Source organism: Alteromonas sp. ALT199 (assembly GCF_018619335.1).
GTDB lineage: Bacteria > Pseudomonadota > Gammaproteobacteria > Enterobacterales > Alteromonadaceae > Alteromonas.
Map to the genome: position 1 here is coordinate 1 of NZ_JAHHDX010000115.1, position 57,671 is coordinate 57,671.

36 protein-coding genes, 1 tRNA gene and 2 pseudogenes (1 of these 39 running past the window's edge) are annotated in these 57,671 nt (G+C 45.7%); 15 read left to right on the plus strand and 24 right to left on the minus strand.

What is annotated here, in order from left to right; translation table 11 throughout:
• Positions 1-508: 508 nt before the first annotated feature.
• The gene (locus tag KL866_RS12160) at positions 509-1,354 is read right to left on the minus strand and encodes a flagellin (RefSeq protein WP_025254338.1); all 846 of its coding nucleotides are present in this window, start codon (positions 1,352-1,354) and stop codon (positions 509-511) included.
• Positions 1,355-2,136: 782 nt separating this feature from the next.
• The gene (locus KL866_RS12165) at positions 2,137-2,988 is read right to left on the minus strand and encodes a flagellin (protein ID WP_025254337.1); all 852 of its coding nucleotides are present in this window, start codon (positions 2,986-2,988) and stop codon (positions 2,137-2,139) included.
• 239 nt (positions 2,989-3,227) lie between these two features.
• Here KL866_RS12165 and KL866_RS12170 point away from each other — a divergent pair, with 239 nt between their 5' ends.
• The gene (locus KL866_RS12170; RefSeq protein WP_214995244.1) at positions 3,228-4,205 is read left to right on the plus strand and encodes a hypothetical protein; all 978 of its coding nucleotides are present in this window, start codon (positions 3,228-3,230) and stop codon (positions 4,203-4,205) included.
• A gap of 5 nt (positions 4,206-4,210) precedes the next feature.
• On the opposite strand, the gene flgL is transcribed toward KL866_RS12170, so the two are convergent.
• The 13 genes from flgL to KL866_RS12235 all read right to left on the minus strand — a co-directional run bounded on the left by flgL (position 4,211) and on the right by KL866_RS12235 (position 17,106).
• Positions 4,211-5,434, minus strand: a complete 1,224-nt coding sequence (gene flgL, locus KL866_RS12175; RefSeq protein ID WP_214995246.1) for a flagellar hook-associated protein FlgL — start codon at positions 5,432-5,434, stop codon at positions 4,211-4,213.
• A gap of 7 nt (positions 5,435-5,441) precedes the next feature.
• Positions 5,442-7,484 carry a flagellar hook-associated protein FlgK gene (gene flgK / locus KL866_RS12180; protein WP_214995248.1) on the minus strand — a complete coding sequence of 681 codons (2,043 nt, stop codon included), beginning with the start codon at positions 7,482-7,484 and terminating at the stop codon, positions 5,442-5,444.
• A 28-nt stretch (positions 7,485-7,512) separates the two neighbouring features.
• A complete protein-coding gene (flgJ, locus tag KL866_RS12185) occupies positions 7,513-8,463 on the minus strand; it encodes a flagellar assembly peptidoglycan hydrolase FlgJ (protein WP_025254333.1) in 951 nt (316 codons plus the stop codon).
• A gap of 60 nt (positions 8,464-8,523) precedes the next feature.
• A complete protein-coding gene (locus KL866_RS12190; RefSeq protein WP_025254332.1) occupies positions 8,524-9,636 on the minus strand; it encodes a flagellar basal body P-ring protein FlgI in 1,113 nt (370 codons plus the stop codon).
• 21 nt (positions 9,637-9,657) lie between these two features.
• Positions 9,658-10,338: a flagellar basal body L-ring protein FlgH gene (flgH, locus tag KL866_RS12195; protein WP_025254331.1), complete on the minus strand. Its 681-nt coding sequence runs from the start codon at positions 10,336-10,338 to the stop codon at positions 9,658-9,660.
• 11 nt (positions 10,339-10,349) lie between these two features.
• Positions 10,350-11,138: a flagellar basal-body rod protein FlgG gene (gene flgG / locus KL866_RS12200; protein ID WP_014997599.1), complete on the minus strand. Its 789-nt coding sequence runs from the start codon at positions 11,136-11,138 to the stop codon at positions 10,350-10,352.
• 46 nt (positions 11,139-11,184) lie between these two features.
• Positions 11,185-11,928, minus strand: coding sequence for a flagellar basal body rod protein FlgF (locus tag KL866_RS12205; RefSeq protein WP_025254330.1), 744 nt, complete (start codon positions 11,926-11,928; stop codon positions 11,185-11,187).
• Positions 11,929-12,150: 222 nt separating this feature from the next.
• Positions 12,151-13,536, minus strand: coding sequence for a flagellar hook protein FlgE (gene flgE, locus KL866_RS12210; protein WP_025254329.1), 1,386 nt, complete (start codon positions 13,534-13,536; stop codon positions 12,151-12,153).
• Positions 13,537-13,550: 14 nt separating this feature from the next.
• On the minus strand, positions 13,551-14,237 hold the full coding sequence (gene flgD, locus KL866_RS12215) for a flagellar hook assembly protein FlgD (RefSeq protein WP_025254328.1): 687 nt from the start codon (positions 14,235-14,237) through the stop codon (positions 13,551-13,553).
• 31 nt (positions 14,238-14,268) lie between these two features.
• Positions 14,269-14,691 (minus strand): flagellar basal body rod protein FlgC, encoded by a 423-nt coding sequence (gene flgC / locus KL866_RS12220; protein WP_025254327.1) that lies wholly within the window; start codon positions 14,689-14,691, stop codon positions 14,269-14,271.
• A gap of 2 nt (positions 14,692-14,693) precedes the next feature.
• The gene (gene flgB / locus KL866_RS12225) at positions 14,694-15,128 is read right to left on the minus strand and encodes a flagellar basal body rod protein FlgB (protein WP_025254326.1); all 435 of its coding nucleotides are present in this window, start codon (positions 15,126-15,128) and stop codon (positions 14,694-14,696) included.
• 202 nt (positions 15,129-15,330) lie between these two features.
• Positions 15,331-16,161 (minus strand): protein-glutamate O-methyltransferase CheR, encoded by an 831-nt coding sequence (locus KL866_RS12230; protein ID WP_214995250.1) that lies wholly within the window; start codon positions 16,159-16,161, stop codon positions 15,331-15,333.
• A 15-nt stretch (positions 16,162-16,176) separates the two neighbouring features.
• On the minus strand, positions 16,177-17,106 hold the full coding sequence (locus KL866_RS12235) for a chemotaxis protein CheV (protein ID WP_025254324.1): 930 nt from the start codon (positions 17,104-17,106) through the stop codon (positions 16,177-16,179).
• A gap of 272 nt (positions 17,107-17,378) precedes the next feature.
• Here KL866_RS12235 and flgA point away from each other — a divergent pair, with 272 nt between their 5' ends.
• The 3 genes from flgA (at position 17,379) to flgN (ending at position 19,001) form a co-directional block, all read left to right on the plus strand.
• Positions 17,379-18,095 carry a flagellar basal body P-ring formation chaperone FlgA gene (flgA, locus tag KL866_RS12240; protein ID WP_025254323.1) on the plus strand — a complete coding sequence of 239 codons (717 nt, stop codon included), beginning with the start codon at positions 17,379-17,381 and terminating at the stop codon, positions 18,093-18,095.
• Between the two features lie 103 nt (positions 18,096-18,198).
• A complete protein-coding gene (gene flgM, locus KL866_RS12245) occupies positions 18,199-18,528 on the plus strand; it encodes a flagellar biosynthesis anti-sigma factor FlgM (protein WP_025254322.1) in 330 nt (109 codons plus the stop codon).
• Between the two features lie 41 nt (positions 18,529-18,569).
• Complete coding sequence (gene flgN / locus KL866_RS12250; protein ID WP_025254321.1) at positions 18,570-19,001, plus strand: flagellar protein FlgN; 432 nt, start codon at positions 18,570-18,572, stop codon at positions 18,999-19,001.
• 142 nt (positions 19,002-19,143) lie between these two features.
• Here flgN and KL866_RS12255 read toward each other — a convergent pair whose 3' ends face one another.
• Entirely contained in the window at positions 19,144-19,629 is a 486-nt protein-coding gene (locus KL866_RS12255; protein ID WP_025254320.1) for an LPP20 family lipoprotein, read from the minus strand.
• A gap of 311 nt (positions 19,630-19,940) precedes the next feature.
• Here KL866_RS12255 and KL866_RS12260 point away from each other — a divergent pair, with 311 nt between their 5' ends.
• From KL866_RS12260 to KL866_RS12270, 3 genes are all read left to right on the plus strand, one after another.
• Positions 19,941-21,095: a flagellar assembly protein T N-terminal domain-containing protein gene (locus tag KL866_RS12260; protein ID WP_251140007.1), complete on the plus strand. Its 1,155-nt coding sequence runs from the start codon at positions 19,941-19,943 to the stop codon at positions 21,093-21,095.
• A gap of 167 nt (positions 21,096-21,262) precedes the next feature.
• Positions 21,263-21,943, plus strand: coding sequence for a transglutaminase-like cysteine peptidase (locus KL866_RS12265; RefSeq protein WP_025254318.1), 681 nt, complete (start codon positions 21,263-21,265; stop codon positions 21,941-21,943).
• A gap of 6 nt (positions 21,944-21,949) precedes the next feature.
• The gene (locus KL866_RS12270; RefSeq protein WP_214995252.1) at positions 21,950-23,884 is read left to right on the plus strand and encodes a LapD/MoxY N-terminal periplasmic domain-containing protein; all 1,935 of its coding nucleotides are present in this window, start codon (positions 21,950-21,952) and stop codon (positions 23,882-23,884) included.
• Here the strand turns inward: KL866_RS12270 and KL866_RS12275 are convergent.
• From KL866_RS12275 to KL866_RS12290, 4 genes are all read right to left on the minus strand, one after another.
• Positions 23,859-24,455 carry a response regulator transcription factor gene (locus KL866_RS12275; RefSeq protein WP_025254316.1) on the minus strand — a complete coding sequence of 199 codons (597 nt, stop codon included), beginning with the start codon at positions 24,453-24,455 and terminating at the stop codon, positions 23,859-23,861. The genes KL866_RS12270 and KL866_RS12275 overlap by 26 nt on opposite strands.
• Positions 24,455-25,822 (minus strand): HlyD family type I secretion periplasmic adaptor subunit, encoded by a 1,368-nt coding sequence (locus tag KL866_RS12280; protein ID WP_214995254.1) that lies wholly within the window; start codon positions 25,820-25,822, stop codon positions 24,455-24,457. Before KL866_RS12280 ends, KL866_RS12275 begins: the two co-directional genes overlap by 1 nt.
• Positions 25,819-27,918 carry a type I secretion system permease/ATPase gene (locus KL866_RS12285; RefSeq protein WP_214995262.1) on the minus strand — a complete coding sequence of 700 codons (2,100 nt, stop codon included), beginning with the start codon at positions 27,916-27,918 and terminating at the stop codon, positions 25,819-25,821. The genes KL866_RS12280 and KL866_RS12285 overlap by 4 nt, the downstream gene beginning before the upstream one ends.
• 77 nt (positions 27,919-27,995) lie before the next feature.
• Complete coding sequence (locus KL866_RS12290; protein WP_214995256.1) at positions 27,996-29,942, minus strand: TolC family outer membrane protein; 1,947 nt, start codon at positions 29,940-29,942, stop codon at positions 27,996-27,998.
• Between the two features lie 247 nt (positions 29,943-30,189).
• Between KL866_RS12290 and KL866_RS20635 the strand changes: the two are divergent.
• From KL866_RS20635 to smrA, 5 genes and pseudogenes are all read left to right on the plus strand, one after another.
• Positions 30,190-30,678 (plus strand): annotated as a pseudogene (locus KL866_RS20635) (retention module-containing protein); the annotation flags it as partial.
• A gap of 102 nt (positions 30,679-30,780) precedes the next feature.
• Positions 30,781-47,441, plus strand: a pseudogene (locus KL866_RS12295) (beta strand repeat-containing protein); the annotation flags it as partial.
• A gap of 204 nt (positions 47,442-47,645) precedes the next feature.
• Positions 47,646-47,720: transfer RNA gene (locus KL866_RS12300), tRNA-Arg, on the plus strand.
• A 132-nt stretch (positions 47,721-47,852) separates the two neighbouring features.
• Positions 47,853-47,978 carry a hypothetical protein gene (locus KL866_RS20495; RefSeq protein WP_285801327.1) on the plus strand — a complete coding sequence of 42 codons (126 nt, stop codon included), beginning with the start codon at positions 47,853-47,855 and terminating at the stop codon, positions 47,976-47,978.
• A gap of 155 nt (positions 47,979-48,133) precedes the next feature.
• Positions 48,134-48,721, plus strand: coding sequence for a DNA endonuclease SmrA (gene smrA, locus KL866_RS12305; RefSeq protein ID WP_025254311.1), 588 nt, complete (start codon positions 48,134-48,136; stop codon positions 48,719-48,721).
• 157 nt (positions 48,722-48,878) lie between these two features.
• On the opposite strand, the gene KL866_RS12310 is transcribed toward smrA, so the two are convergent.
• Both KL866_RS12310 and purL read right to left on the minus strand, forming a co-directional pair.
• Positions 48,879-49,019 carry a hypothetical protein gene (locus tag KL866_RS12310; RefSeq protein ID WP_162889815.1) on the minus strand — a complete coding sequence of 47 codons (141 nt, stop codon included), beginning with the start codon at positions 49,017-49,019 and terminating at the stop codon, positions 48,879-48,881.
• A 257-nt stretch (positions 49,020-49,276) separates the two neighbouring features.
• Entirely contained in the window at positions 49,277-53,164 is a 3,888-nt protein-coding gene (gene purL / locus KL866_RS12315; protein WP_214995258.1) for a phosphoribosylformylglycinamidine synthase, read from the minus strand.
• A 176-nt stretch (positions 53,165-53,340) separates the two neighbouring features.
• Here purL and mltF point away from each other — a divergent pair, with 176 nt between their 5' ends.
• Together mltF and KL866_RS12325 are read left to right on the plus strand one after the other, a co-directional pair.
• Positions 53,341-54,744 carry a membrane-bound lytic murein transglycosylase MltF gene (mltF, locus tag KL866_RS12320; RefSeq protein ID WP_025254309.1) on the plus strand — a complete coding sequence of 468 codons (1,404 nt, stop codon included), beginning with the start codon at positions 53,341-53,343 and terminating at the stop codon, positions 54,742-54,744.
• Between the two features lie 248 nt (positions 54,745-54,992).
• Positions 54,993-55,148 carry a hypothetical protein gene (locus KL866_RS12325; protein WP_012517585.1) on the plus strand — a complete coding sequence of 52 codons (156 nt, stop codon included), beginning with the start codon at positions 54,993-54,995 and terminating at the stop codon, positions 55,146-55,148.
• Positions 55,149-55,279: 131 nt separating this feature from the next.
• Here the strand turns inward: KL866_RS12325 and tadA are convergent, their stop codons facing one another.
• Complete coding sequence (gene tadA, locus KL866_RS12330) at positions 55,280-55,978, minus strand: tRNA adenosine(34) deaminase TadA (protein WP_034325196.1); 699 nt, start codon at positions 55,976-55,978, stop codon at positions 55,280-55,282.
• A 346-nt stretch (positions 55,979-56,324) separates the two neighbouring features.
• Between tadA and KL866_RS12335 the strand changes: the two genes are divergently transcribed.
• Positions 56,325-56,552, plus strand: coding sequence for a hypothetical protein (locus tag KL866_RS12335; protein WP_029661342.1), 228 nt, complete (start codon positions 56,325-56,327; stop codon positions 56,550-56,552).
• A 67-nt stretch (positions 56,553-56,619) separates the two neighbouring features.
• Here KL866_RS12335 and KL866_RS12340 read toward each other — a convergent pair whose 3' ends face one another.
• On the minus strand, positions 56,620-57,671 hold the 3' portion of the coding sequence (locus KL866_RS12340) for a cation:proton antiporter (protein ID WP_025254306.1). 916 nt of this gene lie beyond the right edge of the window; 1,052 of the gene's 1,968 nt are visible here — the last part of the coding sequence; its start codon lies beyond the right edge, outside the window — the gene reads right to left on this strand; it ends in the stop codon at positions 56,620-56,622.

Consider the following 57,671-nt stretch of genomic DNA (forward strand, 5'->3'; position numbering starts at 1 on the left):
TGTTTCACAAAGATAAAATTATCTAGAGCGTTTTAGGAAATTAGTGATTTTTCTATTGAAGGCTTAAAAATATGGATGATTGATGCTGTAAATAATGACAACTAGCGTTATCTAAGATTTAAAATGTATATTTCGGGAAATGAGGAGAAAGCTATTAAATTAGAAAAGGTGAAAAAACTGGCACTGTAAATGCTTTAGTAAAATGGAACCAACGGCGTTGCTCTACCGTAGTTTGAAATTGGTGAGATGTTTCGGTAAAAATAAAAAAAGGCCGAGACAATAATATCTCGGCCAATTTGCTCATGTTAGGAGATTGAGCAAATTCAGTTTCTGTCGGCTGGCAGGGTTTAGTAGGATAAACTGGCCTCTCAACCAACACTTCTACACTCTCAGTTCTGTTAGTCGGCGCTTTCTCTAAGGGGCGGCCTAAATGGCCGCTTTCCTTGCTTTAGGGGATGGCCTCTCAACTCCTTCCCAAATTCACGCCTATAACAACTTGCTTAACGCGTTACCCAAGTAAAGACAATGCTGCCTGTGGACGCTGGTTCGCCTGGGCTAGAATTGTTGTACTTGCTTGTTGTAAAATTTGATTACGGCTTAACTCTGCCGTTTCTGTGGCAAAGTCAGCATCTCTTATGCGAGATCTTGCCGCTGAAACGTTCTCAGAAATGTTGCTTAAGTTTCTAATGGTAGATTGAAAACGATTCTGCAATGCACCTAAGTCTGCGCGTAAACCACCGACAGCAGATATTGCTGTATCGACTGCAGTTAGTAAACGAGAAGCGCCCTGCTCTGTAAGTACATTGTCGTCTAAAATTCCCATGCCAGTTGCGCTGAAACCATTGATTCCGGCGCGTGCTAGTGCTGAACTTGATAGGTTTACAGAAATTGTTTGTCCTGCGTTTGCACCTACTAAGAACTTCGCGGAAAAGTCGCCAGATAAGATATCAACGCCAGCAAACTGAGTTGTGGTAGAAATACGTGAAATTTCAGTGCGCAGTGCAGAAACTTCTTTTTGAAGTGCTAAACGATCTGCTGAGCTATTAATACCGTTTTGCGATTGAATCGCTAGCGTACGAATACGTTGGAGTGCTGTCGTCGTTTCCGCCATTGCACCTTCTGCAGTTTGGGCTAGTGAAATGCCGTCATTTGCATTTCGTACAGCTTGGTTTAGTCCCTGAACTTGTGAAGTCATGCGGTCAGTAATCTGAAGACCTGCAGCATCATCAGCAGCGCTGTTGATTCTGAAGCCAGACGATAAGCGCTCAAATGCAGTGCTTAAGTTGTTGCCAGTAGTGAATAATTGACGCTGTGCATTTAACGATGACACATTGGTATTTACAAATAGACTCATGGGTCTCTCCTAACAGTTTCGAGTGTTGCGCTATTGGTTTTATTATCTGTGCGGTAGTTTAAAATTTTGGCATAACCTGTGCTTTGTATAGGTGTCAGAGTAATCTGATGTTTTATCGGCACACTAACCGATGAAACTTGCTATATAGAGAAGTTACTTCTCTTTGCTGGCTGGTGGGTTTGATGTTCCAGACCTCAAACCTCTCACTACCTCCTGGCTTCATTCTCGCCTGTCAGCAGCTCCATCCTTAGCAAACCTTTCTATTTATCGCCACTCAAACCAATTTACTTTAGAACATTTTTAAATTAATTTTTATGACGATAACATACTAATTTTTATAATCTTAAATAAAAAAAGTATGCAATTATCTCAACATTTAACCCTTTGAAAACCTAAGTTAACCAAGACTTTCAAGGGTTGGGAGAAACCTAACTACTTTACCTCCCCTTTGTAATAGTTATCGTCACTTAGAGAAATTTCCTTTAGCTTTTTTTATAAAATTTTTGATACGCATCGGCTTCTAGATAAAAACAACCTTATTTCAATGAGATAGAATTAGCTTCATCGATTGTTGAATACATACTGCTAAAGGTTTTTTGAGCTATGAAGGGATTTGGATAATTTAGTAAGATTAAAGTTGGCGTTAAACAAATAGGCCACTAAACAGCAGTGGGACACGGTGTAAATAATAGGCAAAAAAAAGCCGACAATTGAAATGTCGGCTTTGAGTATATCGCGTTGGACTAGAGCACTACCTCCTGACTCCATTCTCGCTTTATTTATTAACCTAAAAGAGAAAGTGCTGCCTGAGGGCGTTGATTCGCCTGAGACAATACGGTAGTACTTGCCTGCTGGAGAATCTGATTACGCGTTAGGTTCGCAGTTTCTGTAGCGAAATCTGTATCTTTAATCTGTGAACGTGCGGCAGATACATTTTCTGAGATGTTACTTAGGTTACGAATGGTAGACTGGAAACGGTTTTGAAGCGCACCCAAATCAGCTCGAAGACCACCGATCGCTGAGATAGCGTTGTCGATAGACGCCATCATTGAAGAAGCATTCTCACTAGTTAATACGTCATTCCCTGTTCCAGTGATCCCTAAACCGGTTGCACTGAAGCCATCTACGTTGGCTCGTCCAAGAGCTTGACTTGAAAGGTTTACAGAAATCGTCTGCCCTGCGTTTGCACCTACAAGGAATTTCGCAGAGAAATCACCCGAAAGGATGTTTACGCCTGCAAACTGGGTAGTCGTAGAGATACGTGAGATTTCAGTACGTAATGCAGATACTTCTTTCTGCAAGGCAACACGGTCAGCAGAGCTGTTAATACCGTTTTGTGATTGTACCGCTAACGTACGAATACGCTGTAAGGCAGTCGTAGTTTCAGAAAGCGCACCTTCGGCAGTTTGCGACAGTGAAATCGCATCGTTTGCGTTACGTACAGCTTGGTTAAGTCCTTGGACTTGTGAAGTCATTCGGTCGGTAATCTGTAGACCTGCAGCATCATCAGCAGCGCTGTTGATACGGAAGCCTGAAGAAAGGCGCTCAAAAGACGTACTCAAAGAATTACTAACATCAAAAAGCTGACGCTGGGCATTCAATGAGGATACATTGGTATTAACGAACATAGACATAAAGTCTCTCCTACACTCTCAGTCCAGCGTGCGCTGGCTGTCGGCATTGCCGACGTTTTGTTTTAGTAGTCATCAAGACCTGAGGGGTAATTGATGAACTGGCTCTCTCAGAAACTGTATCGACAAGATGTAAATTCCCTTTAGAAAAAATTACGTTTTTTGCCGATAAGCGGTAAGATATTGCCGCTACACTAAACAAAATTCACTTATAACTAGCGGATTTTTAAGGGAGATTTAGAGTGCAAAAAAAAATGAAAATGTTCGATTTAAAACGAATTTCTAAGCCTGCCGCGCACAGTGCATTTACCGATCTTATAGAAAATCCCTTCGACGAAAGTAGAAAGACGTTACTGTGTTGTTATCGCCAAGCGACTAATCATATTAGCGCAGATGGTCTTGTGATGGTGTTAACTGTCGATAAGAAAACTTTCCGAGTTTTAGCAAGAATTCGTATACAAGAACACAATGCAGATCTAAGAGATCCAAAGTTTTCTTTTGATGGCAAACGGCTAATACTCAGCACTTACGCAAAAACCTATTTAGATAATGGAAAAATGGTGTCAAAAATGCGGACCTATTTTTCAACTACGGGCCTTTCTTGGTCTGGAAGTAATAATTACGGCAAAAGCGGTTGGTGGCTTTGGAATCATAATTGGTTGGGTAGTGAAGCTTATGGATTTGCTTATAATCGACCATCTAATAAGTTGTCGCTTTACAAAGGTGACCCCACACGCACAATGCAACTGCATAAAGATGACGTTTTCAACCTGAGCAAGCAAGGCAAAGGCTATCCCAACGAAAGCACCATTCTGTTTGATAGTGAAGGCAATGCCTCAGTGTTTTTAAGACGAGATGCCGATTCATTTAGCGCGCAGTTTGGAACGTCTAAAGCACCTTACACTAAATGGACATGGCATGATTTAGGGATATATATCGGTGGACCAGCGGCTGTTGCACTTAGCGCTAACATGTTTATTGTTGCTGGAAGACATGTCGACTGGGTAACTCGCAAATTTTCCACCAAGATATTGCTATTCAATAGCCAATCAAAAGAACTTAAAGAGCTATATACATTACCGAGTGGTGGGGATACGAGTTATCCAGGGCTAGTAGTAGAAAACAACGATCTGTATGTCTCCTACTACTCTTGCCATATCGACAACGAAGCGAGAGTGTACATGGCACATCTAACCGGCGTTGATGCATTAACTAATTAACGCCTCTAGATATAGTTAAATAGCGATAAGTTACTTACCTGAGGGAATGTCGCTAGAGCTGCACTCAGCGCAGTCTCTTGCTTTGCAAACTCAGTTGATGCTTCGGCGTAGTCAACATCCTGAATAGACGAACGTTGCGCCTTCGCTGCAATTTCCATATCTAAGTTACTTTCGTACGTGCTCTCAGCAATATTCAAACGGCTACCTATGGAAGCCCGCTCTAAGGAAAGTTTTTCAAGTCCGTTATCTAAGCCTACTAACGCGTCTGCAATCGACTCCTGAAGCGCTGAATTATCTATTGTGGAATCCATTAAAATAGTTTGGATTTCATGAATAGATTGCGCCATGCTTTTCTTTTCTGGCGCATCAAATGATAAGTCTATGCTATCACCAGGTGCTGCTGTAGCATCAAACTCCATCCCTTTAATAGTAAAAGGCTGCCCTGAACTATAGGCAACAGAATCAACAACCGCGCCTGTTCCTTGATTGACTAATTCAGCTTGACCTGTAGCTAGAAAATTGATGCGATAATCATTATTTGCGGCATTGACCGGGTCGTAATTCTTGTCAAAAAAGGTATCAAATGTTCCTTGTTGCTTCACCTCTGCTGTATTTACAGTAGCTCCCGTAGTGCCATCAACTGAAAACTTAAATCGCGACAGCACGTTTTCAAAAACTTCATATCCGTTACTGGTTGATTGAATCTTTGAACTATTAGATAGCTGAACAAAGCTCACACCCGGGTCACCTGCAAATGTTATGGCATTTCCCGTTGCAGCAGGGTTATATTCAAATGCTTGATTACCCGACTGGTAACCTGCATAAAGATAATTACCGTCTGCGTCTTGTGTGTTCATTAAATCAAACACCTCAAGCTTAATTTGTTCTAATTCAGCGCCAATTGCACGCTTATCTGGATCAGACAATATACCATTACCAGACTGGACAATAAGTGTTCGCGCACGATTGATAGAATCGGTAATGTTTGTCAGCACTGCCTCTTGCTGCTCAAGCGAACCCGTTACCAAATCATTATTGCGTTGAAACTGAGTAAGCTCATCAATTTCTTCCGTTAAGCGCAGTACTTTCGCGGCACCCACAGGGTCATCGCTGGGCGTGATAATGCGCTTGCCAGTTGATAGTTGCTCTTGAGTCTTTGCCAAATCGCCTTGATTTTGCATAATCGAGCGCATGTTTTGATCATAAATTTGATTCGTTGATATACGCATAAATCACCTACCTTGCTGACTGCAAAATGGTATTAAATAATTCTTGAGCCGTTGATAAGATACGCGCTGCCGCCGCATAGCTTTGCTGATACTTTATCAAGTTAGCAGCTTCTTCGTCTAAGCTTACGCCCGACACTGACTCAAACCAATTTTCAGACTGTACTTTCATCGCTTCGGCAGAAGCCAGCGATACACTAGCCATTGATGCATCTTCACCGATACGCCCGACCATAGACGCATAGGCATCTTGAAAAGTTCTTGGAGTATTAGTTGCCTCGCTACTGACTTGAACTTTATTTTCATTTTGAATAGCGGCTAAATTAAGCGCATTGCTGTTATCGTTAAAGCCATCTGTATTATAACTAATCGAAAAACTATCACCTGCTTTGGGTACACCGTCTAAGCTGAGATCAAATCCTGGATCAGGGCTTATTCCTGCCTGACTAATAAGGTTCGTTAAATCTGTTGTACCAGTCACAGTAGCTAAAACTGTCCCGCTTGAGTCTAACACTTCATAAGTATCTTCAGCCGTAAAGCTGATTTGCGCTGGTGCTGCATTTAAAAGGCCTCCCGCCCCGTCAAAAGCAGACGTTCCTATTTCTGTGTTTGATACGGTAACATCAATAACATTCGCACTGCCCAAGTTAGCGCTATCGGCCCCCGCTCTAACAGGGTTAGCAAAAGCTAAATCTTCAGGACGATTAGTGGCTAGGCTTATATTTGAAGCCACATCTTTAGTTGGCTGAATCAGAAACTCGTTACCTACGGTATAGGGGTCGCTTCCTGAAAAATCTATTTCAATTCCGCCTGGAAGTTCGTTGAAACCAGACGTTACGGCAAAGTTTGAAAAAATAATATCATTGCCAGACCCGTCTTTCTTGGGCGTGCCGTCTGGGTTCAAAAATGTAATTTCTATTTCGCTGGGTAGCCCTGCGGCAACGGCCGTCACTTCAATCTTATAATCGGCGTCAGTTAGTTCAGCGCCCTTGCCTTCAGTTATCTGTGCTGTAACTACATAATCGCCATTGGTGTCTTCATAGGCTAGCCCTCTAAAAGAAGGACTGTCGAAAATGTTACCGCCTATTTGCCCGTCTAAGTCCATACCCAGTTTATTTTGTGTGTTCATGGCATCAGCAAAAGCGACAGATAACTGACCCACATCACGCATCGTTGGGCCTAAAACTTCATTTCGATACTTGAACAAGCCACCTAAAGACCCGCCTAAGTCATCTTCTATAACGCGTATCGAAGTATCGTTTTTAGTTTGTGATCCAAAATTTGTTTCTAGCTTGATTTCTTTAGTTGTTAGGTCTGCATTAGAACTTAACTCAAAAAGATTAAATGCACCGTTTTCAAGAACGAGGGACTCACCTGAGGTCAAGTTAATAGTAACGGCACCATTTTGTGTAGTGCTCTCTTTAACCGTGATCCCCATTATTGAGGCAAGTTCGTCTATGGCCTGATCTCGCTCGTTAAGTAAAGCAGTTGGCTGATCGCTTGTATTATTGCCATTTGCAATAACGATATTGCGATTCAAATCGCCAATACTTCCAATTAGCGTATTAGCTCTATTTACCATTGAAGTGACCTCTAAATTGAGCTCTTCTTCTTTTTCCAGCATATAATCAGACAAGGTTCTCATGCGGTTATAAAGCGATTCAGATTTGCTAAGTACCTGTTCACGAGATGCAAGATTTGTTGGGTCATCGGCGGCGGTCTGTAGGGCAGAAAAGTATTCACTCAGGCCTTGAGAAATTGAGTTTGCTTCACTGGCCAGGAGGTTGTCAATTGCCGTGGTTTTGCTAGAGAAGGCTTCGAGTTCACCTACCGATGTGATATCGCGACGTAGTTGATTTTGTGCAAATACGTTGATGATACGTTCGGTGTTACCGATTTCTACGCCGAAAACCTGGCTATTTTGGAGTTCGGTGCGCTCGCGAACATAGCCAGGCGTATTCACATTAGCAATATTGTTACTTGTAGTTTGAAGTAACTTGCTGCTGGCATTTACGCCGCTTGTGGCTAATGAATATAAATCAACAGAACTCACTGTATTCTCCTCACCTATGGCCCCTAAACTATGGCATTAGCGCGCTAAGACGGTCACTGTTATACACTGCCATTATTTTACTGGCGTATTCAGGGTCAGTAGCGTAGCCCGCCTCTTGAAGCGCACTTGTGTAACGCACAGCGTCAGAAGCATTTTCCACAGCATGGCTATAGCGCGGCTGTGAGGTAATAAAACGTCCATAGTCTTCCATTGCATCCTCTACAGATGAATAGGACCTAAACGCGGCCTTTTGTTTTTGTGGCAGTCCATTGTTGAATTCCAGTGTATCCACCACAGCTTGCTCACCTTGCCACCCTTTATTCGCTTTTATGCCAAAAAGGTTATGGGAGCTACTTCCGTCTGACTTGTGAATGACAAATCTCCCCCAACCTGTTTCTACTGCAGCTTGGGAAATGATGGCTTTTGGATCCATGCCATATTTTGCTGCAACCTTCTCAGCAATAGGCATTAAGCTTTCAACAAACTGTTCCGCACTTTCAAACATGACATCTTTTTTTGCCGATTGTGTTTTAATTGAGTTAGAAGAAAGTGCTATATCTTGTGCCTCAGTGACCTTATATTCACGATTTCTATTCAGCGAGGAGATGTCACCGTCACTCCTGATAACGCTAGCTGGTGTGTAGCTATTTTCGGTTTGACCTAGTTGCTTTACAATCACATCAGCTAACCCTAAGCCACCGCCAGATGTTAAATCTGTAGCAAGCTGTTGGTCGTGCATGTCGCGATAAAACTTCACTTGTTGCGAATTAAACGGGCTATTTTCGTCGGCAAGAGCATCTTGCGCTTTACGCATAGATTTCAACATCATTTGCACAAATATTGCCTCGAACTGCTGAGCAGCTTCTTGCAATACCGTCTCATCGCCTGACGCAATGGCTTCGCGCATTTTGTTAATGCTGCCCATATCATGGACATTGCGAGCCATATCAAGCTGATTTTTTGTGCTAAGTGCTTCCATCGTATTTGTTCCGCTCTAACCCGTTTTATTCCTACCAGATGCTATTAAAGACTGTTCGCTTTAGATAATTACAAGCTCACCGCGTAAAGCGCCCGCTTGACGTAGCGCTTCTAAAATGGCCATTAAATCACCCGGTGCCGCGCCTACTTCATTTACCGCGCGTACAAGTTGGTCTAGGGTCACACCTGGTTCAAACTTAAACATACGGCTATCCGCTAGGTCTACATCAACAATTGACTGTGTGGTTATGGCAGTTTGGCCATCTGCAAATGCATTAGGCTGCGATACCTGTTGATTCTCAGAAATAGTTACCGTTAAACCACCATGGGTAATTGCCGCTGGCAATAAGCGAACGTCGCTGCCTATTACAATTGTGCCGGTTCGGCTATTTATGACCACGCGGGCCGGTGCATCTGCTGGTGTAAATTCAAAGTTCTCCAGCGTAGCCAAGAAGCCTACTCGCTGACCTACATCCCGCGGCGCTGTAACCCGTACAGATGCCGCGTCGATAGGCTTTGCAATAATGTAGCCATTTTCAGGTTGCGCGCCCAAGCGTTCGTTAATAGTGTCTGCAAGTGCTTTTGCCGTTGAAAAGTCAGGATAATGAAGGTTAAGCGTTAGCGTATCGCCATTGGCAAAACCACTGGGGACCGATTGTTCAACCATAGCCCCATTGGGAATTCTGCCAACCGTAGGTGTATTCACTACAATGCGAGAACCGTCACCGCCTTGTGCGCCGAAACCACTTACTACAAGGCTACCTTGTGCTACCGCATAAACTTTGCCATCGACCCCACGTAGAAACGTTTGAAGAAGGGTCCCGCCTTGAAGGCTTGATGCTTCGCCAACGGAAGAAACCGTGATATCAATAGTTTGACCCGGTTTTGCGAACGCTGGCAATTCAGCATGTACAGCCACCGCTGCAACATTCTTGATTTTGGGCTTAGTATTGGCATCTAAACTAATGCCAAAGTTACTCAGCATAGTTCTAAAACTTTGCTCGGTAAATGGACTCTGTTCACCGGTACCGGGTAAACCTACCACAAGACCATACCCCACTAACTGGTTACTACGAACGCCCTGAATACTCGCTAAATCTTTAATACGTTGCGCCGCTGCTTGTGAAGATAAAAGCAGTGTTAATACGGCTAGTACAACTGATAATAAACGCATGTTCACTCTCCTACCAAAAGCCTAAAGAGGCCACCAAGTTGAATCAAAAAACTGAGTCAACCAACCCTTTTCCTGCGCTCGAGCAAATGTCCCCGTACCTGAATATTGAATGCGAGCATTGGCTACTTTCGTAGACACTATTTCGTTCTCAGGGCTAATATCTGCAGGGCGTATAATGCCAGTTAGACGGATATACTCATCACCATGGTTCAACGTTAGCCACTTCTCACCGCGAATAACCAAATTATTGTTTGGCAATACGTCTACAACGGTTACCGAAATTGCTCCGTCTAAGCTGTTACTTTGGTTTGCTGCTGCATCACCGGTAAAATCGCGTGACGAGCCAATTCCTAATTGGATAGATTGACCGCCAATATTTACCGCTTGGCCGCCAAGCCCCGTAATTGTATCTAGGTTTACATTGGTATCTTTGGCTGTAGAGGTATCTGCGGATTTACTCGCAGAAGTACTTTCGTTGAGAGTAACAGTAATAATATCGCCAACTCGCCTAGCGGTGACATCTGAATACAAACTGTTTGCCATGTGTGAACGAAACAAAGAACCATCTTCTACCACGGTTTCACGCGGGTAATCTGGCACTACTGGCGCAAACGACGGGTCGTTGGCCTGAACGGGAGGTTCGTTTGTACTCGCGCAACCGCCAAGTATAAGTAATGCAGCAGATAAACCTAAAATACGCATGACGCTACCTATTAAAGTTGCTGAATAACTTGACCAAGCATTTGGTCAACTGACGAAATAACCTTCGAGTTCATTTCGTACAAGCGCTGGCTTTCGATTAGGTTCACTAACTCTTCGGTCACGTTTACGTTAGACGTTTCTAACGTGCCTTGAGAGATGTAGCCTAGTCCTTGAAGACCGGGAACACCTTGAATTGGCGCTCCGCTAGATGCAGTTTCCACGAACAGGTTTTGTCCGATTGGCTGAAGGCCCGTTGGATTAACGAAGTCAGAGATATTCATTTGCCCCAATACCTGGGGTTCCGCTTGTCCGCGAATGCTCACGCTTATTTCACCATCTTGAGAAATAGTGATTTGCTGTGCATCTTCTGGAACAGCCACTTCAGGCTGCAGTAAGAAGCCAGCGCCAGAGGTAACAATTTGGCCTTGGTCATTAAGTGAAAACTGACCGTTTCTTGAATAAGCAATCGTGCCGTCGGGCTGCAGAATCTCAAAATAACCACGACCTTGAATCGACATATCCAAGGCGTTTTCAGTGGTTAGCAAATTACCTTGCGTGTGTGCCTTTTGCGTAGCGACTACTTTTGAACCTGAACCAAGCATAAGCCCAGAAGGAAGCTCTGTGTCAGCTGACGAGCGACCGCCCGGCTGATTAATGTTTTGATAAAGCAAATCTTCAAACACTGCACGGTCTTTTTTAAATCCCACGGTCGATGCGTTTGCTAGATTGTTAGACACCACTGCCACATCGGTTTGTGCGGCGTCTAATCCGGTTTTACTAATCCACAGTGCTGGATGCATGTTAACCTCCGACGTTGCCTATTGGACAACGATGATAAAAATTCTATTACAAGATGCGCAGTAATTGGTTACCGCGAGTATCAAGCTCTTCTGCCTGCTTCATCATTTTGACTTGTAGTTCGTAATGACGCTGAAGGCTTATCATGTCGACCATTTCTTCAACAGCATTAACGTTTGAGCCTTCAAGCATTCCAGACATCACTTTGACGTTTGCATTTGCAGGCGCAATAGAACCATCTTCCATTCTAAACAAGCCGTCAGTGCCCCTTTCCATGTCTGCATAGTTTGGAGAAACTAACTTAAGGCGGCCGACTTCCTCGATGACATTGGCTGGAGCGCCGAGTTGTCTCATAGACAAAGTGCCATCGGCGGCGATATTAAGATTGTCTAGCGGGACAGGTAGAAATATTGGCCCGTTATCTCCTAAAACAACGCGGTCATGTATGTCTGTCAAAATTCCGTCGTCGCCTAATTTAAAGTTACCATCACGCGAGTACGCTTCTTGGCCATTTTGGTCCTGTACTGCAAACCAACCATCACCTTGGATAGCTACATCCAAATCGCGGTCAGTTTTAATCATCGGCCCAGACTCATAATTATTTGACGGGCTTTCAGTCATAGAGAATACGCGAGTTGGCAAACCTTCGCCGTAGGCCGGCATCGACCTTGCCTGCTCTAGCTGAGCTCTAAACCCAGTTGATTGTGCGTTAGCTAAATTGTTGGCCCTAATCCCCGTTGCTAAGAGGTCTTGGGATGCGCCACTCGCTGAAATATAGAGAAGTTTGTCCATGACTGACTTTTGACTCTGATTAAACCTTAAACAAGATTTTGCAAAGGCGATGCCAACCTGTAGATTTTCAACTCAAATGGGAAAAAGGATAGGTATTAGTTTGATATACATGGGAAAATAAAAAAGCCGCTGTGCAGCGGCTCTCTTAAATAGCGACAATAAGACGGGATTTACGCGTCTGATGATTGCCGCTTTTTTTAAGCAAAAGGGCCTAAACCTTAACTATCGAATGTTTAGAATAGTCTGGTTCAGTGAGTTATTCACTTCAAGCGCTCTAGAGTTAGCCTGGAAGTTACGCTGAGCTATGATCATATCGATAAGCTCGGTTGTCAGGTTAACGTTCGCTTGCTCAAGGGCCGATGAATTAATTTCACCAAACGTACCGGTTGTAGCTTCACCCGCTAGTGCCTCACCGGAAAGAATACTTTCTTTCCACTGAGTGCTGCTCTCTTGCGTTAGGCCTTGCTCGTTAGAGAAGCGAACAAGCGCCACACGAACAATCGGCTCAGATGTACCGTTAGAGAAGGTAGCACGAACTAAGCCGTCAGGCCCTATATCGATACCCGTTAAGCGACCTACTGGCAAACCATCTTGTTCAAGTGAGGTTACTTCAAACGCTGAAGCAAACTGAGTTGGTTCGTTAGGCGTGGCATTATTCACATCAAGATTGAAATCAATGCTTATCTGCTGCGTAGGATCTGAACCATTTGCAAGAATACCTGCTCCCAACGCTTCAGTCTGCATTTTAAAATCAAGTGTAGCTAACCCATCTGGCGTTTCCATACCAGAGAAATCACCACCCTGAGAGAAAATAAGTTTAGATGCTGTTACTGCATTACCTGTATTTCCGCCTACAGAGTTTACTGCTGTAGTAGGGTCGGTATCAGCGCCGGTTGAATCTGTCATATCAACTAGGGTATCGTCTATCGCGGTAGCAACATACCATTCATTATCTACACCTACCGTATTATCTTTAATGAAGTAATACGTCATTACGTGACTGTCACCTAGTGAATCATATACAGTGACTGACGTTGCCGCGTTGTACGTTAACGGATCTTCTGGGTCAAAATCTTGCGGATCTAACGCAGCATCGCCGGCCGGTAAATTCATACGAAGATCAACTTCTGAAGTTTGCGCAGGTGAACCTGATGAATCAGGAATACGCACTGGCTCAGTGGTACTTAGCGCAACCGATGCGCTTGTACCATCAGAGTTAACTGGGAAGCCCAGTAGATTATCGCCGTTACTGTTAACAACAAAGTTGTCACTGTCGAGTTTAAACTGACCGGCACGAGTGAACGAGAAGTCACGAGAAGTGATTTCGGGTACGGTAGCAAAGAAACCGTTACCCGTAATCGCCAAGTCAAGCGATGTATTGGTAAACTGAAGGCTACCTTGAGAAAATTGCTGTGCAACTTCCTGAGTTAGTACACCATCACCCACTTTCGTTTTACCACCTGAAAGTAGTGATGCTGCATAAACGTCACCAAATTCAGCACGTGATTCTTTAAAGCCAACAGTATTTACGTTTGCGATGTTGTTGGCGGTTACATCCAAATCTTTTTGTGCGGCAGAAACGCCACTCAGTGCGATATTAAAAGACATTATTGATTCTCCTACTAACTGCCGATTTGAATGACGTCATCAAGATTGATACTGACATCACCATCCAAATTCAAAATTACGCCTTGACCACTGCCGGCCAAGCTTACACTTCCAACATGACGATTCACCGCGGTATTCAGCTGTACACCTTCACCGTTTAGCTCGCCAGTAGCGCTGATAACATATTCACCTGGTGCCATCTGGTTACCATGCTGATCTTTGCCATCCCACTCAAACTCAATGTTGCCTGCACTTTGCGTACCTGCATCAATGGTTTTAATAACTTCGCCAAACTGGTTCTCAATGCTAATTGTCATATTTTGAACCGTTTTTTCGTTAACAATGACGCCCGAGATCCCTTCCCCTTCGTTCGCCATGTAACCGACATTACCTTGAACTAGTACATTTTGACCGATGAGACTTGATGCCTGCAGTGCTTGATTCGAAGTCATTGAAGCCGCAAACGACTCGAATTTTTCGTTTAGTTGGGAGATGCCGTCAGCCATAGTAAATGACGTCATCTGCGCCACCATCTGATCGTTATCAACCGGTGCCGTAGGATCCTGATTGGCAAGCTGTTCAGTCAACATAGAAAAGAAATCTTCCTGGGTTAACTGCTGCTCGGTACCATCGGCTATTTTGACAGTTTCTTCCTGCCAATACAGTTCAGTATTTAAGCCGGTATTATTTATGGTGTTCACTGATTAATCCTCACATTATTCAAGCGGCAAATTACTGCCCTTGACCTAACTGCAGTACGCGGCGGAAGATTCGCTTGGTGGTATCCGCTACCTGTACATTCGTTTCATACGCTTTAGACGCTGACATCATGTTTGCCATCTCTTCGACAATATTGACGTTTGGCTTGTAGATATATCCATTTTCATCTGCCATTGGATTATTAGGCGAATACTCCACATTAAGCGGCGCGTCACTTTCCACAATACCTTTAACTTGAACACCAGCCCCCTTGGACTGATCCCGCATGGCGTCTTGTAACGCCGTTGCAAAAACAGGATGGCGAGCTCGGTAGGTTTCGTCATAACTGCTGCTTACCGAGTTTGCGTTGGCGATATTACTTGCCGTGGTATTTAGGCGTACATTTTCCGCCTCCATACCAGTACTCGAGATTTGCATTACATTAAATAAACTCATGACTATTGACCTCCTGAGCTGAGCGCTTTTTTCATGCCTTTAATTTTTCCATTCAAAAATTCGAGACTAGCTTGGTAGCGCAAACCATTATCTAAAAATCGGTTTCTTTCCGCTTGAACTTCTACTGTATTACCATCACCAGTGTCGGGTTGAGTAGGAACGCGATATTGCATGTCAAAATTTGCCGCCACCGACGTAGAATTGCCGCTTAAGTGGCGATCATTGGTTCGCACCATCCCTGATGAAGCACGGTTGCCTGTGCCGCCTGAGGCTTCTTGCATCGCAGACTGCATGGCTTTATTGAAATCAATATCCCTAGCTTTGTAACCAGGAGTGTTCGCATTGGCTAAATTACCTGAAATAACCTCCATACGCTCAGTTCGTATCGAAAGCGCTGACTCGTGAAAGCCCACCAGTTTATCTAGGTTAATAGCCATAACATGACCTCTGAAATACTTAAAAACACTTCGTGATGACAATATAAACGGAATGGTTAGCGTTAAACTTTTGCCGTTTTACTATCGTTTGTAGAAATAGTTAGCAAGGCAGATGCCACAATGAGATTTTGACGGAATAATTGAAGGCAAAGAATTCGGCCTGAGTTCTAAAATACTTTATTTATCAGACCGATAAGTTAGATTATTTTTTTTGATAGTATAGGCCAGGGTGGCACTTAACCATGCTATAGATATCGCTTGCAGCACTGATAGATTCTGACGCGCCAAGAAATAGCACACCCTGAGGCTGCAGCTGTCCGGCAATTTGTTGCAGGATCCGCTGTTTAATTTCTGCCGAAAAATAAATTAGCACGTTGCGGCAAAATACAATGTCGAAGCGACCAAGAGCGGCATAGCTTGTAAGCAGATTTAAACTTCTAAAACTTACCATACGGCGAACTTCAGGTTTAACCTGCATAAGACCATCTGCATTTTCTTGGAAAAACGTTTGTCTTCGCTGTGGAGATAACCCCCTAGCAAGAGACAGTTCGTCATAGATGCCAGCTTCACACTTCTGTAGCATTTCTGACGACAAATCCGTTGCCACTATTTCAACGCCCCCCCTTAAGACTCCCGGACGTTGGCGTTGAAATTCAAGTACTGACATTGCAATTGAATAAGGCTCCTGCCCTGATGAACAAGCAGCACTCCAGATACGGATTTTTTGATTTTTTGCCGACAAACTAGGTAATAGGTCTTTTAATAGAAGATCATAAGGATAGTTATCGCGAAACCATAGCGTTTCGTTGGTTGTCATTGCATCGATGACACTTTGTAGCAAGGTCCTATCAAAACCGCGCACAACAACATCAATCAGTTCGTCTGCTGATTCGTATTTATACTTAAAAAGCAACGAAGCTAGACGACTACGAACGAGATACTGCTTGTTCTCCCCCAATACTATGCCGCATTGCTTTTCAAGAAACTCTCTAAACTTAAGGTAACTCGCAGGCGAAACGTCTTTATTAGCCAATCCTTTTCTGCTCCGTTATTCGCACTCAGTCATCAGCCACTTCTGTACAGCAGTCGCTAATTCGTCTGGGTGAAACTTCGCAATAAAATCGTCTGCACCAACTTTTTGAACCATAGCTTGGTTGAATACTCCACTTAGTGAAGTGTGCAGAACAACGTGAAGTTTTTGAAGTTCAGGGATATTTTTAATTTCTGCAGTAAGTGTATAACCATCCATTTCCGGCATTTCGATATCAGACACTAGTACACCAACGCGATTTGTTACATCGCCATACTCTTCAGCTATCTCTTTAAGACGATTAAGTGCCTCAAGACCGTTTTTAGCAAGCTCAATTTCAAGACCTAATGATGTAAGTGCCTTTTTCACCTGATTTCTCGCTACTGCCGAGTCATCTGCGATGAAAATGATTTTATTTTCTTGCCCTTCTGTCGTAAGACCTTCAGCAACATCAGCACTCACTTCAGCATTAAGCGGCGAGATCTCGTTAAGGATTTTCTCCACGTCTAATATTTCAATAAGTTCGTTTTCCACCTCAGTAACCGCCGTCAAATAACTGGCTCGCCCTGTTCCTTGAGGGGGCGGCATGATGGCATCCCAATTAGTGTTAATAATGCGTTCGACTGCGCCAACCAAAAAGCCTTGAACAGATCGGTTGTATTCAGCAATAACGATAAACGCATTAGAGAGATCTTCAATTTTACGACCACGTGTAGCCATACTCAGGTCAATAACCGAAATAGTTTGGCCACGAATGTGTGCAACGCCACGAACCAATGGATTTAGTTTTGGCATCGCAGTAAGTGGAGGACATTGCAACACCTCTCGCACCTTGAAAACGTTAATACCGAACCGTTGACGACCGTTCAGTCTAAACAGCAACAATTCTAAGCGATTCTGCCCAACAAGCTGCGTTCGCTGGTTTACCGAATCTAAAATACCCGACATAGGTCACCTCAAAGTAATACTGGGCATGATCATTGCCTCTTGTAATAAAGATAGACAATATCACTAAAATTTTGCAGGTCAAACGACAGAAAAATGACACCAAAGATTTATTTTAGCTTCACAAATGTTTCAACATTGCCTACTACTGATGCCATTGTTGAAGTAAATGCAGCCAGACCTTTGAGCTAAATTCTGTCAGCAAACCCGACATTAAAAACATGGATTTCCTTAAGCATAGTCAATAACTCGTAAACTGAACACGAAAAGTCATTATGAAAAAGATAAACCAAAAAATGCGGATCACATTCACTCGATCGATCGCTAGCTTAGTATTCGGTTTGCTTAGTGCACATTGCAATGCAACGGCGACAAACCATGAGCAAGTTGAAGAAGGCGCCAAGCAATACTTGATGAATCAAGTTTCTGATAGTTCGCAGAATACTAACATTGATGTCGATATTGTGAAGATAGACGATAGAATAAATATCCCAGATTGCCCTACGGGTTTTCAATACAACGCCTCACAGCAAGCACTTAGCCAGTCCTACATATCAGTTCGAGTAAGCTGTAAAAATAACGAATGGTACTTATTTACCAGCGGACAAGTAACGCGCACCAAAGAAATTGTGGTCACACAAGGGGCAATAAGTCCTGGGACAGTATTAACCTCATCTAATTTAACGAAGGCAAAAGTTGACGTAAGGCGACTACGCTATACCGCATTCACCGACTTAGAATCTTTGATTGGTGCCAGAATGAAACGTCGCATCACTGATGGTCAGGCAATACAATCAAATATGTTATGTTTTGTGTGCAAAGGCGATAGAATAACGATTACCGCAGAGGTAGCAGGAATGGAAGTTAAGACGGCGGGAATAGCTCAACAAGATGGCGTGGTAGGTGATAATATTAAAGTTGTTAACGCGAGTAGCCAAAAGGCCGTGGTTGCTAGAGTCGCAAGCCCTGAAGAAGTCGTGATACACTTATAAAAGTGGGCGTTAAATATCTACTATTTTGTTCTTAATTTAGCTAAAGATATTAGCCAAAAGGCCGATATATATAACAGAGGCAAAAAAGTAGTGAGGACTAGATATGGCAATTAATAATATAAACAATGGGTTACCAAAAACACCCGTTGATAACGGGAAAGTTGCGCAGCAAAACCAGACGCAACAATCTCAACAGCAGGCTTCAGCGCAATCAGCACAAACAGCGCAAGCGCCTAGACAAGATTCTGTTTCGTTGACGCAATCAGCTCAGCAATTGAATCAAGTTCAGAAAAAAGGGTCTGAGGCTCCTGTGAATCAGGAAAAAGTTGACCGCCTTAAAAAAGCGATTCAAAGTGGTGAGTACAAAGTAAACCCTGAAGTACTTGCTAATAAAATCGCTAAATCAGAATCCGAGATTTTTGGCGCCAAGTAGAAAGCAATAATTAATCGAACACGTTCAACGGAATAAGTATAGTGACAGAGCAAGCTAATCAATTAACCCAAGCATTATCGCGCCAAGTGGAGCAATTGTCTTCGCTTGTCGGTATGCTTGAGAAAGAATTGCAGCTTATCAGCTCACGTGATGCTGAATCTTTAATGAAACTGTTAGATAAAAAGACGGCACTGTTAACATCCATTCAAGCGCTTGACGTTAGTATTGAACGCACTATCGACAATGGCGGTTTTTTATCGGAAGAAGACGAAGCATTAATGGCTAAAGCCAATAAACTTCTCGAAGACTGTAAATACCGAACACAAATCAATCAAAAAGCCGTAGAGCAAGGACAGCTACGCCTCACCCATTTACGGAATTTGATGATGGAAGTTCGAGCAAAAGAGTCACTCACTTACGACAAAAAAGGGAAGCCAAAAGGCGGAACTTTAGGCTCTGGAGTGAGTGCCTAGGCTACTAAATAGCCTTGTATCGCCGCAGAGCATTAACCACACAGTGTATTGACCACATAGACAGCTAAGTTCACTCCATTATCACGTATTTTTTAGTAACCCGCGGCAAAGCAATTAATGCGAATCGCCTTTAACTTACTTCCTAGTAATACTTTACATCCTTCACTCGGCGCGGCTTAGCAGTCGACAAATAAATATCGTAGACCCGCTGCATATCTAAAGAAAGCTCAGTTACGTAGGTATCTTCACCCACAGGATAGGTCTTAATTACTTCGGCACCTCTTATTATTCCTTCAACGGAAGCGCGCATAGTTTCGCTATCAACAACAAGCCTAGATAATGACTGACTACCCTCAATTTTTTGACCATATACTTGCTCGGTCAATTCACGGTATGCATCTAACTTTGATGCTTTCATTGCCATTATCAGCTTCATGCTGTCAGACTCGCCATTTTGCGATGAAATTGGCGCATAACCTACCGCTTTTAAAACAGGATAGGTTTCAGGCTCAACGGTTTCCCATTCGACGTGTTTATCGATAATGCCACATCCACTCAAAGTAATTGCCAGGCCAAACATGGAAGACCGCAAAAGTAACTTCGAATCTTTTAGTCTATTCAACCACATAATTTAAAACCTCTGTGTGCATCAACAAATCGTTAGTGACGTTTAAATGTTTACCTTGATTACCTGTGTAGGCCAATAACATCGCAGCAGAGCGTTAATATCTTATCAGCTCTCATAACGACGCTTTACAGTCATACACCTTAACAAGAATGAAATAAGCAATATATGCGCCCGTTTTTGTTCAAAGATAACTCCCCTCTTTAATTGGCACTTTTTTCGCATACTTATCGCATAGGCTACGACTTTATTTAATCGCTATAACTAAACAACCACAGAGGTGTCACGTGCGACAAGCAAGCAGAACAACGCTAATGACATTATTACCAAAAGTGATGGCGGTATTTTGCCTACTTAGCCTCGTGGCGGGGCAAGCCCATGCCGTGTGGTATGAAGCCACTGGACAAGCGGTGGTAATAAACGGTGACAAAGAAGCAGCTAAACGTACTGCAACGCAAGATGCGCTTAAGCAAGCCATGCTGTTTGCAGGAGCATCGGTGCAGAGCGTTGCTAAACTAACAAACGGCCTGTTAAAAAATGAAGAAATGACGATTCGTTCAACGGGCGAAGTAGAGCAATTAGAGCTTGTCAGCGAAACTTATAATGGCGATGTTGTTACAGTTGCCGTGCGTGCTGATATCTTTCCAAAAGGGAAAGTATGCGCAGCGCAGCATGATCAAAAACACTTCGCTACAACGCATTTCAGAATAAGAAACAGGGCGCAACTAACCCAAGGAAATATTCCGCACTTTGATAAAGCGTTTACACAGCGTTTAGCTAAGGCAATGCAAGAACAAACAGATAACCTTAGCCTTACTTACGTTGCTCCTCATACCGCCAAGTTCGATAGCCGTTATACCGACAAAAACGTACGTACGCTATCAGATCAAAGTAACACGCAATTCGTTATTATCGGGGTTATTGATGATTTAGGTGTTACGCAAACAGAAGCGTCCGTGTTTACACCATGGCGAAGCGATACTTCACATCGTGCTTTTGCAATGTCTGTACAAGTTTATGACGGTATTAACGGTGGTATGTTGTTTAGTTCTTCCTACAATACTAATGAAGAGTGGACGTTTGATAGGTTTGAGGACGTTGATGAGTTTTCGTCAACCTTTTGGCAATCGCGCTACGGCCAAGCAGTTGATTCGTCAATGAGTCAATTAATAGAAGATATTAAAGAAGTAACGGCCTGCCAACCTATTACAGGCCGAGTTATCAATATTGCGAACAATCAAATATCGGTATCTCTTGGGCGAGATAATGGCATTTCTGAAAAAGATGAACTACATCTTTACCAGGCTAGAGAGGTAGTCGACAATCGCGGTAAACGATATCTTCAATATACGCTCTACCCTGGTACATTTGTTGTTGATAGCGCTTATGGCAATTCGTCAGTTGTAGTCAACACAACGTCAGGGATTACTGCTAACATTCAGGAAAACGATTTTGTAGTTAAGAAGTAAATTTGCTTTCACTTAAATGAATGTAAGTCTTAAGAGTTAGAGTAACAGGGTTGGAATATCAACATACCCGTGGTATACCTATAACTACGTATAATATCTAATACTTAATGTTTAGGTAGAGGCGAGTAGTCTCTATTATACTTTAGTATGACCCACATAATAAAAATATGACCCTTTCTCTGTTTGCGTCGCACTGCTTAACATTAGTAGCTTTACTACTGGCTGGACAACAACTGAAGGATCACTACGTCATCGAGTTTCCAAAGCTCGAACAGGAAGTTAAAAATAATTTTGGAACTAACAAAGCATTACATGTCATCGCTCTAGAACATAAACTTCACGATCTTGAAAATAAGACAGTCAAAGAGCAGCTAATCGGTGTAAACGCTTTCTTCGACGAGCATATCCAATACGCTACCGACGATATCGTATTCAAACAAAAAGACTATTGGGCCACGCCTTCGGAACTTTTCGGTCATTCTCGCGGAGATTGTGAGGATTATGCCATTGCAAAATACGTAGCTCTGCTACACTTAGGTATCGATAGTTCTAAACTTCGCCTAATTTATGTAAAAGCGAAAATTGGTAGAAGCCGTGTAACGCAAGCACATATGGTTTTAGGATACTATGATTCCCCTTCATCGGATCCTTTGGTGCTCGACAGCTTAGTGTCTAATGTGTTGCCAGGTTCTCAACGGACGGATTTAATTCCTGTTTTCAGTTTTAATGATTCGGGTATTTGGCAGCCAGGTAAAACTGCGCAAGTCTCTTCGTCTACTAGCAGACTATCAAGGTGGCGTGATGTTATTGAGCGCATGAAGCAGGAGGGGATTAGCAGAAGGTCTTAGGAGTCTATGTCAATAACAAGAGAATTATGGCTTGCCATAGCAGTTGTTGTCCTTGTTGCAATTGCAGGTAGCGTCACAATTCATGGAATAACTACCAAGCAATACGTAGAAGAGCAGCTTTATTCAAAAAACCTAGATAACGCTAGTATGCTTGCCCTTACCCTAAGTGGGCTTGACAAAGACCCTGTTTCACTAGATCTTTTTATAATGTCGCAATTTGACATTGGTCACTACGCATCTATTGTGCTTCAAAAATCTAACGGTGAAATTGTCTCTGCACACACGCACGAAGTGCAATTAGATGAAGATACGCCAAAGTGGTTTTCAGATAATTTTTCTCCCATAGTCAAACCAGGTATCGCCCAAGTAAGCGAAGGTTGGGGTCAGTACGGCACGGTTTATGTCGAGACGGATACTAGCTTTGCGGTGGCATCAATGTGGCGCGCTACACAGCGACTTATTTTTGGTTTATCTCTTGTTGGCATATTTGCAGGCTTATTAGGGGGCTGGGCACTTCGTTTTATTATCCGACCTTTAGACGACGTGGTAAGTCAGGCTGAATCATTTCAAGAGATGCAATTCGTTCAGCTAAAAGAGCCACGCACCTTAGAGCTTAAACGCGTAGTACGAGCCATGAATTTTCTCGCAACCAATTCTAGAAAGATCATGGAAGAAGAAAATACGCGACTCGATCTTATGCGCTATAAAACTCAATTTGATGACGAGTCGGGTGTTGCTAACAGAGATTACTTCATTTCAATTTTAAAAGGGCAACTTGCTTTTAGAGATACCGAGGGGGTGAACTGCCTTTTCTTCGTCAGATTTACCGAAGGCGAAGGTTTTTTGCGCTCATCAGCGAATATCAGAAAAAGGCGCATTCGCGATTTTGTTGAGGAAATTAACGACTGCCTTTCATTACATCATCATCAGTTTACTGACAGCCGCATTGCTAGAATGCAAAGAAATGAATTCGCTATTTTGCTTACGGAAACCCATGATCCCGTAGCAATATCTGAAGCTGTGCATGGCGCTTGCTTAAGTTCATTCAGCGAAGTTGGCGATCCCAAAGTCTTTCAATCTGTTGTTAAACTTCGCCCTGAAGAGAGCTTCTCTGATCTATTAATGCGAGCAGATGCGATGATTGATGAAGCAGAACTGGTAGATATGGATGAGCCGTTTATCGAATCAACGCTCAAAGAATTTATTAGCTTGGTAGAGCAAAAACGCTGGGAAAAAGAACTACAAAATACTATTGACGAATGTGGTGTAGAAACTTTTAACTTCCCGGTTTTAGATATTGACCGAAATTTGGTTCACTATCAGAGTTGGGCGGGCGTCACTATAGATGGCGAGCTAAGGAAAAGTGGTTATTATACCCATTGGGCTCGATATTTAGGGCTCTTACCCCAGCTAGAACTAACCACAGTTACCAGCTTAATCAACTACATAAACCGCACTAATACAAACTCGAAGTTTGCTTTTTTATGTTCTGAGCAATTTATGCTCAACCCAGAAATTCTAGCTCAACTTTATTATCAAATTGGGACCAACGAAAAAGCGGCAAAACAATTATGTCTTGAAGTACGAGAGTCAACAGCTACGCGATTCCCTGATGAGTTTAGAGACTTTTGTACAACGCTTAAAGCCAAGGAATGCGAAGTGGGTTTAAAGCGAGTTGGAGAGTCCTTCTCGCAGTTGTTGAATGTTCAGGAAATGGGTTTGGATTATGTAAAAATCGACTCTGCGTTTATGGCAGATATCGATTACAATCCTGCCAATCACGCCTTTATACGTGGCTTCTGCTCCCTTGCCCATACTTTCGGTATAAAAGTTTATGCAGACGGAGTTAAGCGCTCCGATCATCAGGAACTATTCATTGAATTAGGGATAGACGGTGTGGTTTCACATATTGAAGTTATAGAGCATCTTTTAGATGACTAAATTCGCCTATACGAAGCAATAAGCTTATCCGGTCTTTCGCTTCAAACTTGTGAAGGAGCGTACCAACATATTCTTTAACGGTACGCTCTGTAATACCGTGCTCTCTAGCTATCTCCTTGTTGCTTAACCCTTCCAAAATACCATTTAACACATCTTTTTCTCGGTTGGTTAGCTCACGCAGCACAGGTAGATTACGCTTCGTCTGCAAGTTCGCAGCGACATTTGAAGTAGTCACTGTCAATAATTCATTGGGCAACCACATGCCTCCAGCTTCTATAACACGTGCTACAGAAGACAGTAGAGATTGTGTCCCTAGCGCATGGCAATATGCTCTAGCACCTAACATTAGTGCTGTTTGCATCTCTAGGCGGTCATATTTGTAGGTGAGCAAAACGAGGTTATCGGCTTTTTGTTTTGCCTCAAGCAGTAACTGACGCCAGCTTTTATCGCTCGCCATAATCCATACACAGTCACTACTTTCGCACTTTAGTTCATTGACACTACTATAACTAGACCAAGAGTATTGAGTAAGTGCCCCTTGTAAGTCTTTTTCTGCGATAAAATGCCTCATTAGCGCTCCCTCAGCGCAGAGGCTGTCACATTAAATAAGGGCGATAAAATGTAATTAAGAACGGTTTTCTTACCCGTTAAAATATCTACTTGCACAATCATGCCTGGCAGAATGTCCAAAGATTCATCTGCGATGCTTCGCTTTGTTTCAAGCCTGACAAGGTAATAGGTTTCATCTTTTTCATTGGTAATAGCATCTGCACTAATGTGCTGAACTTCAGCCGACATGCCACCATAAATAGTAAAATCGTATGCACTAAATTTCAGGATTGCCGGCTGCCCTTCCCTAATAAAAGCAATATCTTTCGGTGAAACTTTGGCCTCAACAATAAGCTGATCATCTTGAGGAACAAGCTCGACAACGGCACTACCTGGTGTAATAACGCCGCCTACTGTGTTGATAAGAAGTCGTTGAACCGTTCCATTAATAGGAGAGCGCAAGTCAGCTTGCAATACTACATCTTCTAAACTCGTTTGAGACTGCTGTAGCATAGCCATTTCACCAGTCGCATCGGTCAATTCTTGATTCCATCGATTGATTAGCTTTAGGCGGGCCTCTTCCTTCTTAATAATTTCTTCTTCAATAGCGTTAAGGCCTCGCTCTATTGCCACTTTAGATTTGCTGATGTTGCCTTCAAGCTCTACTATTTGACGTTCTAATCTAAGAATTTCTATTTCCGACACTGCTCCTGATGCTAACAATGGCTTAGTCACCGCAAGCTCTTTTTTAGAAAGTGTCAGCACATTTTGATATTGAGAGAGATTAGCTCGCTCTTCTTCAACATCTTGTCGGCGTTGCAAAATACGGGAATCAGAACCCGCCGCGACTTCATCAAGCTCAGCTAAATTCGAGTTATAGAGTTTTCGCTCATTATCTACGATAGTAGGCGCCTCTTCCTGAAGTTCTCGATTAAACCGCAATACCTCGCCCTGGGTAAGCGCAGACAAGCGCTGTACCTTCGCGGCAAGTGCTGCAAATTGCGTGGTATTTTCTTCTAAACTGGACAGAAAGCGCGTGGGATCGACTTTTAATAGCACTTGCCCTGCTTCAACGGTTTGTCCTTCACGCACTAAAATCTCCTGCACTATCCCGCCATCGTAGGACTGGAGCACCTGCAGTTGTTGTGACGGAATAACTTTGCCATCACCCTTAGCAACTTCGTCAATCTCTGCGAAATAAGACCACACCACCAACAAAAACAGCACTATTATTACAACATAGAGTAGACCACGGGCTTTTACTGGCGTTTGCATAATGCGCGACCATTCCGCTTCCAACACCCAATCTTGTCCTGGTGGCGGCGCAAGCCAGCCTCGCATAAGCCGCTGTAACCAGTCCTTTTTCTCACCATCACTTTTCAAAATCATGGCGCCCTCTTCAATACTTGACTGGGTTGTCTAAACTGCACTAATACCTCTTCCTTTTTACCATCTGCAATAACTTTTCCGTTTTCTACAACAATTACCCGTTCTACTAAATCGAGCAATGTGGTTCTGTGCGTATTGATAATGAGAGTTTTACCTGCTGTTGCCGCTTTAATCGTTTCCTTCATTTGCGCTTCATTGGTTGAATCCATGGCTGAAGTTGGTTCATCCATAATGTAGATTGCAGGGTCTCGCACTATGGCTCTTGCCATCGCCACCGCCTGGCGCTGGCCTCCTGATAGTAAGCAGCCGCGTTCACCCACATTTTGCTCTATGCCACTCGCACTTCCATTGACTAACTTTGCCAAACCGCACTGACTTATGATCTCCCAAAACTCAGCGTCATCAAGATGCGTATCCTCTGGCAAGATATTGTCTTTTAGTGAGCCATGAAAAAGACTCACATCTTGCGGGACATAGCCTATTTGTTTACGCAATAACGTTGGGTCATACTGCTGAAGGTCTATCCCATCCAACAAAAGTTGCCCCGATTCAGGGCGATAAAAAGCCATGATGAGCTTGTTCAAGGTTGATTTTCCGCATCCGTTTTTACCCAAGACAGCGACGTGTTCTCCATGTTTGATAGAGAAGTTAATGTCCTTCAACGCGAGAACGGTTTCATCTGGGTACTTAAAACAGAGCTGGCTAGCATCAATATTCCCTTTTAGCACGACATTATTTTTTATTTGCTTGTTGCTACCTGTTTCACTTGGCAGAGACATTATGTCATCAAGGGCATTTTTTGCGGTTTCAGCATGATGGAACTGCGCGAGCAATGCTGCCGCCTGAGAAACAGGCCCCATAGCTCGGCTTGATAGTAAATAAGCAGCAATTAACCCACCTTGGGTAATTACCCCCTCAATAATAAGGTAAACGCCAGTGAGAATGATAACTACACCCACCGATTGCTGGATCCAAAGCGCTGCGTTATTTACCGACATAGATACTAGGCGGAGTTTGGCGTTCACTTTGGCTAGAAAAATGGTCTGCTTTTCCCATGCGCTTTGGTTTCTGCTTTGGTAACCAAACGCTTTAACGTCTTCTAGTGACGTAACGCTTTCAGTCACAAGCGAGCTTTTGCGAGAGCTGATTTCCATCGACTCTTCAGAAAGAGAACGCATTACCCGCTGCGCCTTCATCGCATAAAGGAAAAGAGCAGTGGCGCCAATTAGAATTGGAATGATCAGATAAATATCAATCATGGCGATAATGACGACAAACAGTAGCCCGAAGGGTAAATCGACCAGTGCCACTAAAGTGACAGAACCAAAGAACTGCCTAATACTTTCAAAAGACTGTAAGCTATTTATGAAAGAGCCACTTTTAGCGGGCTTGCTAGCTAAGTTTATAGACAGCACTTTTTCCATTATTTTCGCCGATAGCGTGACGTCTAATCGACTCGCCGCCAATTCTACAAAGTACTGTCTAAGCATGCGCAATAAAAAATCTGCCGCTAGCACAAGTAAAACGCCAATAGCAAGCGCCCACATAGTTTCTAAAGCAGCATTTGGCACTACCCTGTCGTATACATTCATCACGAACAGGGGTAATGCGATAGAAAGCAAACTGATAAAAACGGACGCCAAAAGAACATCGCGATACAAACCTTTTGCTGTTCTAATGGAGGACCACAACCAATGGCCTACTGATGACTTGTCTATTTGAGCATTGGTTTCTTGTGCATTCATCTCGGGGCGAGCGAAAATGACATACCCTGTATAACTGTCACTTAGCTCATCTCTTGGTACTTCGAGCACAGCGTCATCGAGCTCCGGATATGAGACTCTGGCATGGGTTTTATCAAGCCCATGTAATACGCAGGCTTGCTTATCTCTAAGCACTAAAACAGCGGGCAATATCGCAGTATTGATATGGTCTAAATCCCGTTTTACAGTTCTACTGGCCAGCCCCGCTCGTTTCGCTGCGCGTTCAAACCCCGTGGGAGACAACTCACCGTGATCTAAAGGCAGTCCGCTAAGAAGACTCACTCGAGATACATCCAAATGGTGGGCATGGCAGATTGTTATCAGACAATCCATCAATACACCACCTTGTTTCTCAAGATATGATATGTCGCTGTCGACCTTTTTTTCCTTCATACAGGTCTACCACATCACTATTGCGTTGAAGGAAGCTGGATGATAGCCGCCTCAATTCTACGATTGCGGGCATTAGCCGCTTCTGACTCTTCATCGACGAGTGGACGAGTTTCACCATAACCAACAGCGGTGATCCTTCTAGCTTCTATGTTTGCTTTTGCCATAAGCATTGATGCGACAGCTTTCGCTCTACGTTCAGATAGGCGCTGATTGTAGGCGGCGTCGCCATCTAAAGAAGCATGACCATGAATTATCACTCCAGAATTAGGATCACTATTGAGCGCATCGATAACCTCCTGAAGAGAGTTCTCATATTCAGGCAAAACCTCGGTAGAATTCGACGCAAACTCAATGTTAACGTTAAAAGACTCTATGATATTCGCGTTGTCCAACGTGAAGTCTGCAGCACTTGGCTCTGGCGCTAATTCAGGCTCTTTAGCTTCACAACCAAAGTCATCGACCATAGCGCCTGGTGTTGAATCTACACAGTCATCCCATAAATCAACAATGCCGTCACCATCAGAATCGCGCTTTAGAATATTCAATTCATCTTCAAAGTCAGTGCGAACTACAGGACAAACGTAGTTAGGGTCGTAGGTGATTTTTTCTTCCGCTTTGTCTAATACATCAGGCACGCCATCTTTTGTTATTCCTAACGTTTGCGCTAAGCTTCCAGATGCTGCAAGCAGTCTTACTCGTGCTTTTTCTAGCGTATACTGCGCTTCCAAGTAAGCACGACTAGATTCATAGTACTCATTTTCTGAATCTAGCAAATCCAATAAAGAGCGTTCACCTATGGTGAATTGGTCCATGTATGCAGATTTCACTCTGTCTGAAGATAGTCTATGTGCATTCAGCGCAGGAAGTTGCTCTGTAATATTGATGATGTCGTTATAAGCAATCTGTACCGTTTGTCTCATATCGATACAGGCTTTATCTCTTAAGTCTTTTGCTAAGTCTACCTGCGACAGAGCCTGCCTTATAGCCGCGCTATCCGACCCACCGTTATACAAGTTATAGGAAAAATTAACGCCAACGCTCGCCTCGGTGATGGTGTTGTTTAATGCAGCTTGATCTCGTGTTTGCGCACCATAACTTGCGGTCAAATTAACCTGAGGATGGTAGAGACTCTTTGCACTATCGACCGCATAACGCTGCGCATCTATGTTATAAATAGCAGCATTAAATTGTGGATTAGTGCCATACGCGCTAGTAAGTAAAGATTGTATATCTGTGACGTTTGCATCAACGAAAGCAGAGTTTATTGATACTGACTGTAGGTTTTGAGCAGGCTTTTCACCCACCAACCGCAAAAAGCGTGCGGTAACATCGTGCAAATTAGATAGCTCAGTAAGCACGTTAGACTCGGCAAGAGAAAGGCGACCACTGATTTGCTCTAAGTCAGCTCTACGACCTACCCCAGCTTCCACGCTCTCTTCAATTTGTTTGAACACATCAACGTGAGTTATCAGGTTTTCTTCAGCAAGCTTTAAGAGCTCTCGAAACAACTGAACATCCATATAAGCAAGGGCGGTATCTAACGACTTCTGCTCAATTTCGCCCATTAATTCGAAAAAGCGTACAACTTGCGCTTGCTTGAATCGCTTTACCTCACTGCTTGTTAAAAAACCGTCGTATAACATTTGGGTAAGTGTGATTTGAGCAGTATGGCCCATGTATTCACGATCCAAACCATAGTTTCTATCAGTGTACGCGCTTGACGCCAATACATCGACCTGTGGCCGAAAACCACCTCGCGCGATGTCAACGTCTGACATTGCTACCTGAAGTTGTCGCCAGCTGGCTTGTACTTCCGGATTTTCGTTTACTACCTTTCGAACATAATCTTCCAAACTGACTGGCGAGTTGTTTATACCATTGCTTTGAGCAATAGCAGCATGAGCAAGCACAGCGCCAGTTGTTCCAGTAACAACCTTGGTAAGCACTGAGTTAATTAACTTCATATATGCGTCTCACTATATAAAAATTAAGCGACATTTGTGTCGTTTCTTACATTTTAAAAAGTAGACGCTATGTGTATTTCTGCAAACCTAACCCTCAATTAATAGATTAAATATTAATATATTAGGGGTAACTACCTAGAGCTTATACCAAAGAATAAGTGCTCTCCGTACCACGGTCCGGTAACCGATTTAAAAACCTCTGCTACGCTTTTTCTATAGCGTGATATTTATTGATTGAGAGGGAAATATGGCTGAAGTAATCATTGCAGAAATAAATGGTGAAGCTTCTATTGTTCGTGGTGAAACAGGTGAACAAGTTGTTGCTACTGTCGGAATGACTGTTTATGAGGGAGATGTATTAGATGTTTCACCCAATGGGTTTGTTACCGTTAGTGTCGATGGCGAACTTCGCACACTTCCAGCCGGACAAAGTGTCACCTTCCCGCTGCAATTAGATTTTACAGAAAGCAATTCTGACGATGAATTTGCCGTCTTTGACGAGAGTGTCGATGAGCTTGCCGCATTGCTTGACGGCGTTGATGGCGTGGAGAGTGTCGAAGGAGAGAACCAAACAGGCGATGCTGATTTTCTTGACGCGCTTGCTGGTGACGGCGACATTTTAGAGTCATTGGAAGCTACCGCTGCCGGTCTTGATGGTGGAGCGGGTGCAGGCGGAAGTAACTTTGTTCGTGTTGATCGTATAAATGAAGACGTTGACCCAGCCGGTTTTCAGTTCGATCAAAATGCAAATGGTAACGACGATGTTACGCCCGTTGAGTTTTCTGAAACAGGTGAACAAGCACAAGATATCTCACTTTCTCTTGACGCAATCGGTTTGACGAGCGACACCACACCCACCTTATCAGGTATCACTTCGGCAATTCCGGGAAGTACAGTTACGCTGACCGTTACCGACAGCGATGGAAACAATCAAATTGTCACAGCTATCGTACAGGACGATGGTACATTCAGCGTGGACGTGCCAAATTCATTAGCCGATGGTGAATTTACTGTAGACGCTACTGTATTAGAACCTACGGGTAATACTGCAGATAGTTCTACCACTGGCGAAATTGATGCTACTGCCCCGACAATCACCATTAATGCGCCAGGTTCTGACAACGACACCACGCCTACCCTTTCAGGAACAACAGATGCCGCACCGGGCAGCACTGTCACGCTAACCATTACCGATAGCGCGGGTAACACACAAACTATCACAGCAATCGTTCAAGCAGACGGAACTTACAGCGCTGATGTACCTGCCGAATTAGCCGAAGGCGAATTTACGGTTAACGCAAGCGTGACCGATGAAGCAGGCAATACGGCTAGTGCTGAAGCACAGGGCGGCATCGACCTGACTGCGCCTACCATTTCGTTAAACGACCCAGGGATAAATGGCGATGCTACACCTACGCTTTCTGGTTTATCGGATGCCGTGCCCGGAAGCACCATAACACTTACCGTTACCGATAGTGCTGGTGTTACTCAAACTTTCACTACCACCGTACAAGCCGACGGTACCTTTACCGTTGAAGTTCCAAATGCTGTGGCAGAGGGTACATACAGCGTAACTGCTGAGGTGACCGATGGGGCGGGTAACACAGCGCAGGCAACAGCGAGTGGCGATTATGATTCTACGAGTCCGTCGACCACAGTAAACCAACCTGCACCATCGAACGACACTACGCCTAACGTTTCTGGTGAAACCGATGCGCCTCCAGGCAGTGAAGTCGTCATTGTTGTTACAGATAGCGAGGGTAACGAGCAGACGATAGTTACCACAGTGAGTGGAGACGGAACGTTCAATGAGGATGTGCCAGCAGATCTTAGCGAAGGAGAGTACACAGTAGATGTTACCGTAACGACCCCTGCAGGTAATAGCTCTACCACTACGGTAACAGGCGAAGTAGATACCACAGCGCCGGTGATCAGCCTTGAACCCATTGGATCAACCAATGATGATACGCCAGTGATCAGTGGAAACACTGACGCAGAACCAGGTGCGGCAGTAACACTAGATATCGTACACTCAGACGGTACTACGCAAACAATTACGGCGATAGTGCAAGAAGACGGTAGCTTTAGTGCTGAAGTTCCGCAAGCACTGGCAAACGGCGACTTCACGGTAACCGCTACTGTGTCTGATGTGGCGGGCAATACCGCTTCAACGTCAATCGATGCGGTTATCAATACCCAAGGCCCTAATGTTGTTATTGAAACCGGCTCTCCTACCAATGGTAGTGAAGGCATAGGGGGGTCGTCAGACGCACCTAATTCAGAGGTTGTGGTTGTTATCACCGATAGCGACGGCAACAGCCAGATAATAACGGGGACAACCGATGAGAATGGTAACTTCAATGTAGCATTCCCTCCTGGCTCTGAAGAGGGCGAATACGATATTGAAGTAACGGTGACTGACGAAAATGGTAATAGCTCTACTGCCACAGCCACTACCGTACTTGATACCACGCCACCAGTTGTGAATATCGACCCGCAAACGGATACTAACGACACAACACCGACTATCTCAGGTAATACAGATTTACCCGCTGGCAGCGAGGTTGCTATTACCGTGACCGATAGTCAGGGTAATACGCAGACCGTTACCGCCGTTGTTGATGAAAATGGTAATTTCAACGCTGATGTGGGTGAAGCTTTGGCGGAAGGAAGCTACGAGGTTTCTGTTGAAGCAACCGATGCTGCAGGCAATACAACTACCGCTGTCGACAACAGTGGCAATATAGACACTACCGCACCAGTACTTACTCTAAACCCACAAACCGACGGCAGTGATACTACGCCAACCATTTCTGGTCTACCGATTTACCTTCTGGTTCAACGGTAACCATTGTGGTTACCGACAGTGCGGGCAACACGCAAACTATCGATACAATCGTTAATGATAACGGTGAATTTACCGTAGACGTGCAAACGCCTCTTACTGAGGGGGAATTCACTGTAGAGGCCAGTGCTACAGACGATGCGGGCAATACAACGACCGCTACCGAAGACGGCGGCAACATCGACACCCAAGCACCGAACATTGCGCTAGAGCCTCTTGGTACAAGTAACGACCCGACACCGACGATTAGTGGTTCGACGAATTTAGAAGCAGGCAGCACGGTTACACTTACCGTTACCGATAGTGCTGGAAACAGTCAAACCTTTACTGCCACACTAGACGCGAACGGCGAATTTAGCGCAGACGTTCCTGCTGAACTCGCTGATGGTGACTACACGGTTGAAGCAACAGCCACCGATGCTGCGGGAAATAGTGCTTCAACGACACAAACTGGCACCGTGGACAGCAATGCGCCAAGCTTAACCCTTGACCCACTAGGTGATGATAACGACACCACGCCTACTATCTCGGGTACTACCGATTTACCCGCTGGCAGCACTGTCACACTGTCTGTTACCGATGCGCTTGGCAATACGCAAACATTTACGGCAACGGTAGACGGTTCTGGTAATTTCAGTGTCGATGTACCCAATCCATTAGCGGAAGGTGAATATAGCGTAACGGCTACAGCGACCGACGCGAACGGCAATACCGCAACGGCAACGGAAACTGGCGGTAATATCGATATTACATCGCCGCTGGTTAATCTAGATGCTCAAGGCAGTACTAATGATACTACGCCAATCATCTCAGGTAACACAGACCAGGCACCGGGTAGCAGTGTCGCAATCACTGTTACTGACAGTGCAGGGAATACACAGACTTTTGTTGCTGTAGTCGATAGTGACAGCACTTTCTCGGTTGATGTTCCAGCAGAGCTTGCCGACGGTGACTTTACCGTTACCGCCACGGTCACTGACGATGCGGGCAACCAAGATTCTGCATCAACTCAAGGCAATATTGATACTGCGGCACCAACGCTATCGCTTGATCCACAAGATGTGGGCAACGATACTACACCGCTTATTAGCGGAACGACAGATTTACCACAAGGCAGCACGGTAACAATAGTGGTCACTGATAGCTTAGGTAATCAGCAAACTATTGAAGCCGTTGTAGATGGAAATGGAGGCTTTAGCGCTGAAGTACCTAGCGCATTGGCAGAAGGTAACTACTCCGTTACAGCAACCGCTGCCGATGAAAATGGAAATACCGCTAGCGTGACAGAAAACGGCGGCATTGTAGATACAACCGCACCATCGTTATCTTTAAATCCAGTGGGTTCTGGCAACGATACCACACCGACTCTATCAGGCAGCACAGATTTGCCTGAAGGAAGTGTTGTCTCGCTAACGGTCGTAGATAGCGCTGGTAACACACAAACTATCAACACCTTGGTTGATGCCAACGGCAACTTCTCTGTCGATGTACCGCAAGAACTTGCTGATGGAAACTTTACAGCTACTGCCACGGTAGAAGACGCTGCAGGTAATGAGGCGACAGACAGCACAACAGGCAACATTAATACTAGTGCTCCTACATTAGTGCTAGATGGACAAGGCGAAACGAATGACAGTACACCCGCTATTTCAGGTACCACCAACTTGCCTGAAGGAAGCACGGTTACCTTAACCGTAACGGATAGCACAGGTAACACGCAAACGATTACCGCGACAGTAGGTGCAGACGGTGCATTTAGTGCAGATGTTACCACCCCACTCGCTGATGGCGCTTACACCGTTACTGCTAGCGCAACTGACGGCGATGGCAACACGACAACAGTAACCGACAATGGTGGCATTGTAGATACCACCGCGCCTACGCTTACCCTAGAAAACCCTGGCAGCACGGGTGACACCACGCCTACGCTTGCAGGCACGACAGACCTTCCTCAAGGAAGCACGGTTACACTTGTCGTAACAGATAGCGCTGGAAACACGCAAACTGTCAATGCTTTGGTCGATGCAGATGGTAGCTTTAGTGTCGATGTGCCAAACGCACTAGCTGACGGCGACTTTACTGTGACTGCCAGTGCAACCGACAGTGCAGGCAATACCGCAAATGCTAATACAACAGGTAATGTAGATAGCCAAGCGCCATTGTTAACCCTTGACACGCAAGGCGCTACCAGCGACGTAACTCCTACTATCTCAGGTACTACTGATGTTGCTCCCGGCACATTGGTTACCATTACTGTAGTCGATGCCAATGGTGACTCGCAAAGCTTCCAGGCAGCCGTGCAAGCAGATGGAACATTCAGTGCGGACGTGCCTAATGCACTGGCCGAGGGCGACTTCACCGTTTCGGCAACAGTAAGTGACGCGCAAGGCAACACCGCGACGGCAAACGAGGCCAATGGAACAATTGATACACAAGCGCCTACTGTTACCGTTAATCCGTTAGATTCAGGTAATGACACTACGCCGATTATTTCAGGTAACACAGATTTACCCGAAGGTGCTGTCGTGTTGATCACCGTAACCGACAGCAATGGCGACACCCAAACCATCAACGCATTAGTTGATGCAGATGGCAACTTCTCTACAGAGGTATTGTCTCCACTGCCAGAAGGCGACTACAGCGTCGAAGTTACTGCAACAGATGATGCAGGTAATTCAACAACCGCAACTGAAGACAATGGCAATGTTGACACCACCGCCCCTGTTCTTACCCTAAATCCGCAAGGTACTGGTAACGATGAAACGCCTAACATAACGGGCAGCACTGATTTGGCGCCGGGAAGTACAGTAACGTTAACTGTCACAGATAGCGCAGGCAATACACAAACCTTTGACGCCACAGTGGACGCGAATGGTGACTTCAGCGCGGATGTGCCAAATGCCATGCCCGATGGCAGCTATACCGTAACCGCAAGCGCTACAGATGAAGCAGGAAATACAACAACCTCAACCGATACTGGTGTCCTAGATACTAGCGCTCCTGCGCTAACGCTAGATGCACAAATCACAGTAAGCGATACTACCCCAACCATTACGGGTACTACTGACCTACCCGCGGGTTCAACCGTGACGCTTTTTGTCACTGACAGTGCAGGCAGCGCGCAAATCTTTACAGCACTTGTTGATGCAGACGGTAACTTTAGTGCTGATGTTCCCGCGCCTCTTGCCGAGGGTGATTACTCAGTAACGGCTACCGCTACAGACAGCAACGGAAATAGTGCATCTGTCACCGACAATAACGGTATCGTCGATACTGTCGCCCCCGTTATTTCACTAGATGCGCTGGGGTCAAATAACGATACTACGCCTACCATTTCAGGCTCTACGGACTTAGCAGCGGGTGAGAGCGCAACGCTTTCAATTACCGACAACGCTGGCAATACCCAAACTGTCACCGCAACGGTTGACGCAAACGGCAACTTTACTGTGGATGTGCCAGCTGCGCTCGCAGAAGGTGACTATACGGTTACCGCAACGGCCACCGACGATGCTGGCAACAGTGCGTCGGCCAATGCAACAGGCACAATAGACACCACAGCGCCTGCCCTAACCTTAGACCCTCAAGGGTTAGGCAACGATACAACGCCAACCATTTCGGGAAGTACAGATCTAGCCGAAGGTAGCGTGATCTCCTTGGTTATCACAGATAGTGCAGGCAACATTCAAACGATTACAGCAACAGTTGACGCTGCAGGAAACTTTACGGTTGATATACCCGCGGCACTTGCTGAGGGCTCGTACAGTGTTGAAGCTACCGCCACTGATGAAGCAGGCAACAGCACGTCGGTTCTCGATAATTCAGGCGTAATCGACATCACGCCACCTGAGCTAAATCTTGAAGAATTAGCGCCAGAGAATAACCTGACGCCAACTATTTCTGGCACCACAAACCTTCCAGCTGGCGCCATTGTCACACTAACGGTGGTCGACAGTGCGGGTAACACGCAAACCTTTGCTGCAACGGTACAAACCGACGGCAGTTTTGCCGCCAACGTACCTTCGCCACTAGCTGAAGGTGACTATACGGTTACCGCAACCGCTCAAGACACGGCTGGCAACCAAAGTTCTGATTCTGAAACGGGTGGCAGCGTAGATACCACAGCACCTATTATCACTCTGGATCCGCTTGGCACAGGTAACGATAACACGCCTACTATTAGCGGAAGTACCGACCTAGCCGCAGGAAGTACAGTAACGATTACAGTAACTGACAGTGTTGGCACTGAGCAGACGTTTACTACAACTGTTGATGCTAATGGCGACTTTAGTGCGGATGTGCCTAATCCTTTGGCAGACGGAAACTTCGACGTTACTGCAACGGCGACTGATGCTGCAGGCAATACTGCTACAGATACAGTGAGTGGCGACATAAACTCTGCCGCGCCTACACTATCGTTAGATCCTCTTGGGTCGGGCAACGACACGACGCCGACTATTTCAGGTAACACCGACTTAGCGCCAGGTAGCACTGTCACGCTAACTGTGACCGACAGTGCTGGAAACACACAAACATTCAGTGCCATAGTGCAAGGCGATGGAAGCTTTGCGGCTGATGTCCCTGCGAGCTTACCTGAAGGTGACTATTCTGTTACTGCCACCGCCACAGACGGCGCTGGCAACAGTGCATCGGTAACCGAAAATGGCGGTAACATCGATACTACAGCTCCATCGATAACCATCGATACACAAGGGCTTGGCAATGATGCAACGCCGTCTATCTCTGGCACCACAGATCTCAATGCTGGCAATACGGTAAGCATAAGCGTGACAGACAACGCTGGAAATACTCAAACATTCACGGCAACCGTTCAAAACGATGGTACTTACAGTGCTGATGTGCCTGCCGATTTAGCTGAAGGCAGTTTCAGCGTGACCGTCACTGCGACTGACGATGCGGGTAATGCTGCAACGGCAATAGATAACAACGGCGTCATAGATACAGCAGCCCCTACCGTAACGTTAGACGCACAAGGCCTAACCAACGATGCTACACCGACTATATCGGGAACCACCGACTTGGCTGCGGGCAACACTGTAAGCATTAGCGTGACTGACAGCCAGGGCAATACGCAAACTTTCACTGCCACCGTTCAAGTGAACGGTAGCTTTAGCGCTGATATGCCAGCTGACCTTGCAGAAGGCGATTACACAGTAGAAGTGACGGTGACTGATGATGCAGGTAATCAAAACACAGCGGTTGATAACGAGGGTACAGTTGACACCACACCGCCTGTTATTAACCTTGACCCAGTGACCAGCGGCAATGACGCCACGCCAATATTAAGTGGTACTACCGACTTGCCTGAGGGAACAACAATTACACTGGTTGTCACCGATGCAGGCGGTAATGTACAGAATCTTACTGCTACGGTGGATGCGGGTGGCACTTTCTCAGTTGAAGTACCCAGTGCGCTTGTTGATGGCGATTACGACGTAACAGCCAGTGCGAGCGATGCTGCAGGCAATAGCACGACAGTGACGGATAGCGGAAATATTAACACGAGCGCCCCGGACATTACGCTAGATTCCCTTGGCCAGACAAACGACGCTACGCCTCTTATTTCTGGAACAACTAACGCGTCAGTTGGTGCCGTTGTCACTTTAACAGTGACAGATAGTGCTGGAGCAGTTCAAACCTTTACTGCAACAGTACAAGGAGATGGCACCTTCAGCGCTAACGTACCGTCAAACTTGGCCGAAGGTAGCTACACAGTTGTCGCAGAAGTAACTGACGGTGCCGGAAATACAGGCTCTGACTCTGAAACTGGCGGCGTAGTAGATACCACATCACCGGCTATTGATGTGGCAGAGCAAGGTATTGGCAATGATGCGACGCCAACCATTAGCGGCACGACTGACCAGCCAGCTGGTAGCACGGTTTCCATTTCCGTCACCGATAACGCTGGCAATATACAAAACTTATCAGCAATCGTACAAAGCGACGGTTCCTTTAGTGTAGAGGTGCCTGCCGATTTGTCGGAGGGTAACTACACGGTTGAGGCTTCGGTTGTAGACGAAGCTGGCAATACAGCATCAGACGCTGAAAGCGGCGTAATCGATACAATTTCACCTGTTATTACGCTGGACGACCCAGGTACAATTAGCGACTCAACCCCAAGCATTAGCGGCACCGTTGATTTACCGCAAGGTTCTACAGTGCAGATAACAGTTGTTGATAGTGCGGGTAATACCCAGGTATTCTCTGCGTTGGTTGCCGCGGGCGGCGTATTCTCTGCCGACGTACCAGCGGCGATGGCTGAAGGAAACTTCACTGTATCTGCAACCGCCACTGATACAGCAGGTAACAGTACAACCGATAACGAAGCAGGCGTAGTTGATACGCTTGTACCTACACTTACTATAAATGTTGCCGATACCACTAACGACGCGACGCCACTCATTACCGGTACAACCGATGAACCAGCAGGCTCTGTGGTCACCATTTTGGTAACCGATAGTGCTGGTGCAACCCAGACCTTAAGTGCAGTGGTACAGAGTGATGGCACTTTCTCTATATCCCCGGGTACCGATTTAGCTGAAGGCGACTTCACGATAAGCGCTAGCGTCAGTGATGAGGCAGGTAATACAGCGACAGCAAATGATACAGGAAGCGTAGATACTACAGCTCCATCTCTAACCTTAACACCACTTGAGGAAGGCAATGACACAACCCCGACTCTGTCTGGTAGCACTAACCTAGAGCAAGGCAGTGAAGTTACTCTTGTGGTAACCGACAGCGCAGGAAATGTACAAACCATCACAGCTACAGTTGATGTAAATGGAAACTTTACAGTGGATGTGCCTGCGCCTTTGGCTGAAGGTGCATACAGTGTAGAAGCCACGGCGAGTGATGAAGCGGGTAATAGTACTACCGTCGTAGACAATACAGGCGTTATTGATACGACAGCCCCTACTCTATTGTTAGATACACTAGCCCCAGACAGTGACACTACACCTACAATATCAGGGAATACTGACCTGCCTGCAGGTGCTACGGTAACGATTACGGTTACAGATAACGCAGGTGTAAGCCAAACCTTCGATGCAACCGTTCAGGGAGACGGCAGTTTCTCGGCCGATGTGCCTAACCCAGTGGCTGAAGGAGGCTATACCGTCACAGCGGTTGCCCAAGACCCAGCCAGCAATGAGACTATTGCCACTGAAACGAACGGTAGCGTAGACACTACCGCGCCGACTATCAACTTAGATGCACAAGGCACAGGTAATGATACTACGCCAACCATCACCGGTAGCACCGATTTAAGCCCAGGTAGTTCAGTGACCATAACCGTCACCGACAGCGCAGGAGTAGAACAAACATTTACGGCTATTGTCGATAGCAACGGTGACTTCAGCGCCGACGTGCCCAATGCAATGGCAGACGGAAACTTCGATGTTACTGCTACCGCCACTGATGCTGCTCGAAACTCAGCGTCTGATACTACCAGCGGCAATATCAATACAGCCGTGCCAAACCTAGCCTTGGACTCGCTTGGTACAGGAAACGACACAACACCGACCATTTCCGGTACTACAGATATTGCGCCAGGCAGCACCGTATCCATCAGCGTTACCGATAGTGCAGGAAACACCCAAACATTTGGCGCCATTGTTCAAGCCAACGGTACCTACTCTGTAGATGTGCCAGCAGCCTTATCTGAAGGTAATTATTCTGTCACTGCAACTGCCACTGATGCCTCGGGCAATACGGCAACCGCAAACGAAAATGGTGGAATTATCGATACTACTGCGCCTGCTGCACCTACTGTTGATGCGGGCAATGGTACTGAAATTACCGGTACTGCCGAAGCAGGAGCTGTCGTAAACGTAGACGTTGACGGTGACGGCACACCTGATTTCACGGTGACTGCTGATAACGATGGTAACTGGTCAGTAACACCCTCTTCACCGCTAGCAGATGGCGTGGTTGTAACGGCAACAGCTACCGATGAAGCAGGTAATGTCAGTGCACCAGCGTCTGATACGGTAGACGCTGTTGCGCCAATTGTTGACTTTAACGATCTAACGACTAACGACACCACGCCTGCACTTACCGGTTCGGTGGACGACCCAACCGCCATTGTGGTCGTTACCATTAACGGTACAGACTATACCGCTACAAACAATGGTGATGGCAGCTGGACACTGACTGACGATGCGGTATCGGCTCTTGCTGAAGGTACCTATATCGCAACGGTTACTGCCACTGATGCCGATGGCAATGTGGGTTCAAATTCAGGAACGGTAGTTATTGATACTACACCACCTGCGATACCTACTGTGGATGCGGGCAACGGCACAGAAATTACCGGTACCGCTGAAGCAGGCGCAACCGTAAATGTGGACGTGGATGGCGACGGCACGCCAGACTTCACCGTAATCGCTGATGGCGACGGCAATTGGAGCGTGACGCCTGATACACCGCTGGCCGATGGCGTGGTTGTAACGGCAACGGCCACTGATGAAGCAGGCAATGTCAGTGCGCCAGCGTCGGATACGGTAGATGCTGTTGCGCCAGTCGTTTCAATCAATGATTTAACCACTAATGACGCTACACCAGAGCTAACGGGAACGGTTGACGATCTAAGCGCTATCGTAGTAGTGACCATTGATGGCGTGGACTACACCGCAACTAACAATGGCGATGGAAGTTGGACCCTGGCTGACGATGCAGTGGCTACACTTGCAGATGGTAGCTATACCGCTACGGTTACTGCCACTGATGCCGATGGCAATGTGGGTTCAAATTCAGGAACGGTAGTTATTGATACTACACCACCTGCAATCCCTACTGTAGATGCTGGCAATGGCACCGAAATTACTGGTACCGCCGAAGCAGGGGCAACAGTAAATGTGGACGTGGATGGCGACGGCACGCCAGACTTCACCGTCACAGCAGATGGCGACGGCAATTGGAGCGTGACGCCTGATACACCGCTTGCCGATGGCGTAATTGTGACCGTAACGGCAACTGACGCAGCGGGCAACATTAGTAACCCCGCCTCAGATACGGTTGACGCAGTGGCTCCAACCGTCACCTTTGATGATTTAACCACCAACGATACAACCCCTGCGCTGACAGGCACAGTGGACGATGGTAACGCTACGGTAGTCGTTACCATCAACGGTATAGATTACCCCGCCACTAATAACGGTAACGGTACTTGGACACTGACTGACGATGAAGTCACTGCCCTCGCCGAAGGTACTTATACAGCCACGGTAACAGCCACAGATCCTGACGGTAACACTGCCACCAACACAGGCACGGTTATCGTTGATACCACGGCACCAGCAATACCTACTGTTGATGCAGGCAACGGCACTGAAATTACCGGCACAGCCGAAGCGGGCGCAACGGTAAATGTGGATGTAAACGGAGACGGCACGCCAGATTTCACCGTAATCGCTGATGGCGACGGCAATTGGAGCGTGACGCCTGATACACCAATAGCAGATGGAGTTGTAGTAACGGCAACAGCTACTGATGAAGCGGGTAACACCAGTGGGCCTGCATCTGACACGGTAGACGCCGTGGCACCTGTCGTAACCATCAATGATATAACGACCAACGACACTACGCCTGCGCTAACAGGTACGGTTGATGACCCAACGGCTACTGTAGTAGTCACCATCGACGGCGTTGACTACACCGCTATAAATAATGGCGACGGTACGTGGGCACTAGCTGATGACGTAGTCGCTACACTCGCCGAAGGTAGTTACCCAACATCTGTTACTGCAACTGACGATGCGGGTAATACCGATACCGACACTGGTACTATAGTAATTGATACCACCGCGCCTACCGTTGCAATAAACGATTTAACCACCAACGACACCACACCAGAACTTACCGGTACGGTGAACGATCCGAATGCGGTTGTGGTGGTGACGATTGATGGCAATGATTACACCGCTACCAACAATGGTGATGGCACGTGGACGTTGGCTGACAATGCAGTTGCTACGCTATCAGAAGGCAGCTACCCAACTTCGGTAAGCGCTACAGACGCCGCGGGTAACACGGTGACCAACACAGGTACAGTAATAATTGATACCACCGCGCCTACGGTAGGTATTGACGATCTAACTACCAACGACACCACGCCTGAGCTTACCGGGACGGTGAACGACCCCAATGCAGTTGTGGTGGTAACGATTGATGGCAATGATTACACCGCTACCAACAATGGTGATGGAACATGGACACTAACTGACAACGCAGTTGCTACGCTTGCAGAAGGCAGCTACCCAACTTCGGTAAGCGCTACAGACGCCGCGGGCAACACTGTCACCAACACAGGTACAGTAATAATTGATACCACCGCGCCTACGGTAGGTATTGACGATCTAACTACCAACGACACCACGCCTGAGCTTACTGGGACGGTGAACGACCCCAATGCAGTTGTGGTAGTGACCATTGACGGTAATGATTACACCGCTACCAACAACGGCAACGGCACGTGGACACTGGCTGATAATATCGTCGCCCTGCTTGCTGAAGGCAATTACACGGCAACGGTAACCGCCACAGATGCGGTAGGCAATCTTGCGACTGATACAGGTACAGTTGTTATCGATACCAGTATTGATGAAAACAATAATGGTCAAACGGTAACGTTCGACAGTATCTCAAACGACTCTGGGGTGGCTGGAGACTTTGTAACCAGTGACAGCACGCTTATCTTTAATGGAACGGTTGACCTTGGTGACAATACTACCCTAACCGTTACCGTCGATGGTACGTCCTATACCTTTGGCACTGCCCCTGAACTTACCATTGATGGCAGCGGTAATTGGAGCCTTGATTTAACAGGCACAACGCTACCAGCAGGTACCTACGCGGTGGTGGCAACAGTTACAGACGAAGCAGGTAACTCGGCAAGCACAGCAAGTCAAAATGTTGTTGTACAGGCTCTTGATGCTATAAACGACGGTAACACCGTTGATATGGGCGAACCTGTGGTCACGGTCAACCCACCGGAAACTACTAGCAACGTAGATGTTATCGGCTTAGCAGAGTCTACAGGCGGAGTTGATGCAAGTGCATCCTTTACCGTTTCTCCTAACCATGTCGGTGAAGTGCTAGTAGAAGTCGACCAAATAGCTCTGGTTGCTGTTGCCGATGCCTACATTGTTGAAGTGTATGACGAGAGCGGACAACTTGTTTACAAAGGAGTAAGCGCAAACTCACAACTTGCCGATATCGGTGGCCTAGACATTTTTGATGTTACCGGCGACGAGACCATTTCGTTCACGTTGGTAGGCCTTGATGCTGGCAACTACAGTGTGGTGGTCCGCAATGATGAGAACTTACTTGAAGACTTGTTAGACAACGACAATAGTAACGATGTTAACCTTCAAGAACTTGGTTCAGCTGGCGTTGTACTTGGGCCGGACAATCAAGCTGTCGTCCTTAATACTATTGAAACAACGTTAAATACCGGCGTTTTAGGAGTTCCAATTGGTACGGTTGGTACGCAAGTAAGGGGAGTACTAGAAACACTTCTGGAAGCTACCACAGTAATTGGCGCGGGCCAGCTTGTTAATTTGCTTACCGCGCCTCTTGATGCAATTGGTTTAACCGGCTTCCTTGATGACATTCTAAGTGTCATTGCCGATGCATTGCTCAGCAATACATTAACCTTATTGCAAGACACTGATATCACCACCACATTAACCGAATACACCTATACGGGTGATTTGGTGGCCCAAGGCAACCTAATCGACGGTGATATTAGCGGCGTAGGTGCTGACACTATCTTAGACGGTGCCCAAGTAACGCTTGTTACCAACGCCTCTGGTGATAGTGTGGCTGTTCCTGCTACTGGTACCGTTACTATTCAAGGTAACTATGGCGTACTGGAAATTGCTGCAGACGGCACATACACCTATACCGCCGATGGTGACCGTAGTGCAATTGGCCAGGACGAAGTGTTTAATTACACTCTATCAGATGGTGAAACTTCTGATATTGCGGCACTTACCATCAACATATCTGGCAGCGACTTCCCGCCAGTAGTAGCCCAAACCGATAACAATGACATGGAGTTGGGCGCACAAACGGCCATTGTGAATGCACCAGTTAGCGACAGTGACTTCCAAGTGCTTGGCTTAACCGAAGGCTCACCAGCAGCGGGCTCGCCAGAGGCTAGCACCACACTTACCGTTGATGCTGGTTTCTTTGGCGAAGTGGTTGTAGAGGTCAGTCAAACCGCGCTGGTGGCGGTTGCCGATTCGTATCGTATCGATATTGTTGATTCAGATGGCAATGTGGTTGCCACCGCTATGACGCCAGATAATCCGTTGATAGGTGATGTGGCTGGCGTAAACCTAATCGGAGTAACCGGTGACGATACGCTGGTTGCGAAATTCTCTGGGCTACCTGCCGGTGATTACACCGTGGTTGTACGCAATGATGAAAGTGCCCTTGAGACACTATTCGATCAAAATAGCGACGGCTCGATTACGCTAACAGAGTTAGGTGATGGTGGCGTAGTGCTTGGTGAAGAAAACCAAGAAGTGGTACTAACTGCCCTTGAGGACACACTAAATGGCACTAACGCGAGTATATTAAACGGGCTTGGTTTGGGTACAGTTGTGCGAAACCTTGTACTTGAGCCAGCCTTAAGCACCGCAGATACTATCGGCGCCGGTGATTTAGTGAGTACCATTACTACAGGACTTAACTTATTAGGATTAGGCGCACTGGTAGATACCGTATTAGATGCTGTCGCAGCGGCACTGCTAAGTAATACGCTTACCTTACTTCAGTTTACCGATATAACTTCAACACTCACTGAATATGCGTTTGAAGGTAGCACGACAACATCGGGGAATGTTATCGATGCCGCTAATACGGGCGACGTAACGGACAGCATTGCCGAGGGCGGTGTAGTGACGCAAGTTACCCATACAAACGGCGAGTCGGTGACCGTATTGGGCACTGGGCTATCGGGCATTACTATTGAAGGTGACTATGGTGACCTCACCATCTTTGAAGACGGCAGTTACACCTATGTAGCCAACGGCGTGCGCGACGGCTTAGGCAATACAGATAGCTTCAGCTACACCATTTCAGATGGCACTAACACATCTACCGCAAACTTAAATTTCAATTTATCAGGGCAAGGGGTATCTGCAGACTCGGCCCGTGCTGAATTAACTTATGACTTCGCTACTGATGCAGGCCTTAACGAAACTGATGCGCTTTCTCATGGATATTTATTGGGGCTAGGTGGCAGCTTTAACGATACCAGCAATACATTTGCCGTAGCGACAAATACAACTCAAGATATTACGTTAAACGTTGATAATGGCAGTTTGCTGTCACTGGTTTCAAGCCTTACTGTTACCGTAGAGAAGTTTGAAAACGGTGCATGGGAAGCGTACAGAGTGTTCCCTAACGGCGAGCTAGTTAGCTTATTAGGCATTGATGGCGATACCGTCCTCACTGTTGACGGATTAACTGAAGGTTTGTACCGCCTGTCGATGAGCGGTACGACTGGCGTTGGCATAGCCGGTAGTATTAGTGTAGACCTATCCTCTACCATCAACTATCTTGACCAGTTTGAAGTTAGCGGCGTACAAACCGCCACAGGCAACCTGTTCGAAAACGATGTTCTGTTTGGCCCAACATACGACGTAACCGTATCTACTGATGGAGCAACCTTCCAAGACGCCACTGGCGGTATTACGTTAGTGGGTGATTATGGCACGCTGCAAATTGATGAAACTGGCGCTTACACTTATACCCCGGATAACACGCAAGCCGTATTTGGTGGGACCTTAACGGATACCTTTACTTACCGTATTGAATACCCAGACGGAACTATCGAACAGGCAGAGTTTAACGTGTTTGTGACGGCATCTGGAGAAGGTGTACCTGAAGTAGTGACGACCACTTCATCTGAATCTGTAAGCGCGTCTGATAGCAGCGGCACCGTGGTTACTGACGAGCCTACAGCACCTGACATGATTGACCTGACAGGGCAAACGCTGCAAACAGTCGACCTAAATGCTCAAACTCAATTGGTAACGCCAGAAAACGAGCCGGCTGCCCCGCCTATTAGCTCTGAGCCTGTCGAGAGCGTTGAACCTATTGAGAGTACGCCTGACATCATTACGCTTCCTGAAGAAGAGGTTAGCACGCTTGGCACCAATGTGGGCGATGGTTTTGGCGGTGGCGACACTATCGACCTGTCTGGCACTAAGCTTGATACGGTTGATATTGGCGGTCCTGTGACCACCGCGCCGGACGAGAGTACAAGCCCGCTTTCGCCTGAGCTTTCCACACCAGAAAGTACAGCGCCACAACCCATAACCTCTGGCACAATACCAGAAGACACAATCACCCTTCCAGAAGACGGCGATATTGTCACCGCCGGTCCGGTTACAGAAGTCACAGTCGATATGGTAGATATAGATCTTCCACCGGAAGATTTAATTCTGCCTTCAACTGAGCCTACATCCACTGATTCGGGCAACGAAAATACGTCATCTGATACTGGTAGTGAATTAGTGGGCGATACGTCGAAAGAAGGTAGCGCTGATGTTACAACAGCTTCTCCGACAGAGTCTGAAGTGCTGAAGACAGCGATAGATAAACTTCCACCAACGGATATCTAGTTTGGTCATGAAGTCAGCCTTAAGCCCTCGTATATAACGGGGGCTTTTTTATTGCGTGCCTAGTATCACAAGATATTTAACAAGGGATCTAACAAGATATTTTAGCCCCATAAGCGCGGCGTTACAAAACACTACACCTTGTTGATTAATCTAAGGGTTTCGTATTTTCTGGAACTACGTATAATAAAGCTTCCTACGCATTAGGTCCCCATAGTTTAATGGATAAAACAAGGCCCTCCTAAGGCTTAGATGTTGGTTCGATTCCAGCTGGGGACGCCATTTTGGCTGTCTTAAACCAAAAATAAAGTAAACCTTCCTATACATTTCACTCCCCTATTATCATGTTTATTTCCTCTACTTTGGTTGTAATTTAATCGAATTGCGCAATACTCTTCTAAACAGGAGAGTACAATGACGTTCGATTCGTCCCCCCAAGAAGAAACTGGCGATGATGTTGAAACACCGAGAGATTCAACATTTACCGAAGAGGAATGGTTTGCCATAGAGGCACTATCTGAGCCCGGTGCCATCTTCTAAACGATGAAATCTCAAAATTAATCCCCACTTTTATAGCCGTTGCCTAGTTTAAGCGTCGTCTTTCTGCGCGTTTAGCTTTCTAATAAGTACACTTCGCATAGACCATCACGCACAAAGTAACGTATAAATAATAAGTAGTTAATACGGGGAATAGTATGAGCCAATTTGAAAACGACGATATCGATTCGTTTTTTGCTGAAATGCAAGATGTAAAACCAATCGCTTCAGATGATAAGGCTTTATTACACGATCCTGAAAAGGCGCTCGCCGAAAAGCAAAAACGGGCTGCCTTGAAGGTAAGTGTTCGCGACAAGCTTGCTAACCCGTTAAGCATGGAAGGTGTAAAGCCGGTGCCACCTGATGATTTTATACATTATCAACAACCGGGGATCCAAGACGGCGTATTTAAAAAGCTCCGCCTTGGCAAATATCCGTTGGAAACCAATGTCACATTATCAGGAAAAACCCTAGAACAAAGCCGCGACCTAATTTATAGCACCATTAAATCAAGTCACGAACGTGGGGTTCGTGCCCTGCTCATAAAACATGGAACGGGTGAAAATAGTAAGCCATTTCCTGCGCTGAAAAAAAGCTACGTAAATCATTGGCTACGTGAACTTGATGAGGTAATTGCCTATCATACAGCCCAACCTATGCACGGCGGATTTGGCGCCACCTATGTGTTGCTGAAAAAGCACCCTCAGCAAAAACTAATAAACAGAGAAAAAAATAAGAAAGGATAAAGTGAGAGCTAACTTTTGCGGACTACGGCAGAGCATTGGGTTCGTCTCGTTTTAAGCTTTTTTATAAAACACAATACACAAAAAACTTTTTAATAGCCCCAATGATTAACGCCCGTAGCAGTTGACCTGCTACGGGCGTTAGAATTTTTCTTTCAGACTACTTAACTGAAGACTGCACACTTAGCGTTGTTGGAGCTTCGGCAGATTTCGCAGATGTGCTAAAAACAGCAGTTACGAACATCAGCACTACAGCTACAGCCACTCCGGTTAAGCCAAACCCTTTTGAAGAACGATTCATTGGTCGTCTCTTATTATTAAAACCAGTAAGCCATTGCTAGACACTGGTACAACCCTAACTCAACTCCTGTAACCTAATTGCAATCCTTGCTCGCACTACAATAGATCAGTGACAAACTGATGACAAGGGCAAAAAGCAGATTTTTGACACTTTGCCAAAGCTTTGACACCTATTTAAGGTATGCGTATTTATTAAACAGTATTTTTATAGAAAATAAACAGGGGTTTCCCCCTGTTTATTAAGGTCACTCTGTTACATTAACCAACAAACTTACGGGCGTTTCTAAAGATACGCATCCACGCGCCATCTTCTTGCCAATCGTCTGGGCACCATGAGTTTGCAACGGCTCTAAACACACGTTCAGGGTGCGGCATCATAATAGTGCTGCGCCCATCGACAGACGTTAAACCAGTAATACCTTGCGGTGAACCGTTCGGGTTAGCTGGGTATTGCATAGTTGGCTTGCCGTAGTTATCTACGTAACGCATGGCTACCTGACCGCTAACCTGCGATAGCGCGTTTTCATTTGCAAATTCAGCCTGACCTTCGCCGTGCGACACAGCAATCGGCATACGCGAGCCTGCCATACCATCTAGCAGCACAGACTTAGACTCCATCACTTCAACCATGGCAACGCGGGCTTCAAAACGCGCCGACTGGTTAGTGACAAAGTGCGGCCAGTGCTCAGTGCCAGGAATCAATGATTTTAGGTTCGATAGCATCTGACAACCGTTACATACACCTAAACTAAAAGTGTCATTGCGGTTAAAGAAGCCTTCGAACTGATCCCGCGCCATGCTGTTGAATAGAATAGACTTTGCCCAACCTTCACCTGCACCTAATACGTCGCCGTAAGAGAAACCGCCACAAGCAGCAAGACCCGCAAACTGCTCAAGGGTAATGCGACCCGACAGCACGTCACTCATGTGCACGTCGATAGCGTCAAAACCTGCACGGGTAAATGCTGCTGCCATTTCTAGATGTGAATTAACGCCCTGCTCTCTTAAAATCGCCACTTTTGGCTTAACGCCTTTGGCAATATAAGGTGCGGCAACGTCTTCGTTGACATCGTAAGATAGTGCTACATGCAAACCAGGGTCGGCAGCATCTTGCTTCGCAGTGTGTTCTTGTTCAGCACACTCTGGGTTATCACGAAGCTTTTGCATTTCAAACGTAGTTTGCGCCCAGGTAGTACGCATTGATACACGGCTATCGGCAAGTACAGCTACACCGTCGCGGCTAAACTCAATCATATCTGTGCTGTTTAATGTACCGATATCGTGAGCCAATTCAGTTAAGTCAAACTTAGCCAGTACAGCGTTAACTGCGTCTAGGTCGCTTTCAAGCACTTGAATAACACCGCCCAATTCTTCATTGAACAATACAGCGATATCGTTGCCTTCAAGGCTATCAAGGTTAATGCTTACACCTGTTTTGCCTGCAAAGGCCATTTCTGCCACTGTAGTGAATAGGCCGCCGTCTGAACGGTCGTGGTAAGCACACACCAAACCGTTTTCGATAAGCGTTTGCATAGCGTCAAAGAAGCTTTTAAGACGGGTAGCAGAAACCACATCTGCTGGGCTATCGCCAAGCTGTGTATAGACCTGCGCTAAACAGCTAGCGCCCAAGCGATTTTTACCTTCGCCCAAATCTAGTAGCAACAAGCGGCTTGCGCCTTTGTCTGTGCGTAGCTGAGGCGTTAGGGTTTTGCGAATATCTTTTACTGCGCCAAACGCTGAAATAACCAGTGACAGCGGAGAAGTAACCGCTTTATCTTCACCTTTTTCATTCCATGCGGTTTTCATCGACATAGAGTCTTTACCGACAGGAATGGTTAAACCTAGCTCTGGGCAAAGCTCTTCACCCACTGCTTTCACCGCTTCGTAAAGACCTGCATCTTCACCTGGATGTCCAGCTGCTGCCATCCAGTTTGCAGACAGTTTAATGCGTTTAATATCACCAATGTTTGCTGCAGCAATGTTGGTTAGCGCTTCACCTACCGCAAGACGCGCAGACGCACCGTGTGATAAAAGTGCAACTGGGGTGCGTTCACCCATCGTCATCGCTTCACCGTGGTAGGTGTCAAATGCCGCTGCGGTTACAGCTACGTCAGCCACTGGCACCTGCCATGGCCCAACCATTTGGTCGCGACTTACAAGGCCTGTTACCGAGCGATCACCTATAGTGATAAGGAATGTTTTCTCTGCCACTGTAGGTAGTGACAAAATGCGCGTCGCTGCATCACTTAAAGTAATGCCTGCGTCGTCTAATGCTGGTGAGCTTACCTTGGTTGAGCATACGTCGCGGTGCATCTTAGGCGGCTTGCCTAAAAGTACATCTAGCGGCATATCAATAGGTTTGTTCTCAAACTGACTGTCGTTTAGATTTAGATGCGGCTCGGCAGTAGCTTCACCCACTACCGCAAACGGCGCGCGTTCGCGGGCGCAAATCGCTTCGAATACCGGCATATTTTCCGGTGCCACAGACATAACATAACGTTCTTGCGATTCGTTACACCAAAGCTCTAGCGGCGTCATGCCAGGCTCATCAGACAGCACTTTTCTTAGCTCAAAGTTACCGCCACGACCGCCGTCGTTAACTAGCTCAGGCAGTGCGTTTGAAAGACCACCTGCGCCCACATCATGGATAAACTGAATAGGGTTGTCGTCCCCCAGCTGCCAACATGCATCTATCACTTCCTGACAACGACGCTCCATCTCAGGGTTGTCACGCTGCACTGAAGCAAAGTCTAAATCTTCGTTTGACTGTCCAGACGCCATTGACGACGCCGCACCACCACCAAGACCAATGTTCATTGCAGGGCCGCCAAGAACAATAAGCTTAGCGCCTACCGTGATTTCGCCTTTTTCAATATGGTCACGGCGGATGTTGCCTAAACCACCGGCTAGCATAATGGGCTTGTGATAGCCTCTTACCTCTACGCCGTTAAAACTATTAACTTCTTGCTCAAACGTACGGAAGTAACCGAGTAGCGCTGGGCGACCAAATTCATTGTTAAATGCTGCGCCACCTAATGGGCCTTCAAGCATAATATCGAGAGCGCTCACAATGCGCTGTGGCTTACCATACTCAGCTTCCCATGGCTGCTCTGCGCCAGGAATACGTAAATTAGATACGGTAAAACCAACTAAACCTGCCTTAGGTTTTGAGCCACGTCCTGTAGCCCCTTCATCACGAATTTCACCACCAGAGCCGGTTGCTGCGCCCGGGAACGGTGAAATTGCCGTTGGGTGGTTGTGGGTTTCTACCTTCATTAAAATATCGATATTTTCATGATGGTATTCATATTGATGTGACTGAGGATTTGGGAAGAAGCGTCCAGCTTCCCAGCCTTCCATTACTGCTGCGTTATCTTTGTAAGCTGAGTAAACGTGATCAGGTAATAACTCGTAAGTGTTTTTGATCATTTTGAACAGCGACTTTTCTTGGTCTTCGCCGTCGATGGTCCAGCTTGCGTTAAAAATCTTATGGCGACAATGTTCCGAGTTTGCTTGAGCAAACATATAAAGTTCAACGTCAGTCGGGTTTCTGCCTAGCTTAGTAAAACTATCAAACAGGTAGTCAATCTCATCATCAGCTAATGCCAGGCCCAATGCCACGTTTGCATTAACCAGAGCATCTTTGCCTTCCCCTAATACGTCTACACTAGTGAAAGTGTTAGCTTCGGTCTGTGCAAACAGCACCGCTGCATCGTCAGTATTGGTGAACACTGACTCAGTCATTCTGTCGTGTAAGAAGCTAGCAATGAGTGCAAAATCATCGTCACTTAACGTATCTTCTGTTTCGATATAAAACGCACACCCACGCTCTATGCGATTGATACTTTTTAAACTGCAGTTGTGAGCGATGTCGGTGGCTTTAGAAGACCAGGGAGAGATAGTGCCGGGGCGAGGAGTAATAAGGAAGAGGGTTCCAGAAGGTGTTTGTGCTTGCCTCGCGGGGCCGTAAGTGAGCAGCTTCTCGAGTATTTCTATTTGCTGCTTAGACAAGTCACCTTGGGAATCGACTAGGTGAACATATTCGCTATATAGGTTTTTAACCCTAACGCCGGATTGACCCAGCTTTGCAATCAGTTTAGTTTGGTTAAACTCTGATAGTGCAGGAGCGCCTCGAAGGACCAACATATTGATTTACCTGGTTTGTTAGAAACAACGACCACCAATGCGACGCGTTGCCTCTTGGATTGATGAGTATTTCGGCGCGGATTATAGAGTAATTATGCACAGTAAGTAACCTCATAACGCGCTTACATGAACTTTTTTTTAAACTTAGACGGTTTAATAACAACAAGTAAAGGTCTATGCAGTCACAAGACTATAAAAAACGATTAAAACTACAACTAATAATCATTTTATCCATTGCTGTTATGAGCTGTGGCGTGCCCTCGGTTCCCACTGCCCTTTCTTCATTATTGGAACGGGAAACCATCCGCGTAGGAACAGTCTATGGTGCAGGTACATTCTATAACGGCGCAGAAGGGCCACAGGGTTTTGAGTTTGAATTGCTAGCTGGGTTCGCCGACTACCTTGGCGTCACTCTCGATTTGTATCCGTTTTACAGCTACGAAGTCATGTTGGAACAGTTAGAAGAAGGCAACTTGGACGTGGTAGCCACTGGCGATGCAGTGACACCTTCGCTAAAAAACCGTTTTACTTATGGTCCTGCCTATCAACACGTCAAACAGCAACTTGTATTTCAAGCTGGAACATCAAGGCCCAGGGACCTGTTAAAACTTGACTCCCCCATTATAACGGTTGCTGGGAGTAGCCAAGCTCACTTACTTTCTGATCTTTTGAGCGATTTAGGTGACGAAGCAACGGATACTGAAAAAGTAGTGATAAAGACCGAGCTCATTACCACCGAAGACTCTGACTCTGAAGAACTGCTGCAACAAGTGGCTAATGGTGATATCGCTTATACAGTAGCCGACAGCAACCGTTTGGCTTTACAGCGCAGACGTTATCCAAACTTGGCTGTAGCGAAAACCCTTGACGAAAATATGCCGATGGCTTGGGCGCTTCCGCTACATCAAGACGATTCGGTTAAAGCTGCGCTTATTGAATATTTTGGTACCGTACATCAATCTGGCTGGTTTACGGTACTGGAGGATAAGTATTTCGGTCATATCCGCCAGTTCGATTATGTAGACAGCCGCGCATTTAACTACGCAGCTGAAACTGCGCTAGCCCAATACAAGCCGCTATTTCAACAATATGCAGGTGATCTAGACTGGCGACTGCTTGCGGCCATGAGCTATCAAGAGAGTCATTGGGATAGTAGTGCTGTATCAAGAACTGGGGTTCGCGGCCTAATGATGCTGACGCTGGATACAGCGAGTGACTGGGATGTGGATGATAGAACTAATCCAGAGCAAAGTATTCGCGGCGGCTCCCGTTACTTTGCCAGTTTGCTAGGTCGCATACCCGCACGAATAAGCGAACCCGATAGAACCTGGATGGCGATGGCATCATATAATATCGGCATCGGGCATTTAGAAGATGCAAGGGTGCTCACCGAGCAGCAAGGAGGCAACCCAGATTTGTGGGTAGATGTGAAACGACGATTGCCACAGTTAAGGCAAAAGAAGTATTACCGTACCACCCGCTATGGCTACGCTAGAGGCGATGAGGCTTTACAATACGTAGAAAATATTCGTCGCTACTACGACAGCTTAGTCTGGTTAGATGAACAAGGAAAAATTTAATCTTGTTGGTTTTACTAATCTATTGAAAACTGTCATTTTGATGTCATCTTTACCTTGTACCCTTTAAGCGAGTTAGTTTTTAATTAACTCGCTTTCTCAGAACCTTAATTTTTCTAAAAGATTGTTAACTCTAAAAGAACTGTGCCTCTCGAATAATAAGAGCTTAGTTCAAACGACAGAGCATTTTCCTAAACGGAAAAATGTGGTCACAACGAGGAAAATAGCCTCGATGTGAGAAAGGAGAATAAATGAAAAAAAACCGCTTTATGAAAAAAGGAATAAAATTGAAAAACAACAACAGACGCAGACTAATGCTTAAGCGTTGCCATCAGAAAGTACTTCAACGTCGCAAACTATTTGTAACAAGTGATATGTTCACTCAGTTGACCCGTAAGCCTAGCTAAAATACTTTTAAGCTGGTCGCTTAAGAGATAGAGGTCTATTAATTGAGATCGCTTAGTTGAACTAACCAGCTCAACAAACCAAACAGGCGAATAACACTAATAAACACATCTTCAAGCCAAAGAAATAAAAATTAACTTGAAGCATCCCCCTCTAGATGTTTTTTCGCCTTTTTGGCAGCCTTGATTTCTTTTCTGCGCTTTCGAAAAAAGTCTGACAACTTATTCGCACAATCTTCAGCTAGAACGCCAGACACAATCTCAACTTGATGATTAAGTGCAGGGTGTTGCAATAAGTTCATAACCGAGCCCGCAGCACCGGTTTTAGCATCTTTAGTACCAAACACCACCCGCTTTACTCGCGCATGCACAAGCATACCAGCACACATAGAGCAGGGTTCTAAAGTGACATACAGCGTAGCGTCAATAAGCCGATAGTTTTGCACCTTAGAAGCAGCATCTTTGACAGCGCGCAACTCTGCATGGGCAGATGGATCATTATCCGAAATCGGACTATTGAAGCCTTCACCAATTAACTCTCCATTTAAAACTACACAGGCCCCCACCGGCACTTCACCAATCAATTCTGCTTTATCAGCAAGGGTTAATGCGTGCTTCATCCACATTACGTCTTCTTCAGAAACCGGCCCGCTTACAAAATTTTCGTGAACTGAGTTATCTTGAGCAATATTTTCTCTCGCTAGGTCTACTCCTGCAGTTAGTACTTGGGGCTCTAGCGCTTGCTCTGCTACATTTTCGTTGTTTTGCTCTTGAGGCTGGGCTTTTCCAGTGTCGAAATTTGGTGTTGGAAGGTTGCTGTTTTGGTCACTCATTAGTCAATTTTGCTACTTTACTTGGTGAAATTAATTAACAATTATTCTGCATAAAACTAGGTGAAAATTCTAACTTACTAGAAAGTAATGACTTTTGTCACTTGGCAACCTAATTGCTATCTTTCATTATAACACTGCTGGTGTTAAGGACTTAACTGGTTACATTTATTTTGTAAAGCCTAGCTTAATAACCGCTATAGTACCTGAAGCAAAGCAGTAATTTTACTAATAAGTATTTAGCCTTTTTGTACTAAAGAGAAAAGCTAAATACTGGGTGAATTAGGCAACTGACCACATTTTCACCTACACTCTTTTAAAGCCATTTGTGAGGGATACCACCGTGAATATGACCGCGATTGCAATAGTAGCCATTTGTGCTTGGGCGTTAGTTACCATCATCGACAGTGCAAAAGACAAAAGCAAAAAGAAACTCAGTAACAAAGAGACTGAAGCTTATAAAAAAGAAATTGCAGACTTAAAAGAACGCGTATCTGTACTTGAAAAAATTGTTACTGATGAGCGCTACGACCTAAAAAAGCAGTTTGCCGATTTAGAGAAAGACCGCGTCGCTTAAGTTCAGTTAAATAAAGTATTCTGCCAGCGCAATCAACCTCACGGAATAGTGCGCGCTGGCTACTAAATTAATTGCCTTCCAAGAGTTTGCGTTCCGCCCGCTCTACCCGTCGGGGTTTACCTGCAATCACCAGTACATCGTGAGCCTGTAAAATAGCGTTTTTGTCGGGGTCTTTAACTTCATTACCGTCGCGTCTCAAACCTTTAATGGCAACACGCATTCTTGTGAAATCAATATCTTTTATGGCTTTACCAATGCAAGATGCGTGTTCAGACAACACAACAGCATGGATAAACTCAAGCTTGTCTTCCGTGCCATAGGTGATCTCTGTTGTTTCACCTGGATAAAAACCGTGCATATGATCATAGCGCCCTTTTCTCTCAGCCCGCACCCGCTTCAAAATGCGTGACATGGGCACGCCAGCGTAATGTAGCACCTGCGAGACCAACATTAAGCTGCCCTCTTGTAATTCGGGCACCACTTGGTTTGCGCCCGCGCTGTAAAGGCTTTCGAGTTGGTAGTCGCGTTTGGTGCGAACCATGACATCTGTAGTACTCGTTATGCTTCGGGTCTGCGTAATCACTTGTTTGGCTTTATCGACTTGATCAAACGTTACAAGTACAAGTTTTGCACTTTCCACGTTAGCATTAAGCAAAATATCTTTTTGACTGGCATCGCCAAAGATCACCGGCTCTCCCGCGTTACGGCTTTCGTGCACTCTGACAGGGTCCATATCTATAGCAACAAAATGAATACCTTCCATCTTCAACATGCGCGCTACCGACTGCCCAACACGACCAAACCCACAAATAATGACATGGTTAGTCAGTGGCTCTGTATTGCCATAGCTAGCGTTATCATCAAATGAGACATCATTATTAACAATACGTTTTGCGATAGTCACGCTGTTGTTCATAAGCCATGGCGTTAGCGCCATACTTATTACTCCCATGCATACAATCAACGATGATTGTTCGGAGGTTAATACACCGTGTGTTGTGGCAAGCGCCGCGATTACGAAGCTAAATTCTCCAATTTGACAAAGTTTCACACCCGCGGACCAGCCATCAATGGCGTCAGTTTTAACTAAAAGGGACGCCATTCTTACCAAGATAACTT

Bases quoted from the DNA above. Each gene is read 5' to 3' on its own strand.
- flgE (WP_025254329.1), bottom strand. From the start codon at position 13,536: ATGTCTTTTAATATCGCACTGAGTGGCGTTTCTGCCGCACAAAAAGAT.
- KL866_RS12160 (WP_025254338.1), bottom strand. From the start codon at position 1,354: ATGAGTCTATTTGTAAATACCAATGTGTCATCGTTAAATGCACAGCGT.
- flgJ (WP_025254333.1), bottom strand. From the start codon at position 8,463: ATGGAAGCACTTAGCACAAAAAATCAGCTTGATATGGCTCGCAATGTC.
- KL866_RS12205 (WP_025254330.1), bottom strand. From the start codon at position 11,928: ATGGACAAACTTCTCTATATTTCAGCGAGTGGCGCATCCCAAGACCTC.
- flgB (WP_025254326.1), bottom strand. From the start codon at position 15,128: ATGGCTATTAACCTAGATAAACTGGTGGGCTTTCACGAGTCAGCGCTT.
- KL866_RS12325 (WP_012517585.1), top strand. From the start codon at position 54,993: ATGAAAAAAAACCGCTTTATGAAAAAAGGAATAAAATTGAAAAACAAC.
- flgL (WP_214995246.1), bottom strand. From the start codon at position 5,434: ATGCGTATATCAACGAATCAAATTTATGATCAAAACATGCGCTCGATT.
- KL866_RS12275 (WP_025254316.1), bottom strand. From the start codon at position 24,455: ATGAGGCATTTTATCGCAGAAAAAGACTTACAAGGGGCACTTACTCAA.
- KL866_RS20495 (WP_285801327.1), top strand. From the start codon at position 47,853: ATGACGTTCGATTCGTCCCCCCAAGAAGAAACTGGCGATGATGTTGAA.
- KL866_RS12285 (WP_214995262.1), bottom strand. From the start codon at position 27,918: ATGGATTGTCTGATAACAATCTGCCATGCCCACCATTTGGATGTATCT.
- KL866_RS12165 (WP_025254337.1), bottom strand. From the start codon at position 2,988: ATGTCTATGTTCGTTAATACCAATGTATCCTCATTGAATGCCCAGCGT.
- KL866_RS12280 (WP_214995254.1), bottom strand. From the start codon at position 25,822: ATGATTTTGAAAAGTGATGGTGAGAAAAAGGACTGGTTACAGCGGCTT.
- KL866_RS12260 (WP_251140007.1), top strand. From the start codon at position 19,941: ATGACATTATTACCAAAAGTGATGGCGGTATTTTGCCTACTTAGCCTC.
- flgC (WP_025254327.1), bottom strand. From the start codon at position 14,691: ATGAGTTTATTTAATGTAATGCAAATCTCGAGTACTGGTATGGAGGCG.
- flgH (WP_025254331.1), bottom strand. From the start codon at position 10,338: ATGCGTATTTTAGGTTTATCTGCTGCATTACTTATACTTGGCGGTTGC.
- flgA (WP_025254323.1), top strand. From the start codon at position 17,379: ATGAAAAAGATAAACCAAAAAATGCGGATCACATTCACTCGATCGATC.
- smrA (WP_025254311.1), top strand. From the start codon at position 48,134: ATGAGCCAATTTGAAAACGACGATATCGATTCGTTTTTTGCTGAAATG.
- KL866_RS12310 (WP_162889815.1), bottom strand. From the start codon at position 49,019: ATGAATCGTTCTTCAAAAGGGTTTGGCTTAACCGGAGTGGCTGTAGCT.
- KL866_RS12335 (WP_029661342.1), top strand. From the start codon at position 56,325: ATGACCGCGATTGCAATAGTAGCCATTTGTGCTTGGGCGTTAGTTACC.
- flgM (WP_025254322.1), top strand. From the start codon at position 18,199: ATGGCAATTAATAATATAAACAATGGGTTACCAAAAACACCCGTTGAT.
- KL866_RS12270 (WP_214995252.1), top strand. From the start codon at position 21,950: ATGTCAATAACAAGAGAATTATGGCTTGCCATAGCAGTTGTTGTCCTT.
- purL (WP_214995258.1), bottom strand. From the start codon at position 53,164: ATGTTGGTCCTTCGAGGCGCTCCTGCACTATCAGAGTTTAACCAAACT.
- flgG (WP_014997599.1), bottom strand. From the start codon at position 11,138: ATGCATCCAGCACTGTGGATTAGTAAAACCGGATTAGACGCCGCACAA.
- KL866_RS12290 (WP_214995256.1), bottom strand. From the start codon at position 29,942: ATGAAGTTAATTAACTCAGTGCTTACCAAGGTTGTTACTGGAACAACT.
- KL866_RS12235 (WP_025254324.1), bottom strand. From the start codon at position 17,106: ATGTCGGGTATTTTAGATTCGGTAAACCAGCGAACGCAGCTTGTTGGG.
- KL866_RS12265 (WP_025254318.1), top strand. From the start codon at position 21,263: ATGACCCTTTCTCTGTTTGCGTCGCACTGCTTAACATTAGTAGCTTTA.
- tadA (WP_034325196.1), bottom strand. From the start codon at position 55,978: ATGAGTGACCAAAACAGCAACCTTCCAACACCAAATTTCGACACTGGA.
- KL866_RS12190 (WP_025254332.1), bottom strand. From the start codon at position 9,636: ATGCGTTTATTATCAGTTGTACTAGCCGTATTAACACTGCTTTTATCT.
- KL866_RS12255 (WP_025254320.1), bottom strand. From the start codon at position 19,629: ATGTGGTTGAATAGACTAAAAGATTCGAAGTTACTTTTGCGGTCTTCC.
- mltF (WP_025254309.1), top strand. From the start codon at position 53,341: ATGCAGTCACAAGACTATAAAAAACGATTAAAACTACAACTAATAATC.